48 protein-coding genes and 1 pseudogene are annotated in these 51,775 nt (G+C 61.5%); 16 read left to right on the forward strand and 33 right to left on the reverse strand.

The window, feature by feature from the left end; genetic code table 11:
- The coding region (locus BW990_RS22375; RefSeq protein ID WP_234990309.1) for a hypothetical protein at nt 1-253 on the forward strand (253 nt) is incomplete at its 5' end.
- Nucleotides 254-257: 4 nt separating this feature from the next.
- Here the strand turns inward: BW990_RS22375 and BW990_RS18870 are convergent.
- The 16 genes from BW990_RS18870 to BW990_RS18935 all read right to left on the reverse strand — a co-directional run bounded on the left by BW990_RS18870 (nt 258) and on the right by BW990_RS18935 (nt 17,208).
- Nucleotides 258-1,496 (reverse strand): DegT/DnrJ/EryC1/StrS family aminotransferase, encoded by a 1,239-nt coding sequence (locus tag BW990_RS18870; RefSeq protein ID WP_076450654.1) that lies wholly within the window; start codon nt 1,494-1,496, stop codon nt 258-260.
- A gap of 5 nt (nt 1,497-1,501) precedes the next feature.
- Nucleotides 1,502-2,095: an acetyltransferase gene (locus BW990_RS18875; protein WP_076450656.1), complete on the reverse strand. Its 594-nt coding sequence runs from the start codon at nt 2,093-2,095 to the stop codon at nt 1,502-1,504.
- On the reverse strand, nt 2,092-2,682 hold the full coding sequence (locus BW990_RS18880; protein WP_076450659.1) for a sugar transferase: 591 nt from the start codon (nt 2,680-2,682) through the stop codon (nt 2,092-2,094). Before BW990_RS18880 ends, BW990_RS18875 begins: the two co-directional genes overlap by 4 nt.
- A 71-nt stretch (nt 2,683-2,753) precedes the next feature.
- Nucleotides 2,754-3,980, reverse strand: a complete 1,227-nt coding sequence (locus tag BW990_RS18885) for a glycosyltransferase family 4 protein (RefSeq protein WP_076450661.1) — start codon at nt 3,978-3,980, stop codon at nt 2,754-2,756.
- 1 nt (nt 3,981) lies between these two features.
- The gene (locus BW990_RS18890) at nt 3,982-5,787 is read right to left on the reverse strand and encodes an alginate lyase family protein (RefSeq protein ID WP_076450663.1); all 1,806 of its coding nucleotides are present in this window, start codon (nt 5,785-5,787) and stop codon (nt 3,982-3,984) included.
- Nucleotides 5,784-7,904, reverse strand: a complete 2,121-nt coding sequence (locus BW990_RS18895; protein WP_076450666.1) for a bi-domain-containing oxidoreductase — start codon at nt 7,902-7,904, stop codon at nt 5,784-5,786. Before BW990_RS18895 ends, BW990_RS18890 begins: the two co-directional genes overlap by 4 nt.
- Nucleotides 7,901-8,935 carry a hypothetical protein gene (locus BW990_RS21655; RefSeq protein ID WP_159441689.1) on the reverse strand — a complete coding sequence of 345 codons (1,035 nt, stop codon included), beginning with the start codon at nt 8,933-8,935 and terminating at the stop codon, nt 7,901-7,903. The genes BW990_RS18895 and BW990_RS21655 overlap by 4 nt, the downstream gene beginning before the upstream one ends.
- A gap of 109 nt (nt 8,936-9,044) precedes the next feature.
- On the reverse strand, nt 9,045-9,911 hold the full coding sequence (locus BW990_RS18900) for a sulfotransferase family 2 domain-containing protein (RefSeq protein ID WP_076450668.1): 867 nt from the start codon (nt 9,909-9,911) through the stop codon (nt 9,045-9,047).
- A complete protein-coding gene (locus tag BW990_RS21660) occupies nt 9,908-11,056 on the reverse strand; it encodes a hypothetical protein (protein WP_143526289.1) in 1,149 nt (382 codons plus the stop codon). The genes BW990_RS18900 and BW990_RS21660 overlap by 4 nt, the downstream gene beginning before the upstream one ends.
- Nucleotides 11,034-12,296 (reverse strand): UDP-N-acetyl-D-mannosamine dehydrogenase, encoded by a 1,263-nt coding sequence (gene wecC, locus BW990_RS18905; protein WP_076450670.1) that lies wholly within the window; start codon nt 12,294-12,296, stop codon nt 11,034-11,036. Before wecC ends, BW990_RS21660 begins: the two co-directional genes overlap by 23 nt.
- The gene (wecB, locus tag BW990_RS18910) at nt 12,293-13,432 is read right to left on the reverse strand and encodes a non-hydrolyzing UDP-N-acetylglucosamine 2-epimerase (RefSeq protein ID WP_076450672.1); all 1,140 of its coding nucleotides are present in this window, start codon (nt 13,430-13,432) and stop codon (nt 12,293-12,295) included. Before wecB ends, wecC begins: the two co-directional genes overlap by 4 nt.
- A 118-nt stretch (nt 13,433-13,550) precedes the next feature.
- Complete coding sequence (gene glmS, locus BW990_RS18915; RefSeq protein WP_076450674.1) at nt 13,551-15,368, reverse strand: glutamine--fructose-6-phosphate transaminase (isomerizing); 1,818 nt, start codon at nt 15,366-15,368, stop codon at nt 13,551-13,553.
- Between the two features lie 57 nt (nt 15,369-15,425).
- Nucleotides 15,426-15,791, reverse strand: a complete 366-nt coding sequence (locus tag BW990_RS18920; RefSeq protein ID WP_076450677.1) for a hypothetical protein — start codon at nt 15,789-15,791, stop codon at nt 15,426-15,428.
- A 213-nt stretch (nt 15,792-16,004) separates the two neighbouring features.
- Nucleotides 16,005-16,394, reverse strand: a complete 390-nt coding sequence (gene vapC, locus BW990_RS18925) for a type II toxin-antitoxin system tRNA(fMet)-specific endonuclease VapC (protein ID WP_327214251.1) — start codon at nt 16,392-16,394, stop codon at nt 16,005-16,007.
- Nucleotides 16,395-16,405: 11 nt separating this feature from the next.
- Nucleotides 16,406-16,636, reverse strand: coding sequence for a type II toxin-antitoxin system VapB family antitoxin (gene vapB / locus BW990_RS18930; RefSeq protein WP_076450745.1), 231 nt, complete (start codon nt 16,634-16,636; stop codon nt 16,406-16,408).
- A 221-nt stretch (nt 16,637-16,857) separates the two neighbouring features.
- Complete coding sequence (locus BW990_RS18935) at nt 16,858-17,208, reverse strand: MarR family EPS-associated transcriptional regulator (RefSeq protein ID WP_234990311.1); 351 nt, start codon at nt 17,206-17,208, stop codon at nt 16,858-16,860.
- Nucleotides 17,209-17,611: 403 nt separating this feature from the next.
- Between BW990_RS18935 and BW990_RS18940 the strand changes: the two genes are divergently transcribed.
- From BW990_RS18940 to BW990_RS18970, 7 genes are all read left to right on the forward strand, one after another.
- Nucleotides 17,612-18,433, forward strand: a complete 822-nt coding sequence (locus BW990_RS18940; protein WP_143526290.1) for a hypothetical protein — start codon at nt 17,612-17,614, stop codon at nt 18,431-18,433.
- 241 nt (nt 18,434-18,674) lie between these two features.
- On the forward strand, nt 18,675-19,202 hold the full coding sequence (locus BW990_RS18945) for a MarR family winged helix-turn-helix transcriptional regulator (protein ID WP_234990312.1): 528 nt from the start codon (nt 18,675-18,677) through the stop codon (nt 19,200-19,202).
- Between the two features lie 8 nt (nt 19,203-19,210).
- Nucleotides 19,211-21,361, forward strand: coding sequence for a thiamine pyrophosphate-dependent enzyme (locus BW990_RS18950; protein WP_076450686.1), 2,151 nt, complete (start codon nt 19,211-19,213; stop codon nt 21,359-21,361).
- Complete coding sequence (locus tag BW990_RS18955; RefSeq protein WP_076450688.1) at nt 21,358-22,926, forward strand: indolepyruvate oxidoreductase subunit beta family protein; 1,569 nt, start codon at nt 21,358-21,360, stop codon at nt 22,924-22,926. The genes BW990_RS18950 and BW990_RS18955 overlap by 4 nt, the downstream gene beginning before the upstream one ends.
- Before the next feature lie 32 nt (nt 22,927-22,958).
- Nucleotides 22,959-23,909 (forward strand): TRAP transporter substrate-binding protein DctP, encoded by a 951-nt coding sequence (dctP, locus tag BW990_RS18960; RefSeq protein ID WP_076450690.1) that lies wholly within the window; start codon nt 22,959-22,961, stop codon nt 23,907-23,909.
- 58 nt (nt 23,910-23,967) lie between these two features.
- Complete coding sequence (locus tag BW990_RS18965; RefSeq protein ID WP_076450692.1) at nt 23,968-24,450, forward strand: TRAP transporter small permease; 483 nt, start codon at nt 23,968-23,970, stop codon at nt 24,448-24,450.
- A gap of 3 nt (nt 24,451-24,453) precedes the next feature.
- Nucleotides 24,454-25,767: a TRAP transporter large permease gene (locus BW990_RS18970; protein ID WP_076450694.1), complete on the forward strand. Its 1,314-nt coding sequence runs from the start codon at nt 24,454-24,456 to the stop codon at nt 25,765-25,767.
- A 99-nt stretch (nt 25,768-25,866) separates the two neighbouring features.
- Here the strand turns inward: BW990_RS18970 and BW990_RS18975 are convergent, their stop codons facing one another.
- The 6 genes from BW990_RS18975 to BW990_RS19000 all read right to left on the reverse strand — a co-directional run bounded on the left by BW990_RS18975 (nt 25,867) and on the right by BW990_RS19000 (nt 31,647).
- Nucleotides 25,867-26,928, reverse strand: a complete 1,062-nt coding sequence (locus BW990_RS18975) for a TRAP transporter substrate-binding protein (protein ID WP_076450696.1) — start codon at nt 26,926-26,928, stop codon at nt 25,867-25,869.
- Between the two features lie 29 nt (nt 26,929-26,957).
- Nucleotides 26,958-28,433 carry a TRAP transporter large permease gene (locus BW990_RS18980; RefSeq protein ID WP_076450698.1) on the reverse strand — a complete coding sequence of 492 codons (1,476 nt, stop codon included), beginning with the start codon at nt 28,431-28,433 and terminating at the stop codon, nt 26,958-26,960.
- Complete coding sequence (locus BW990_RS18985; protein ID WP_234990313.1) at nt 28,434-29,000, reverse strand: TRAP transporter small permease; 567 nt, start codon at nt 28,998-29,000, stop codon at nt 28,434-28,436.
- 81 nt (nt 29,001-29,081) lie between these two features.
- Nucleotides 29,082-29,597 (reverse strand): flavin reductase family protein, encoded by a 516-nt coding sequence (locus BW990_RS18990; protein WP_076450702.1) that lies wholly within the window; start codon nt 29,595-29,597, stop codon nt 29,082-29,084.
- Entirely contained in the window at nt 29,597-30,493 is an 897-nt protein-coding gene (locus tag BW990_RS18995; protein WP_407690148.1) for an aldo/keto reductase, read from the reverse strand. The genes BW990_RS18990 and BW990_RS18995 overlap by 1 nt, the downstream gene beginning before the upstream one ends.
- Nucleotides 30,490-31,647: an LLM class flavin-dependent oxidoreductase gene (locus tag BW990_RS19000; protein WP_076450704.1), complete on the reverse strand. Its 1,158-nt coding sequence runs from the start codon at nt 31,645-31,647 to the stop codon at nt 30,490-30,492. Before BW990_RS19000 ends, BW990_RS18995 begins: the two co-directional genes overlap by 4 nt.
- Nucleotides 31,648-31,755: 108 nt before the next feature.
- On the opposite strand from BW990_RS19000, the gene BW990_RS19005 reads away from it, so the two are divergent.
- The 4 genes from BW990_RS19005 to BW990_RS19020 all read left to right on the forward strand — a co-directional run bounded on the left by BW990_RS19005 (nt 31,756) and on the right by BW990_RS19020 (nt 35,135).
- Entirely contained in the window at nt 31,756-32,457 is a 702-nt protein-coding gene (locus tag BW990_RS19005; RefSeq protein WP_076450706.1) for a GntR family transcriptional regulator, read from the forward strand.
- Nucleotides 32,458-32,475: 18 nt separating this feature from the next.
- Nucleotides 32,476-33,558, forward strand: coding sequence for a Gfo/Idh/MocA family protein (locus BW990_RS19010; protein WP_076450708.1), 1,083 nt, complete (start codon nt 32,476-32,478; stop codon nt 33,556-33,558).
- A 237-nt stretch (nt 33,559-33,795) separates the two neighbouring features.
- Nucleotides 33,796-34,470 carry a type 1 glutamine amidotransferase domain-containing protein gene (locus BW990_RS19015; protein ID WP_076450711.1) on the forward strand — a complete coding sequence of 225 codons (675 nt, stop codon included), beginning with the start codon at nt 33,796-33,798 and terminating at the stop codon, nt 34,468-34,470.
- 68 nt (nt 34,471-34,538) lie between these two features.
- A complete protein-coding gene (locus tag BW990_RS19020) occupies nt 34,539-35,135 on the forward strand; it encodes an SDR family oxidoreductase (RefSeq protein ID WP_076450713.1) in 597 nt (198 codons plus the stop codon).
- An 80-nt stretch (nt 35,136-35,215) separates the two neighbouring features.
- Here BW990_RS19020 and BW990_RS19025 read toward each other — a convergent pair whose 3' ends face one another.
- The 6 genes from BW990_RS19025 to BW990_RS19045 all read right to left on the reverse strand — a co-directional run bounded on the left by BW990_RS19025 (nt 35,216) and on the right by BW990_RS19045 (nt 43,470).
- The gene (locus tag BW990_RS19025) at nt 35,216-37,189 is read right to left on the reverse strand and encodes a multicopper oxidase family protein (protein ID WP_076450716.1); all 1,974 of its coding nucleotides are present in this window, start codon (nt 37,187-37,189) and stop codon (nt 35,216-35,218) included.
- 231 nt (nt 37,190-37,420) lie between these two features.
- The gene (locus BW990_RS19030) at nt 37,421-40,489 is read right to left on the reverse strand and encodes an efflux RND transporter permease subunit (RefSeq protein WP_076450718.1); all 3,069 of its coding nucleotides are present in this window, start codon (nt 40,487-40,489) and stop codon (nt 37,421-37,423) included.
- Complete coding sequence (locus BW990_RS19035; protein WP_076450721.1) at nt 40,486-41,571, reverse strand: efflux RND transporter periplasmic adaptor subunit; 1,086 nt, start codon at nt 41,569-41,571, stop codon at nt 40,486-40,488. The genes BW990_RS19030 and BW990_RS19035 overlap by 4 nt, the downstream gene beginning before the upstream one ends.
- 263 nt (nt 41,572-41,834) lie before the next feature.
- Complete coding sequence (locus BW990_RS19040; protein ID WP_076450723.1) at nt 41,835-42,815, reverse strand: calcium/sodium antiporter; 981 nt, start codon at nt 42,813-42,815, stop codon at nt 41,835-41,837.
- A 189-nt stretch (nt 42,816-43,004) separates the two neighbouring features.
- A complete protein-coding gene (locus BW990_RS21965) occupies nt 43,005-43,178 on the reverse strand; it encodes a hypothetical protein (RefSeq protein WP_159441690.1) in 174 nt (57 codons plus the stop codon).
- Nucleotides 43,179-43,224: 46 nt separating this feature from the next.
- Nucleotides 43,225-43,470 carry a hypothetical protein gene (locus tag BW990_RS19045; RefSeq protein ID WP_076450725.1) on the reverse strand — a complete coding sequence of 82 codons (246 nt, stop codon included), beginning with the start codon at nt 43,468-43,470 and terminating at the stop codon, nt 43,225-43,227.
- A 474-nt stretch (nt 43,471-43,944) separates the two neighbouring features.
- Here BW990_RS19045 and BW990_RS19050 point away from each other — a divergent pair, with 474 nt between their 5' ends.
- A complete protein-coding gene (locus BW990_RS19050) occupies nt 43,945-44,172 on the forward strand; it encodes a hypothetical protein (RefSeq protein WP_076450728.1) in 228 nt (75 codons plus the stop codon).
- Nucleotides 44,169-44,381: a hypothetical protein gene (locus BW990_RS19055; RefSeq protein ID WP_076450730.1), complete on the forward strand. Its 213-nt coding sequence runs from the start codon at nt 44,169-44,171 to the stop codon at nt 44,379-44,381. Before BW990_RS19050 ends, BW990_RS19055 begins: the two co-directional genes overlap by 4 nt.
- A 105-nt stretch (nt 44,382-44,486) precedes the next feature.
- Here BW990_RS19055 and BW990_RS19060 read toward each other — a convergent pair whose 3' ends face one another.
- Nucleotides 44,487-45,695, reverse strand: coding sequence for an MFS transporter (locus tag BW990_RS19060; protein WP_234990314.1), 1,209 nt, complete (start codon nt 45,693-45,695; stop codon nt 44,487-44,489).
- Between the two features lie 309 nt (nt 45,696-46,004).
- Here BW990_RS19060 and BW990_RS19065 point away from each other — a divergent pair, with 309 nt between their 5' ends.
- The gene (locus tag BW990_RS19065; protein WP_076450733.1) at nt 46,005-46,814 is read left to right on the forward strand and encodes a LuxR C-terminal-related transcriptional regulator; all 810 of its coding nucleotides are present in this window, start codon (nt 46,005-46,007) and stop codon (nt 46,812-46,814) included.
- Nucleotides 46,815-46,989: 175 nt separating this feature from the next.
- Entirely contained in the window at nt 46,990-48,339 is a 1,350-nt protein-coding gene (locus tag BW990_RS19070) for an amidase (RefSeq protein WP_159441691.1), read from the forward strand.
- 13 nt (nt 48,340-48,352) lie between these two features.
- Here the strand turns inward: BW990_RS19070 and rfbA are convergent, their stop codons facing one another.
- The 4 genes and pseudogenes from rfbA to BW990_RS22380 form a co-directional block, all read right to left on the reverse strand.
- Entirely contained in the window at nt 48,353-49,225 is an 873-nt protein-coding gene (gene rfbA / locus BW990_RS19075; RefSeq protein ID WP_076450735.1) for a glucose-1-phosphate thymidylyltransferase RfbA, read from the reverse strand.
- Nucleotides 49,222-50,064, reverse strand: a complete 843-nt coding sequence (gene rfbD / locus BW990_RS19080; RefSeq protein WP_076450737.1) for a dTDP-4-dehydrorhamnose reductase — start codon at nt 50,062-50,064, stop codon at nt 49,222-49,224. Before rfbD ends, rfbA begins: the two co-directional genes overlap by 4 nt.
- Entirely contained in the window at nt 50,061-51,101 is a 1,041-nt protein-coding gene (gene rfbB, locus BW990_RS19085; protein WP_076450739.1) for a dTDP-glucose 4,6-dehydratase, read from the reverse strand. The genes rfbD and rfbB overlap by 4 nt, the downstream gene beginning before the upstream one ends.
- A 556-nt stretch (nt 51,102-51,657) precedes the next feature.
- A pseudogene (locus BW990_RS22380) lies at nt 51,658-51,775 on the reverse strand (IS30 family transposase); the annotation flags it as partial.

Raw genomic sequence — 51,775 nt, forward strand, 5'->3', positions numbered from 1 at the left:
TCCTAAACCCGCGGTCCGTCTCCCAGACAGCCGCTCTCAAACCGAGGCAGATGGGAAAACGTCCTTCAAGTCAGACTTCTTCAGCAACCTGTTAATGGGCGTCGGCGCAGCCCAAGACCTATTGAGGCGGGGCTTTGATACCGCGGCAATCATGCGCGCAGGCGGATGGAAATCGGTGAACGTTCTGGTGCGATATCTCGAAGTAGCTGAACAGAACGTCTGGGAGCTACCGGGATCGCCAAACCTAAGTTGAGTAACTACTTTCGCGCAGCTGAGGCTAACACTTCCGATATCACGGCGGTTGTCTTTTGGATCTCGCTTTCGATTAACGTTGGATGCACCAAGAACATAAGACTTGTTTCACCAAGTTCTTTAGCCTCCGGCAAACTGGCTTCCGGTCGCCATCCCGTACCATCAAACGCCTTTTCGAGATAAACCTCTGAACAGGTTCCCTGAAAACAAGGGACCCCGCGCGCGACGATCTCTTCCACAATGCGATCCCGTGACCAATCTTGCGCGAGATTATCCGGGCGCACATAGGCATAGTACTTATAATACGCATGCTTGCACCCGTTCGCAGGCTCGCAGCCAGGGCAGCTTGCGCATCGCTCGGCCGCGAGACGAATGGGGCCAGCCTCATCAGAGAAGGGGCGCAGGGCGCTTGCGATCATGTCTGCATTAGCAGAGCGCGCTTCAGTCCATGCGGTCATGCGACCAAGCTGGATCCGGCCGATTGCGGCCTGCATTTCTGTCATGCGCCAGTTCGTCCCAAAGCTCTCGTGAAGCCAACGAAATCCCGGCGGATGATCTCGCTCGTATACCGCCTCCCAGCTCTTACCGTGATCCTTGTATGACCACATACGTAACCAGAGCTCTGGATCATTCGTTGTGACCATGCCTCCTTCTCCGCCGGTGGTCATGATCTTGTCTTGGCAGAAGGACCAAGCCGCTACGTGACCGATGGAGCCGACAGACCGACCTTTGTAGCGCGCGCCATGTGCCTGCGCACAATCTTCAATCACTTTGATTTCTTGGCCAGCAGCGAGACCCATAATTGGATCCATGTCGCAGGGCCAGCCGGCTAGATGCACGACGATTATCGCGCGCGTGTTTTCCGAGAGGACAGTGGTAATAGTATCGGCAGAGAGATTGCCGGTCGCGTGGTCCACATCAGCGAATACGGGAATTGCACCCGCGCTGACCACCGTTGAGATCGACGCTAAAAAAGTGCGGGGGGTGACAACCACCTCGTCATCAGACGATCCACCGTATGCAGCTCCAATGCCAAGGCCGGCGAGTGCGAGATCCAGCGCAACCGTTCCATTTGCGACCGCGATGGCATGTTTCGTCTCGCTCCATGCAGCGAATTCTTTCTCGAAGCTGCGAGTTTCTTGACCTGTCCAGTAGTTAACGCGATTGGAAAGCAGGACGTCGCAGATAGCCTTGGCCTCTTCAGCAGTAAAGGAGGGCCAAGGAGAAAAGGGTCCATTAAGCATTTGTTCTAAAGTCCTTTCGCGGGCACGCCGCCAATACGAGCAGCATCCGGAACATCTTGCACCACGGCCGCACCCGCGGCGACCATCACGTTGCGGCCAATCCTGACACCTTCACGAACTACCGCTCCGATACCGATCCACGAGCCAGCCCCCACCTCGACACCTCCTGCCAGCCTGGCGCCCGGCGAAATGTGTACAAAGTCTTCCAAAAGGCAATCGTGATCAACGCTGCATCCGGTATTGAGAATTGAACCGCAACCCACTCTTGCATCCGCATTTATTACACTTCCGGCCACGACAAGCGAGCCTGCTCCAATCTTAGCAGACGGCGATATGATCGCGCTGGGGTGAACGAGAGTTGGACTGTCCCAAAGGTCAAATTCCTCGAAGAGTTCCGCTCGGACATCGTTTCGGCCGACGGCACAAAACATTGGCTGATGATCGTGTGTCGGTTTCCCTACGACGGGCCAGCGTCCATTTTCAGTGCGCTCTGGCCAGACCGCATCAACAAACACAATCTGTTTATAGCCTAAGAGGCTAGCTATTTCGGCCACAACCTTGCCATGACCACTTCCGCCTAGAATGTGGAGCGAGTTCATTTTGAGCCTTTGAACTTTGGCATCGTCGCTTCGCCTTTGGCCGATATCCCGTCGCGAGCGATAACCTTGCGGATCGTCATCCCAATGATCTTGAGATCGAGACGCAATGTTCGGTTGTCGACATACCAAGTATCCAACCTGAACTTCTCTTCCCAGGAAATAGCATTTCGCCCGTTGACCTGAGCCCAGCCGGTTATCCCAGGCCGAACCTCGTGCCGACGTGCTTGTTCGGCCGTGTAAAGTGGCAGATACTCCATCAGGAGAGGACGCGGGCCGACTAGGCTCATGTCACCCTTGAGAACATTCCAGAGCTCGGGAAGCTCATCGAGGGATGACGATCGCAGCTTCCGGCCGAGCGGCGTGAGCCTATCAGCATCAGGTAGGGCCCAGCCATCCCCATCGATTGCGTCTTTCATTGTGCGGAACTTAACCATTTCGAAGGGCTTGCCCGAGAGACCCGGCCGCATCTGACGGAAGAGAACCGGGGCACCCATGTCCTGCCTGATCCGGAAGTACAGATACAGCAAAAGCGGCGAAAGCAGCAAAAGAGACGCAGAAGCCAAGGCTATGTCGAATGCGCGTTTCATGTATTGTATAGGTTTTTCAACGTCATAAAGGTCTTCACAGAGTTTTTTTAAGGCTCGATATCCCGTGTGATTCAAGCGGAGGATTTCGCACCCACGATCCAGTCCGCCCACGACCTCGATAACTTGGAACGGTCAAAGTCGCTACGGGCCAGAGCGGCCGCATTTCGAGCTTTCATGGTCAGCGCCTCACGATTATCTGCCGCTTCAATCAGAGCGTCAGCGAAGGCGCTGCTATTCTCGGGATCGACAGCATAGCCGCATTCGTTTTCCATCACGAGGTTTGCGACCCAACCGGGATAGTTGTTCAGTACCGGCAGGCCCGCGGCGATGTAGTCGAAGAATTTATTGGGGGAGGTTCCGTAATAGAATGCTGGCACATTCGCAAGTATTTGCATGCCGAGGTCTGCACTTGCCATGAGCCCGGCAAGACGGGATTTGTCGACGGGGTCATGGAAGATTACATTCTCCAGTCCGTCATCCTGCGCACGCTTCTGGAGGACGGGCTTAAGCTTTCCATCACCGACGAGAACAAGGCGAACGTCACCGCGGCCTCGCCTCTGAAGCTCTGCCGCAGCGTCCAGCACAGCATCTAGCCCGTTTGCCTGACCGTGCGTTCCCGTGAAGATCGCCATGAAGTCAGATGGGTCCACACCATCGGGCCGCCACGGTTCGCGATTTCCACTTGCGAAAATGCCGATGTCGCACCCGTTTGGGATCATCTTGATCCGATCGTCCGGGATGCCGCGCTCGGCAATGCCGCGGCAGATACCCGGAGAAAGGCCCACAAGTCGCGTGGCAGACTTGTAGGACGCCCATTCCACTAGCGACATAGCTCCGAGTACGATTGGGTTCGTGATCACACCCATCGCGCGTGGCAGCTCTGGCCAGAGGTCACGCACTTCGAAGACGAATGGTTTTCTGCGCAACCACCTTGCGGCAATACCTGGCAACCCGGCGGTAAGCGGCGTTGTCGTTGCAAAGACAACATCGTATTTGCGGCTCATCGCAATACCCACGCCGCCGAAAGCAAATTTCAGAAAGAGCTTTGTTCGCGTCAGAAGGTCGGCATTGTTGGAGTAGCTGAGATCGAACTCAATGACTCGAATGCCATCGACAATGCCCTCACGCCGCCCCTTGTGAAACTCGGTGTCGAGCCCGGTCTGCCCCAGCTGGTACGACCCACACACCATGGTCACGGTGTGTCCCTCGGCTAGAAGGGCTTTGGCCATCTCGTAAGAGCGAATTCCTGCAGCCCCTTTCGGCGTGGAAAAATGCTGATGAAAGTAAAGAACATGCATTTCAAAAAAATACCCTGGTCGTGATCTTCGAGGGCGCGTCGAGATAGAGTTCGAGAACCGGGATCTTGGTCTGCTCGAGGTAATGCCGTGACTCCGGCGCAATATCCAGCTTCGCACGCGGCGTGCAGCCGTCCACTTCCATGACCAGCGAAAGATGATCACCTTTCACGGAGAGCCCGTTTAACTCATATTCGCCGGGCAAGAGGCGCCAGCGTAAACAGGCCCCACTGAAATTCCCCGAGATCTCATCTTTGCAGACGAGCTCGTTTGAACTTAGCGAAACACTCCTCAAATGTTTCGCTCCTTGGCCATCCGTGTAGCCGGCAGTCGCTTTAGGATGTGTGCCGTTATCCAAAGTCAGATTTACGTTACTGGCCCTCAGCCAGTCTCCGAACAAGAAACGGCTTAGACGAGGCATCTGATCTCGGCCGTCGAACTGGACCGTGTTATGTGCCGCCGCACTCGCGAACCATTCGGACTGGGATGAATTGTAGCTGAAGGTCCCGGCGTCCCGAAGCAGGGCTCGACCGCAGACAATTAGGTCGAGATGCAGGGCGTCGGCTTGACTCGGCCTGAAATTGAAGCGCGGATATCGCAACACGGCGCGCGCGCCGTCCTGTTTCAGAACATGATATCCGCCGTAGTCAAAGCTTTCGATTTTCGTCTGGAGCGGATCACTACTTTCGGGAATGCTCAGCCATTTCAAGGCGTTGTTCCAAGGGCCTGCTCCGAATGCGTCGCGCTGGAGGAACAACGCCGATGCCAATTGTCCCGATTGTCTGAAATCGCGGTATTCGGCTTCCGCCAGCGGCAGCAAATTCGCGCCGTCATTTGCGCCAATGTTCGGTGCCTCGCCGCTTTCTTCATCAGTCATCGAGACCAGCCAAACAGTCGCCGCTTCCAAGCGGTGGTAAAGCTCGCTCGAAAACGGCGCAAGTTTCGCGTGCCGCCGCCATGCTTCGACCAGCGAGTAGGTGTCGAGCATGAGGCGATGGTAGTTGACAGAATACTGGCTGAAGCTGCCGTCAGGTTCGATCAGCACTTGCGCCCGATCTTCCAGCCATGTGCGTCCCTTCCGCATCCAGTCATCCGCGCGCGGATCGTGTCCCATCAGAAAGCTGCCACCGACAAACAATGCAGCGGCTTCGGATGTGCCGTGGTTGTTCTGTTGGCCGATAGCGTAGGACATTGTCGGCGCGATCCGCCGGAGGTGGGCACTCACAAACTCGATCAGGGCTTTCTCGGGGTTCTGGTCCTGATCGAGCAACCACGAGACCAGAACGAGATGCAAGACACGGATAGAGGCTTCCTGTCCACATTTCCAATTCGGGCCTTTGTAGGCCGGGTTCTCCCGCACCCAATCTGCCAGCCAAGTATTTAGTCTGGTAAAGACTTCAGCCTCTCCATGTGCCGCTTGCGTAGCCCAGGCAACGGCCCAATCCATACGCGAGAGTTCCCAAAGTCCTTTGATGTCGCCGGCGCCGAAGTCCGAAATCCGCCACCAATCCTGCGAAGCATCAGGCTGCGCCGCATCGGAGAACGGATTTGCGAACCAGTCCGGAGGTGTGGTCGGGAGCGGGCGACAATACCACCCGAACCACCAAAGCGCATCATCCCAAGACGTGTTCGGTGCCGGTAAGCCGACCCGGGTGGGCGTTTCGCGGAAATACGGGCCGGGCGGGATATGCGCCGTTTGTGCGAGCACGGGATGGAGGCCGCTTTTCAAGCCCAATCTATATGCGGCGACCCTGGCTACGTTGGGAAGTCCGAGCCGCGCATAGGTCGGCAACTTGGCAGCGAGTGTCATGTCTGGTCGCGCAAGAGGTCGGCAGCTTCGATTGAGACGCGCGCGACCTCGAAGAGCTCCTCCGCTGGAATGGGAGCCGGTCCGCCGGTTTCGATTGCTTTTACGAAGGCGGCCGCACAGGCCGATTGGCCTTTGTCCTGTTGCCAGAGGTTTTCTCTCTTGAAACCAGGCCAATTGAAACCACGCAGTTTCAAAAAATTATTGAGCTGAAGGGTGCGACCCGCTGCAAAGACCTCGACGCGTTCCTTCGGAAAAGATGCGCCCCCGTTTGCCAGATAGTGGATCGTGCCGAAGGACCCGTCTTCGAAGCCGAGCGTGATGGCGGCCTTGTCTTCGGTTACCGCTTCGGCATCCGTATCGCCCATACGCCTTGCCTGCACTGAAGATATTGGAGCACCTGCCAGAAAGCGCATCAGGTCGATATAGTGGCAGGCCTCGCCGATGATGCGTCCGCCGCCGACATCTTGGGTTTGCGTCCAATGGTCGGCCGGAATCGCTCCAGCATTCATTACCATCACGAAGCTTTTCGGTGCTGTGACTCCGTCGAGCAGACGTTTCATCGTCTGGATCTGCGGGGCAAAGCGACGATTGAACCCGACCATAAGGCAACGATTGCTTTCTGAATGCGCGGCTTTGACCTCGTCGAGCTGGTCGAGCGTCAAAGCGAGGGGCTTCTCAACGAAAACGTGCTTTCCGGCTTGAAGTGCTTGCGATGCAAACTTTGCGTGGCTGTTGTGCCGCGTGACAATTGCTATCGCATTGATTTTGGGGTCCGAGATTAGTCCGTCGGTATCGGATGTCGCTTCGTAGAAGCCCGATTTGCGTCCGTGGATAACGGCATTCGTGCCGCCCGCCGAAGAAATGCTCTGCAGCGTCGCGCCCGCAGCTTTAAAGGCAGGGATCAGCATCCGAGATGCATAGTTCCCCGCGCCTACAAAGCCTACTGCGGCTCGACCGGATGCCTCATGTGTCCCCGGCACGAGCTGTAATGATTGTACATGCCTTTCGGGTATTGCGTGATCATATGTCAGAACGATCCCTAGAGCAGTTTTGTCGGTGCTAAGCACTTCATAGGCTCGCGGTGCTTCCTCGAATGGAATGCGATGACTTATCAAAGGCTCGACATCAAGCGCACCAGCTGCAAGCAGATCGAGAACAGCTTCGAAATTTCGCTGTTCAGTCCAGCGCACGAAACCGATTGGGTAATCGTGCCCATCATCCTCGTAGTTACTGTCGTATCGTCCCGGCCCATACGAGCACGAGACTTGGAAGGTGAGCTCTTTCTCGTAGAAGTCAGCCCGGTTTAATTCGAGACCGGTTACACCGACAAGCACGATACGCCCGCGCTTGCGGCTCATTCTCGCAGCTTCGGTTATCGGGTCGCTGGACTTTGTGGATGCGGTAACGATCACCCCATCCACGCCGTGTCCTCGGCTGAAACTGACGCCGGCCGCGACGGGGTCCTCACCCCTGGCCGGGTTGCATGTTTCGGCACCAAATGTGCGGGCAAGTCGCAGTTTCTTCTCGTCGAAATCGATTGCAAGCACACGGCAACCCTGCGCACGCAGCATTTGCACGGTCAGCAGGCCGATCAAACCCGCGCCGGTGACAACGAAAGCCTCCCCGAGGGTCGGTTGCGCAAGTCGGATGCCTTGCAGACCGATACTGGCCACGACGGTAAAGCTGGCGGCCTCGTTGCTGACAGCGTCAGGAATGCGAGCGCATAGGTTCTTGGGGACGCTGACGACGTCGGCGTGGGGACCATTCGAGACCACGCGATCACCGGGGCGATAGCCGTTCGCGTCGCTTGCGCTTACCACGCCTACGTTGCAATAACCTAGCGGGATCGGCGCACCGAGCTTCGAACGTACTGCGTCGATTGTCGTGATCAAACCGTCAGTAGCCACCTTCTCCAGAACCTGCGTCACCTTTTCAGGCTGGCTGCGGGCCTTGGCAATCAAGCCAGATTTGCCGAAATCGACGAGCATCCGTTCGGTTCCGGTCGAAATCAGCGATATCGAAGTATTGATCAGGAGACTGCCGCGTCGGCTTTGTGGCACAGGAGCATCAACGAGTTCGGAAGCGCCGGTGGAGAGATTTTGGAGAACTTGCCTCATATTGCATGCCTACGTCTGCGTTTGCTTAGGGTTTCTAAAGAACGAGCTGCATAATATCCGATAAAGACCTCATCAACGAAAGAGAAGAAAAAGAATGATGCTGCAAATAACGCTACTATAATCGCTCCATCAGACCTTGATCCAAAAAGAATGTCGAGAAATGAAATTTTCAGCAGGTAAAGCATTAAGAAAAGCCCCACTAAGCCGGAACGGTAAGCAACAGCCATAAGTGTATTGTGAAGGGAGTGCAATGACTCTGCGTAATCCTCACGGCCAGTGAAAACAAGGATTTCTGCGCCAAAACCATGGCCGAATAAAAATACAGAAACGCCACTGGTCCAAGCTCTAAAAGAAGTAGCAACCTCTGCAATCCTCATTGATTGATTTTCCAGAATGAAGTCAATATCGCCAATAGATAATAATCGCCCGATGAAAGGCACGGACCGCCAGTCAGCGAAATCAATTAAAGTCAGCGCGGCTATTCCAATAACCATAACTAGGATAAGCGTCTTAACTCTATTGTGAGTTAAATAAACTAGAAACGCAATGAGTACAGTGCGCTTTTGTCCGATAAGTGATGCGAGAATCACAACGTAATGAAATTTGGGCCACAGGCGGCTTTTCAAGCCTACGTCCTTACGGATTGCGTTTCGCTTCATAGCAACGCACACGAGTAAGGCATCAAGGCTTGTCCCATAATAAAGTCTTGTGATTGATCCAAGCATGGAAATAAACAATGCGGTCCGCGCTAATATGAACATTGAACCAAACAGAAACAATTTCCGTTCTACATAATCGCCCTCGTCCCGAAAAATGCAGTAAAGGCCAATCCCCGCAGGGATAAAAAGTGATTTCAGAAAGTCACCGGCAAGGTCCGAGAGGTTATTCCCATAGGCAAGGCCAAGAATTAAGCCAGAAGCTGTGTAAGCTACGCACAAAGTCAATAGGTGCGAAAATTGCTTTGTTATCTTAATCTTCAGCGTGTAGTATGCAATAAATGGACTTAGAAATGCCCCCCAGAGACTTAACATTAAGCCCAGCTCCGGAGCTGGTAGGCCTGTGCGAATTGTTAGAATTCTAAGGTCGAAGAAGAATATGTATGATAAATAAATAACTAAAAAGGTGGTGAGTGCGGAGTTCTTAACTGAAGGCATCGATTTCACTCACTTTTCGTGGGTCGGATCTGTTTCGCGGAAGGGAATAATGCCTTGAAAAGATCTTCATCTTGGGTTTGAAATATGCATTTCTGTAGATGTGAGCTAATTTTCGAAGGGCCCAGTCTTTGGGTGAGTTAGAGTCCGAATAATCTATTCCATGATGCGGAGCCTCGCCGACTTCATCAATTCTTTTCAGATGCTCTTCCCAAATAGCTGAATCAATTTGGTTATACTTGCGCAGTAGCTCAAAGGAATCGTGGGAAATTGAATATTTTCCAATTTTAACTCCATGTCTGACGCAAACGTCATCGGGAAGTATTCCAGTTGCCTTGTTCGCAATTGTGTATGGAGCGGTTATCGAATGCCCAATTTCAACTATTTCTCTCTCAATGAAGTTAGAAGAGTCTTTTACGTGGACTAAGCTTTGAATTTTCTTAATGCCTATTTCTGCTTTATCGGTATCACCATGCCCTAGAAATTTTGATATATAATTTTGTTTCCACGGAATGCTTGCGTATTCGTCAAGTGAGCCTTCAAACGTCTTTTTTCGTCGATCATGTAAGTAGTCAGAGATACATCGTTCCAGGGGATCTCGTAATACAGTAAAACTGCGAACGTCAAAACCCGCATCCGTAAACCATTCGATAATGTTGGTGTTAAGGTTATGCCCGGAAATCACCTTTAGATTTGGGTAGGTCTTTAATGTTGTTTGCCATTCTTTGTACGACAAGACATTGGTTTTCGATAGTGCTTCGCACGATTGAAAGGGTAAATTGTTTCGAAAGTAATTTACCAAAGATGTACCTCCACATTTCTCAATGTGAAAGAATATTAGTATATTTCGTTTCATATATTTCTCATTCGATAAAGCACAAGTAGGCCCGCGAAGAAAAGAATGCCTTCCGATAATATAATTCCTATTATATACCCGTGGCTGTTGGTGAGGGTGATTGCAAGCAGAAGGAAGAGTAAGGCCGATAAGGACTCAGAGGCAATCCCTAAGTTCTTTTCATTTGCTTGGCGTAAAACAAATAACCCGACGAAGCCTAGGGTGGCGCAAAAAACAGCCAGGAAGCTCAAAATTGGTGGTGAGCTTATCCCTAAAAATTGACTACCAATAAGAATCCCAATAGCTACTATGGTTCCAAGGGAAATTTGGATGAGTATTGTCGAGTGATATGACGTCTTTTTATGGAAGAATGCGTAGTTTGCTAATGGATTCTGGATGACGCGGCAAAGTGAAATTGCCTGCTGGATTAAGCGTCCAGAAATGGCTGAACTAGGGGATATAATTGTGATAATTGTGAAGATGCCGTTCGTTCTAAAGAAGCGCGACGTCGCCAATATAGCGGATCTGGAGTCAAAGGAGAAGTCCTCAGGCTGGGAGAGAAGTGTCAGCCAGCCGTGTCGTGTTGAGTGGTTTAATAGTAAAAGTGTAAAAATTAATTTGGCTAATAACGCGCTTACGAATAGGCTGAGACTTCCGCTGATGAGGCTAGATAGCTCAAGAAAAAGCAATGCCAGAAGAGAAGTAAAGCTTGCATAAAGTAAGAGTAAAAAATTTGCTTTCTTGATGTATATCCACCTAATCCCATTTGACCAGACGGCAATTATCCCGCTTGTTATAAAAATTGCGATTATCGGTGGATTTATTTCTGTATTGTTAAGGGCTGCGTATGATGCAAGTGATACTGTTGTTATGAGCGATAGCGTGATGGAGAAAAATCTTGATCCAAGCCAAATATTCGTCTCGGTAGATTTTCTCCAACCCATTTGGATTGACTGAAATGGGACTGGTAGGTTTGATAAAGCGATCAATCCCAAATTTTGTGCTGATACATTCAGGTCGTATTTAGTGACAGCAATTATAAATACTATCAATGAGAAGCTGGTGTAGACAACTTGTTCTGCTATAGCCGCTAGTTGACCTGCAACGTTTCTTTTGATGATAAAAGATATTTTTTGCCTCACTTCATGTCCAAATGCCGCGCGCATCCACTAAAATACCTTTGGGTTTTGGTACTGATCTAAATTCTTTATGATCTACTAGCATTACGTGAACATCCGCTGCCGTGTTGTCTAGAGCCGCGAGTGTCGTGTTTTCAAATTCAGGTGGTAGAGAATCTATATTGGGTTCAACAATTACTATTGATCCGATGTGGCTTCTTGCTAGTGACTTTGCGACCGCAACTGCAGGGCTTTCACGAAGATCATCGATGTCCGCTTTGAAGGCTAACCCATAAATTGCAATAGTAATGTCAGCTTTAGTTTTTTCAGGTTGGTTCGCCAGCGCATATTCGATCGCTCTTTGGGTGTTATTTATAATCCATTCAGGTTTGGCGTCATTGACTTGGCGTGCCATTTTAATCAATGGCGAATACTGGGGTGCCGACGAAACAATAAACCACGGATCAACTGCGATGCAGTGGCCGCCAACTCCAGGGCCTGGTTGCAAGATATTCACGCGAGGGTGGCGGTTTGCCAGTCGAATGAGCTCCCATACGTCCATACCTAGATGATCGCAGATCATAGATAGTTCGTTTGCAAAGGCGATGTTCACATCTCGGAAGCTGTTCTCTGTCAGCTTCGCCATCTCGGCGACCCGCGGGCCAGTCGCGATGACGCATTCGCCGGTGACGAAGGTCTCGTAAAGCTTCTTCGCAGCGTCCGAACTCGCCTGCGACATACCGCCGATCACGCGGTCATTTGTGATTAGTTCCTGCATCACTTTTCCGGGAAGAACCCGTTCAGGACAGTGGGCAATCAGAACGTCGGCTTCTTCTCCTGCCGTTTGAGGAAAGCTGAGATCTGGCCGCGCGTCGGCCAGCCAGTCTGCCATGGATTCCGTGGCGCCAACGGGAGAGGTGGATTCAAGGATTACGAGGTTCCCGGGGGCCAACATAGGGGCGATTGCGCGGCTTGCCGTTTCGATATAGCTCAAGTCCGGATCATGGTTTTCGCCTTTGAATGGCGTTGGAACGGCAATCAAAAAAGCTTCCGCCGGTTCCGGTGTGGTTGTCGCGCGGAGATAGCCCTCGTGAACCGCGGCATGGACAACCATATCGAGATCTGGCTCGACGATATGGATACGCCCTTCGTTGATCGTTGCTACAGCATTTTCATTGACATCAACACCGACTACCTCGATCCCGCGCGATGCGAACATTGCTGCGGTGGGCAGTCCGATATAGCCAAGCCCAACGACTGAGATTTTCTTGAACGGATGACGGCTCATTCTGCAGCGTTCCTTGTGACGTTCTGGTGTTCGATGATTTCTCTAATGCGGCTAGCGCCTTTGCCATCACCGTAGGGATTATGTGCGCGCGCCATGGCTTGGTAGGCGGCGTTTTCATCGAGGAGAGTGTTCACTTCGCGTACGATAACAGCGCTATCGGTACCGACGAGTTTTACGGTCCCGGCATCAACAGCCTCGGGACGCTCTGTGGTTTCCCGCATTACGAGAACAGGCTTACCAAGCGAGGGCGCTTCTTCCTGAACACCGCCAGAATCTGTCAATATGACCTCGGCCCGTCGCATGAGGTGTACAAAGGGCAGGTAATCCTGGGGCGCGATGAGATGCACATTGCCATATCCTGCCAGATGATTTTCGACGGGCCCTTTGACATTGGGGTTCAAGTGAACTGGATAGATGATCTGCAAATCCTGCCGTCCCGCCAACTTTGACAGCGCTTTGCAAATGCGTTCAAAACCGCCGCCAAAGCTTTCACGGCGATGGCCTGTCACCAGCAAAAGGCGACGCTCCGGATCGATGCCAAGCGCGCGATCGAGCTCTGCGCTTTTCTCCGGGTTGTTCTCCAACATCTCGACAACATCGATCAAAGCGTCGATGACCGTATTTCCGGTCACATGGATCATATCTGCCGATACATTCTCGCGTAAAAGGTTGTCGCGGGATCCTTCAGTTGGCGCGAAATGCAGCTGTGTAATTGCCCCCGCAATCTTGCGATTGATCTCTTCCGGCCAAGGCGAATAGATGTTGCCGGTTCGTAAACCAGCTTCCACATGCCCGACGCTAATTTGCTGATAATATGCCGCCAGAGAGGTGGCGAGTGTTGTTGTCGTATCGCCATGAACGAGCACAAGGTCAGGCTTTTCAGCCTCAAAGATGGGTTTTAAGCCCTGCAAAACGGCGCAGGTAATCTCGGTGAGACCTTGACCAGGCTTCATGAGATCGAGATCAAAATCGGGCACAATATCAAACAGCGCCAGAACTTGATCGAGCATCTCCCGATGTTGCGCTGTAACGCAGACCTTCAGATCAATGTCGGGACTTTGCGAGAGGCTGCGAATGACGGGGGCCATCTTGATCGCCTCAGGCCGTGTTCCAAAAATGCACATAACTTTTTGCATTGACTCAATCGTTCCCTATTTGAAAATTCTCAAAAGGCGGCGTTGATGCTGGAGGCAGAGAACCTGCGTCATCCACGGTAGACCCGTCGTTATTTCAGGGGAGGAAAGCTGATAACGCTCATTCCACCGTGACAGATTTCGCCAAGTTCCGCGGCTGATCCACGTCCGTGCCCTTTGCCAGCGCCACGTGATAGGCCAGCATTTGGGCGACGACAGCATAGACAAACGGCAAGACACGATCGGGGCATTCCGGCGTTTGGATGCCGCCTTTGGCGTCGTGACCCACATGCCATACGCGTCCGCCCCGCGCGGCAACCTCGGCCGCGTTGGAGCGGGTCTTTCCCTGCAATGGCCCTGCGCTGTCGAAGACAATCACCGGCATGTCACGATCAATCAGGGCAATCGGGCCGTGCTTCAGTTCACCCGCTGCATACCCATCTGCATGAATATAGCTGATCTCCTTGAGTTTCAGAGCCGCCTCCAGCGCCATCGGGTATTGCAGTCCCCGACCGATAAAGATCGCGTCCCGTGCCGGTGCAATCTCTTGCGCGACCTCCGAAACCCGCCCCTCAAGGGCGATCGTCTCTGACATGATCCGCGGGAGACTGGCGAGATCTTGCACCAGGGATGCGAGATGCGCCTTATCGATCTGGCCGCGTTCAACACCCGCTTTGAGGGCGACGGACAGAAGGGCCAGCATCTGCCCGGTGAAGGCTTTCGTGGAGGCCACGCCGATTTCCGGGCCGACCTCGATATCCACTACGTGATCCGCCTCGCGCGCGATGGAACTGGTCGCAACATTCACGACACCAAGGCGCGCCGCGACGTGACCGCGGACGTCCTTCAGCGCGGCAAGCGTGTCTGCGGTCTCCCCCGATTGGCTGACCACGATCACCAGCTCGCGCGGCGCATGGATGCGCTTGCGGTAGCGATATTCACTGGCAATATCGATCTCTGCGGAGATGCCCGCGATTTCCTCGAACCAGGTCTTTGCCACGTGGCAGGCGTAATAGGCGGTTCCGCAAGCGACGAGCGTCACTTTGTCGATCTTGGAAAAGTCGAGATCCGGTAAAAACGGCTTCATGGTCATGGCATGCGTGTCCGCGACGCTTGCCAGAAGACGCGCGATGCTTTGCGGCTGGTCGTGTATCTCTTTCAGCATGAAGTGCCGATAGGGTCCCTTGTCCACCGACCAAGTGGCTTCGGGCACGGTCACGATTTCGCGCGTGACTTCTACACCGGTGCCATCGAAGATCTGAACGCGATCGGTGCGGATAACGGCCCAGTCGCCATCCTCGAGGTAGCAAACACGGTCCGTGAAGGGCGCAAGCGCCAGGGCATCCGAGCCCAGAAACATCTCCGCCGTGCCATCCTCGGCGAGGGGCCCGTAGCCGATGGCCAGCGGGCTTCCGTAGCGTGCCGCAAAGATGAGATCAGGATAGCCCTCGAATATGACCGCGAGAGCGTAACTGCCGACGAGCCGCTGAAGAAGCGCAGCAAAGGCCGCCGGCGGTGTGTGCGTTTCGGCAAGCAGGCGTTCAAGGAGATGGGCTGCGACCTCGGTATCGGTCTCCGACTGAAACACCACTCCCGCGGCCTCGAGCTCGTCGCGCAATTTCGCGTAATTTTCGACGATGCCATTGTGCACGAGCGTCACGTTGCGCGTGCGATGCGGATGCGCATTGCGCTCGGTCGGCCCGCCATGAGTGGCCCACCGTGTGTGGCCGATGCCAATCTTGCCCGAAACGGGCGCCGCGTCGAGTTCCGCCTTGAGCGCTGCGAGTTTGCCGACGCTGCGACGCACTGCGATCTCGCCGCCGACATTCATCAGCGCGATGCCCGCGCTGTCATAGCCGCGATATTCCAATCGACTCAGGCCATCGACCAGACGCGCCGAGACGTCCGTATGTCCCAATATTCCAACAATTCCGCACATCGCTAGAAGATCCTGTCTCTCTCATTCAAAAAGTCAGCCGACATCATGGCCGCTGTCTCAATCTTGGTTTTCCAAAACCGCCACTGGCACTGACAGAGGCGAAGCCCTTCGCGGAATGCTGTGCCGTGTTTTCATGATCAGAAGAAAAACCGCTGGAAGCGCGAGCGTCAGTACGGTGTCACTCACCGCCTCCCCGAAGGATATCTGCCCGCTTCTGGTGATCTGTTGCATGCCATCGGACATCTCATTAGCAAGCTGAAGAAAACCCGTTGCGCAAAAAGCAATGGCAAACGGTGTGCGCGCGTGCCGAAAAAGAAAGGCCACCGCGCCAAAAATCAGCACCCCCAGCAAGATATGCAGCCAGTTGTTGTCAATGCCCACGAGGAACGCGATCTCGCCCTTTAGAGCGGCCAGACTGTCCATGAGGGCGCCTCCAATGGTCTCATGCTTGCGAGATGGCAGAAGCATGTCGCTAACACCAGTAGAGACCCGTAACCCGCAACGTCCCTGGCCGTCGGCGGCTGATGCTCGAGTGGCATGACCGTGCTACATTCGTCGATAACGCAAGCTGTCATCCGCCAAAGGTATGACAACGCAGAATGTCGGTTTGAGACGGTAGGCGAGAATGGCTAGTCTTCACTTTGACCAGTTCCCGAGACGCAAACCGCTGACGCGGCTGAACTCGCCTTCATTGTTCGTGATCAGACACATTCCTCTTGAGCGCGCATGACCGGCAATCATGACGTCGAAGGGGCCGATCGGGGTTCCGCTGGCAGCGAGCTCCGCTCGGATCTGCCCCGCGTGTTCGGCAGCGTCGAGATCGAAGTCGAGGAGATCAATGCGACTGAGGAGCCCCTCGATGACCTCAAGATTTCGGCGGACGGATTGTGACTTATGAGCGCCATAGAGCAGTTCCATGGCGGTCACGCTCGAAGCGCACATCTCTCCGTCATGTGCCTCGAACTGCTTTCGGACTGCCTCAGGCTTGTTTTTGATCGTGTAGATCAGAATATTCGTGTCCAGCATGTACCGCAGCATCACAGCGCGGTGCGCTCCTGATCTGCAGGTTGCTCACGCTCTGACATGAAGTCCTGACTAACCTCAGGGCCGCCGAACCATTCCGCCCAACCTTGCTCTGAAGGCGTGATGACCCAGCTGCGGCCGCGGCGCTCGATATCAACACTGGTGACACCTTCGGGCAGGCGCACTGACTTCGGGAAACGAACGGCCTGTGTCTTGTTGGTCATAAACACCGATCCACGTTCCATTTCAAACTCCTCACTTACCTGCTCCGAGGTGTATACGTACGGTATGTACACCTCATGGTCAAGTGCGCAGAACCGCGTCTGACCGCCCACGAACACCCATATTCAGCTTGAATGCCCGATAAGGTGAGTTACCACATCCTTGGGTGAAGAGGCGCCGGCTCAAATCCACGCGGTTATGTCGGCGGGAAGGACGCCCCATCCCCAAGGGCAACAAGGACCCTTCAAGACGAGCCCCAATCGCTCTCTCTGACTTCCTCATCGGTGAGCGCTGCGATCTCCTCGTGAAGCGCCTCGTATTCCTGCATGCGCCGCTTGAGGTACCGCCCGGTCAAGGAGATGCGAGCGGAAATGCCCTCGGGCGTCAGCACGTAGGCATAGCCCAGCTTGTTGGGCGATGCGCGGAAGTTGCGGACCTTCACGTGACCTTTTTCGACGAGGCCGCGAAGGCAGTAGTTGATCAGGCCGACGCTGATGCCGAGTTGCTCTGAAAGCGCGCGCTGGCTGACCTCGGGGGTCTGTTCGATGGCACGCATCACTCGGAAGCGCACATCTTCGTTGACCTTACGGGTCAATCGTGGAAACCCACAGCTACCGCACCGGACCTCACGTGAGGCTCGGCTGGTGCGAAGCGTCTGACCACGGCACCGTTCATGCGTGAACGCGTATCGGGGGCTGGTCCGGAAGACAAGGCCGTGACGCGCTTGTAATCTTCGCGATGATCAGAAAACCGCCGATAGCCGAAGAAGCGGGCGGATAGTTTCATACAGAGGCTTCAAGCCGAGCGCCAATGTCGGTGCGGCTTCTGGCTGTCCTTATGGGTCAGGTTCGGTGCCGCACGCCGGATGAGTGTGGCCGGGCGCTCTTTTCGGCTGGGCGGATTGACTGCGTGGGCCGCGGGAACGTCTCGTGAGGCGCTCGTCTGTTGGCCGGTCTCACATGTCCCCGCCGGAGACCAGAAGCGTCAGGGCGGGGCGCTTGGCGCTCGCAGGAACGACGCGCCTCTGCGGACAGTGGAAAAATTCAATAATCCGTTTTTCCGGATTGGGAAGCGAACGCACCTGTTGCTTACGGCAACAGGCCATATCGCTGAACAAGAAAGGAAAACCCATGGATTGCAAACCTTTAGAACGCCTCTCGTTTCCGGAAAGCACGGTCAGGAATGTGCAACTGATCGAACCTGCCCTGTCCGAGGCGCTGACCGATCTGCTTTGTCTCGCGCAAGACCCATCGACGGCTCCGATAGCCCTGTCTTTCGTGTTTCAGGACGCCCCGTTCTGCCTGAGCTACCCGGCGATCGACGGCACGGTCGAGGCTTCGGAGCAGGGCTTCCGGCTCTTGCATAATTGGAGCGGTCCGGAAGGGCTCCACCGCGACTGGGAGACTTTTGACACGTTGCCCGGACATTCCGATGAATTTCTCCCGGTCCTGGTGAACCTCGGCTTCCTGCTTTCCGCATTCAGGAATTGGGGTTTGGAGGTTCTGACCGGGCAGGCCTACCTGACACCGGTCTCGCTTTCGGTTCTGCCCATTCACGGGCGCCTGATCGAGGGCTGGGAAGACCATGGCCGCATCTGCATGGGCGAAGCCTACCACAGCGTGCAAATCCCGCATGTCGCCAGCCACCGGGCCTTTCTGCAGGCGCGCGGCAAGGATCTATGCCGCTTCCTCAACAGCCTGTCGGCTCCGGCAAGCCAGTTGAAGAACGATCACGAGACCGCACTCCGCATCATGAACGAAGAGGAGGGACGGCGAGAGGCCACGCTGCGGGCGCGTGGGGGAGCCGCGCGGGTGGGATGATCGCGGGCCTGTGACCACCGGCGTCGGGTCGGTAGTCAGCCGCATTTCGGAGTGACGTCCAAGGGCACTGCTGGGCAGGGCGGAATGTCTGCTCTTCGTGCGCCGGGGCCGTGTTATGAGTTTGGATATGTCCTGAATTCAATGCGTTACGATGTCTCTTATAAATTTCTTGCTTAAAATAATGCATATGCATACAGTTTGAGAAATGCGGCGAAACCTTCGCTCCCATCAGGAAGGCGATATGAACGACGGACCGCCAGATCGCATGCAGACCGGTCAGCCAGCGGCGCCTGTAGCGCTGGTTGATGCGCCCGCAGCGGCACCCAGTCTCGCCGAACTCGGCCTGGAGAACTTCCCGCCATATCTGATGAACCGCATCATGGGCCGCTACAATGTCAGCCTGCGCGAGGAGATGGCGGCGCTCGGGCTCACCACGCCGCAAATGCGCGCGCTGGCGGTGCTGTCGGTCCATGACGGCCTGCTGATCCGGGAACTCGTCGTCTATGCAGTCGTCGAACAATCGACGCTGTCGCGCGCTCTCGATGCGCTCGTGAAGGCGGGGCTCGTGACCCGCACGCCTGATCCCCATGACAATCGTGCCACGCGCATGTCCATCACCGCGCCGGGGCGCGCGGCCTATGAACGGCTCTGGCCGCACATGGCCGCATCCTGCGCGCAGATGTTCCGCGGCATCCCGCAGGCCGAGCAACAGACCTTCACCGCGACGCTGCAGAAGATGCTGCGCAACATCCGCAAACACGATTTCTGACGGGCATCATGGCAGAGCGATCCTTCAAGGCCGAAGTCGAACATCTGCGCCAGGGCGCTGGGGAAACCTTCACCGGGGAGGGTATTCTCGCCATCACCAAGGCACTGCTGGAAAACGGCGTGGGCTATGTGGGCGGCTATCAGGGTGCACCGATCAGCCATCTGATGGACGTGCTCGCGGATGCCGAGGATCTCATGAAGGAGCTGGGCGTGCGGTTCGAGGCCAACGCCTCCGAGGCGGCGGCGGCGGCGATGCTGGCCGCGTCGGTGCATTACCCGATCCGCGGCGCGGTGACCTTCAAGGGCTCGGTCGGAGTCAATGTCGCGTCGGATGCCCTGTCGAACCTCGCCTCTTCGGGCGTCGAAGGCGGCGCGCTCGTAATCGTGGGCGAGGATTACGGCGAAGGCTCTTCGATCATGCAGGAGCGCAGCCATGCCATCGCGCTTAAATCGCAGATCTGGGTGCTTGATCCGCGGCCGAACCTGCCGGCCATCGTGAAATCCGTGGGTGACGGCTTTGCGCTCAGCGAGGCGAGCCAGACGCCGGTCATGTTGATGATGCGCATCCGGTCCTGCCACGTCACCGGCAGCTTCGAGACGCGCGACAATCAGCGTCCGCCGCTGACGATCAGGGATGCGCTGGCCAATCCCCGGCGCGATTTCAGCCGCGTCGTACTGCCGCCGATGAGCTATCAGCACGAACATGCCAAGATCGAGGCGCGCCGCCCGGCGGCCGAGGCGTTCATCGTCGAACAGGGGCTGAACGAGCATTTCGGGCCGAAGCAGAGCCAGGTCGGCATCATCTGTCAGGGCGGGATGTATAACGGCGTCATCCGGGCCCTGCAGCGGCTGGGCCTTGCCGATATCGAAGGGCAGACGGACATCCCGCTTTACGTGCTGAACGTGACCTATCCGCTCGTGCCGACGGAATTCCTGGCCTTCGCGGAGGGCAAGGACGCGCTGCTTCTGGTCGAGGAAGGTCAGCCCGAATTCATCGAGCAGGAACTCTCGACCATGCTCTACCGCGCGGGCAGCCCGACGCGGCTTTACGGCAAGGGCACGCTGCCCATGGCGGGCGAATATACCGGGCAGGTCATGCTGGACGGAGTGACGGCGTTCCTGCGCGAGACGGCGCCGGGCCTCCTGCCGGGTCAGGTGCGCGCACCCAATGCGCCCGCGCCCGACATTCCGGACCTGTCCTCGACCGTGCCGACGCGCCCGCCGGGTTTCTGCACCGGGTGCCCGGAGCGCCCCATCTTCGCGGCCATGAAGATCGTCGAGCAGGAGCTTGGCCAGCACCAGATCTCGGGCGATATCGGCTGCCATCTGTTCGGATCGCTGCCGCCCTTCGAGATCGGCGGCCAGACCATGGGCTACGGTCTCGGGCCGGCCTCGAACGCGGCCTTCGGCGGCGGCGGCGAGAAGCGCGCGATCTCGATCCTCGGCGATGGCGGGTTCTGGCATAACGGGCTCAGCTCCTCCATCGGCAACATGGTGTTCAACAAGTCCGACAGCGTCGCGCTCATCATCGACAATTTCTACTCCGCCGCGACGGGCGGGCAGGACATCCCGTCAAGCCGCGCGTCGAACCCGACCAAGGCCACGAAGAACCCCATTCAGAAGGCGCTCAAGGGCGTGGGTGTCGAATGGATCCGCCAGATCGACCGCACCTATGACGTGCCGCAGATGGTCGCCGTGCTGCGCGAGGCGCTGACCACCGACTATGACGGCCCGAAGGTCATCGTCGCGTCGTCGGAATGCATGCTGAACCGCCAGCGCCGCGAAAAGCCCCAGCGCGCCGAGGCCATGAAGGCGGGCCGCCGGGTGGCCGCGCCGCGCTTCGGCGTCGACGAGGATGTCTGCACCGGCGATCACGCCTGCATGCGGCTCTCGGGTTGTCCGTCGCTGTCGCTGAAGCATCTCGACGACCCGCTGCGCGACGATCCGGTGGCGGCCATCGACCACACCTGCGTCGGCTGCGGCAATTGCGGCGAGGTGGCGGATGCCGCCGTGCTGTGCCCGTCCTTCTACCGCGCGGACGTCGTGCATAATCCGACCGCGTTCGAACGCGGCCTCGCGAAGCTGCGCAAGCGCGCCATCGGCTGGTTGCAGAAGCGCCGGGACGCCAGGCGCGTTGTCTTCGAGGAGGGCGCGGCATGAACGACGCAAGCCCGCACCTCGCGCCGCGCCCACGCGATGCCCGCGTCGACGGCATCATCAGCATCGCGATCATGGCCGTGGGCGGGCAGGGGGGCGGCGTTCTGACCGGGTGGATCGAACGGCTCGCGCGGTCGCAAGGCTACAACGTGCAGGCGACGTCGGTTGCCGGCGTGGCGCAGCGCACCGGTGCCACGATCTACTACATCGAGATGGCGCCCTCCGAGGGCGATCTGCGTCCGGTCTTTTCGCTCGCGCCGGCGCAGGGCGACGTGGATATCCTCATCGCCGCCGAGATGATGGAAGCGGGCCGCGCCATCGACCGGGGTTTCGTGACACCCGATCGCACCACGCTCATCGCCTCGGCTCACCGGGCGCTGGCCGTCTCGGAAAAGGTCGTGCCGGGCGACGGCACCGCTGCGGCGGCGGAGGTGCAGGCCGCCGCCGAAATCGCGGCGCAGAGGCTGATCCTTGCCGATATGGAGCATCTTGCGCGCGCGCAGGGCTCGGTGATCTCCTCCTCCCTTTTCGGGGCGCTGGCCGGATCGGGCCGGTTGCCCTTCCCGCGCGCCGCCTTCGAACAGGCGATCCGCGACAGCGGCAAGGCGGTCGAGGCCTCGCTCAGCGCCTTCGCGGCCGGCTTCGACGCCGCGCAGGGAAAGACCGAGGAGACCGGCCACGACGGCGCGCAAACTCCAGATGCATCGGCGCGGGTTCCGCCCGCCTTGCGCCGCGACTGGGAGGCGCTGCAGGCGCGCCTGGCCGCCTTGCCTGCAGAGGTGACGGAGATGGCCCGGGCTGGCCTGCGCAAGGTCGTCGAGTTTCAGGATCTCGCCTACGGCGCGGCGTATCTGGCTCGGCTGGAAGACATCGCGGCCGAGGACAGCGCAGCGCACGATCACGCCTTCACCCGCGAGGCCGCGAAATACCTCGCCAATGCGATGGCCTATGACGACGTGATCCGCGTGGCCGACCTCAAGACCCGCGCCGCGCGCTATTCGCGGATCGAAGACGAAATGGGGGCGGGCGAGGGCCGGGTGATGCACCTGAGCGAGTACATGCACCCCCGCGCCGATGAAATCGTGGGTCTGATGCCGGAACGGCTGGGGCGGCGCCTGTCGGAAAACCCCAAGGCGATGGCGCGCATCGACTGGCTGTTCAACCGCGGGCGCAGGCTGCGCAGCGACGGAGTGCTGGCGTTCCTCGCGCTGTACACCTTGGGCGGGCTCAAGGGCTGGCGCCTGCGCACGCTGCGCCATGCGCAGGAATGGGCGCATATCGAGGATTGGCTGTCCCGCGCCAACGCCGCGCGCGCCCGGAACTACGCGCTTGGCGTCGAGGTCCTGCGGACGCGACGGCTCATAAAAGGCTATTCCGACACCCATGCGCGCGGGCTTTCCAAATACGACCGGGTGATGGACGGCATCGACCTTGTCGCCCATCGCGAGGACGCGGCTGACTGGGCGGCCCGTCTGCGCAATGCGGCCCTCCAGGACGAAACGGGACAGGCGCTCGACGGCGCTCTGAAAACCGTGCGCAGTTTCACAGAACGCACGGACAACAACTGAACCTTCGATCTCAACAGAACAGGGAGACGGACATGAAGAAGATTGCACTTGCCGCGGCGCTCGCGCTCGGCGCCACTCCGCTCGCCGCAGAGGAAGTCCTGCGCGGCGTCACCGCCTTTGCCACCGGCACCACCTTCTCGCGGCCCTTCGAGGCCTTCATCGAGCGCGTGAATGAAACCGGCGCGGGCGTGGTGCAGATCGAATATGTGGGCGGCTCCGAGGCCATTCCGACCTTCGAGCTGGGCAACGCGGTCTCGGACGGCATCGTCGATATCGCCAACAACACGACGGCCTTCTACACCAACCTGCTGCCCTGGGGCGACGCGCTGCACCTTGCCACCAACACAGTGCAGGACCAGCGCGCCAATGGCTGTTTCGACAAGATCGACATGCTGCATCAGCAGCAGATGAACGTGAAGTTCTTGGCGCGCACCGGCGACAACATCCAGTTCCACCTTTACCTGACAAAGCCCATCGAGGGGCCGGACCTGTCGGGTCTGACGATCCGTACCACGCCAGTCTATCGCGGCATGTTCGAGGCGCTCGGCGCGACGCTCGTCCGCACCGCGCCTGGTGAGGTCTACACGTCGCTCGAGCGCGGCGCGATCGACGGCTATGGCTGGCCGACGCAGGGCATCCTCGATCTCGGCTGGGACGAGCAGACCAAGTATCGCGTCGATCCGGGCTTCTACCAGGTGGACGTGAACTTCCTCGTGAATCTCGACCGCTGGAACAGCCTGTCGGACGAAGCGCGCGCCGTTCTCGAAGATGCGGCAACATGGATCGAGGAGAAGAATGCCGAGAACCTCGACATCAACGCCGCCGAGCTTGCCGCGCAGGCCGAGGCCGGGATCGAGACCATCACCTTCGAGGGCGAGGCCGCCGAGACCTGGCTGGGCGCCGCGCAGCGCGAAGGCTGGGCCGGTGTCGAGGAAATCGACGCCGAAATCGCGGAAGAGCTTCGCGCCTGCCTCGTCGACTGACCTACCCGTCCGGGGGGCGGCCTTGCCTCCCGGACGCCTTGACGGAGCTTTCCGCCCGATGTTCGACCGCATTCTCTTTGCCGCCGCGGCGCTTGCAGGCGCGATCCTTGCCGCGATCGTGCTGGCCATCTCGCTCAACGTGGTGCTGCGCAATCTCGCCGGCGCGCCGATCCACGGGCTCCTCGATCTTGTGGAATACGGCCTTCTGATCGTGACCTTCGCAGGCGCGCCCTGGGTGCTGTCCCGGAACGGGCACGTGGTGGTCGACCTGGTGACGGGGGCGCTGCCGGAACAGACTGCAGTGACGCTCGCCCGCATCGTGGCGGTGATCGGCTGCCTGCTTTCGGCGCTCGTCGTCTATTACGCGCTTCAAGCGGTCCTCGTCTCCTATGGGCGCGGCTCGATGATCCGCACGGCCTTCGTCGTACCGGAATGGTGGGTGCTGTCGGTCATGCCCACCTCGTTCCTGCTCATCACGGTGGAATTCGCCCGGCAGGCGCTGAACCCGCCTGTGCGCAGCACCGAAAAGACGGGGCTCTGAGCGATGGATTGGCCGCTTCTTCTGACGCTCATGCTGAGCGGCCTTGCCGTTCTGCTGCTCATGGGCATGCCGGTGGCCTTCGCCTTCCTGGCGGTCACGGTGTTCGGTGCGATCGAAGTTCTGGGTGGCGAACGCGGGCTCGTTCAGCTGGCGCGCAACGGCACGCAGGCGATGACGAATTTCCAGCTCGCGCCGATCCCGCTTTTCATCCTGATGGGCGAGATCCTGTTTCAGACCGGCGTCGCGCACCGCGCCATCGACGCGGTGGACCGGGTCGTCACGCGCATCCCCGGGCGGCTGTCGGTCGTGACGGTCTTCGGCGGTACGATCTTCGCCGCATTGTCAGGCTCGACCATCGCGAACACGGCGATGTTGGGCTCCACGCTGCTGCCGGGCATGCTCAAGAAAGGATACGCGCCGACGCTGGCCATCGGGCCGATCATGGCCTCGGGCGCCATCGCCATGCTGATCCCGCCTTCGGCCTTGGCCGTGCTCGTGGGCAGCCTCGCCGGCATTTCCATTTCCGGCCTGCTGCTGGCGGGCGTCCTGCCGGCGCTCATCCTTGCATTCCTGTTCGTCACCTGGATCGTCGTGCGGGTCACGCTTTCGCCTGAAATGGCACCCCCGGACGCGACCGAAGAGATGAGCCTCGCCGAGCGCTGGCGCCCCTTCATGGTCTATGTGCTGCCACTGGCCTCCATCTTCGTGGTGGTGATCGGATCGCTGATGTCCGGCCTCGCCACCCCGACCGAAAGCGCGGCCCTCGGCTGCATCGCCGCGGTTCTGGTCGGGGCCGGATATCGCGCCCTTTCCGCCGAAAGGCTGATGGTTGCCATCATGGAGACGGTGAAGCTGTCGGTCATGATCCTGTTCATCATCATGACTTCGCAGACCTTCGCGCAGGTCCTGAGCTTCTCCGGCGCGACCGGCGGGATCGTGCGCGCGATCGAGGGCTATCAGCTTGGTCCGCTGGGCGTTCTCATGGGCATGATCCTGCTGCTTCTGCTGCTGGGATGCTTCGTCGATCAGGTCAGCATGCTGATGATCACCGTGCCGATCTTCGTTCCGCTCGCCAATGCCGCCGGGATCGACCCGCTGATCCTGGGCGTGGTCTACCTGCTGACCATGGAAATCGGCTTGCTGACGCCACCCTTCGGGCTCTTGCTGTTCGTGATGCGGGGCGTCGCGCCGCCCGAGATCGGGATCAAGACGATCTACGCGGCGGCCCTGCCTTACGTGACCATGAAGCTCTTCGTGCTGGCGGGCATCGTGACGCTGCCGTGGCTGGCGACGTGGCTGCCAGGTTTGCTGAAGTGACGGTGCCCCGACAGTGATGCGCAACACTTTGAGGAGCCGAAAGAAAACCCCGCACCGGACGGGCCGGAGCGGGGCGTGGATCATGCTGCGCGGTGGGGCTTACTGGATGTCCGCCGCGATCTGCGCGTCGATCTCTTCCTCGGCGGCGGCCACGCTTTCACGCAACGCCTCGAGCACCTCCGGGCCACCTTCGACATTCGACGCGAACCAGTCGTAGACCGGCTGGACCGCCTCGGAGAAGGCCGCCATCTCTTCGGGGGTGGGCACGTAGATCTCGCCGCCCGCATCGCTGAAGGCCTGATAGGCTGCCAGCTGCTTGCGCTTGGGCGAGGCGAAGGTAGCCTGCTGCAGCTCGTTGAAGCCGTTGACCACGACGCGCTTCAGATCGTCCGGCATGGACTGGAAACGCTCGTTGTTCATCACCCAGATCGCCGCCATGTAGGCATGGCCGTCGAGCGTGAGGTACTTCAGCCCGGCATCGGTGAACTTCATGTTCATGATGTCGGTGACGCCGTTCTTGGTGCCTTCCACGACGCCCGTCTGCAGCGAGGTGAAGAGCTCGGGCCACGGGATCGGCGTGGGCGAGCCGCCCAGCGTTTTCACCAGCTCCTGCGGCAGATCGGCGACCACGGTGCGCATCTTCATGCCTTCGAGGTCGGAGGGCTGCGCGATGCGCTTCTGGGTGTTCGCGAAGTTGCGCCAGCCGCCGGTGTTGCCGATGGTCATGATGCGGATCGCGCCGCCCGAATTCTCGAGCGCCATGTCGCGCAGGGTGCGGGTGAAGGTGCCGTTGGTCAGTACCGCCTCGGCCACGCGGTCGTCGCGCATCAGGTAAGGCAGATCGAAGACCTGCACGTAGGGAAAGATGCCCGCGGCGCCGCCCGAGGTCGTCACGAAGATGTCGATGGAGCCGTCCGCCACGCCCTGCAGGCACTCGGTGCCGTTGCCGCAAAGCTGCGTGCCGATGAAGAGCTCCACCGCGATGGCGCCGTTCGATGCTTTCTCGACGTAGTCCTTGAAGATCACGAGGCCGTCGTAATCCTCGTCCTGGTCGTTCGACGTGGCCGTCGCGCGCAAGGTGTAGTCCTGCGCCGTGGCCATGCCCGCCGATGCGGCAAGCACGGCTGCGGCCGCCAGCGTTGCAAAGGTCTTTTTCAGCATCTTTTCCTCCCTGGATTTTCTTATGCTGGTTAATTCACGAACCCCGCGAGCCGCGGAATGGTGAGCGATATGGCGGGGACATAGGTGATCAGCATGATCACCAGCACCTCCACCGCAAGGAATGGCAGGATCGCCCTGGAGATCGTCTCGACCTTCTCGCCCGAGACCGACGACGCCACGAAAAGAACGAGCCCCATCGGAGGCGTGGCAAGGCCAACGGTCAGGTTGACGCTCATGATGATGGCGAAATGCACCGGATCGACGCCGAGCGAGGTAAAGACCGGGCCGAGGATCGGCCCCAGAATGATGATCGCAGGGCCCGCATCGAGGAACATGCCCACGATGAACAACAGGATGTTGATCAGGAACAGCAAGGTCAGCGGGTTTTCCGACAGCGACAGGATGAACTCGGCCAGTATTTCGGGCGCGTGCGACAGGCTCACAACGGTCTTGAACGACACCGCGGCGCCCACCAGCAGAAGCACGGTGGCCGACGCCATGGCCGAGCGTTTCAGCACATCGACAAGGTCCTTGCCGGACATCACGCCGAGCACGCCGAACGAGATGATAAGCGCGTAAAGCACTGCGATCGCCGCCGCTTCGGTCGGGGTGAAGACGCCCAGGAGGATGCCGCCCAGGATGATGATCGGGGTCTGCAATGGCGCCACAGCCTTCTTGCAGACAACGCGGAAATCGGGATCGACGCGGGTGCGATAGAACATCAGCAGGAAATGCGCGGGGATCAGCAGGCCGATGTAAAGCGGCAGACCGCTTGCTGCAGCACCCAGCGGCAGAAACCCCGCGAGCAGGTAGAACACACCCGCGAGGTTGAGCCGCAGCAGAAGGAAGCTCACCCAGTATTCCACCGGCTTCAGCTCCGCCCCGCGCTCCACGATCCGTTCGGCCTTGGGCAGGTCGTACCTGTCCGCCATCACCCGCACCATGATCATCAGGCCGACACCGACGAGGATGCCCGGCACGATGCCCGCGAGAAACAGCGCGGCGACGGATTGGCCCATCACATAGGCGTAGATGATCATGATGCCCGAGGGCGGAATGATAGGCCCGATCACCGACGAGGCCGCGGTAATCGCCGCCGCGAAGCGCCGGGTATAGCCCTGCTTCTCCATCGCCGGGATGAGCGTCGAGCCGAGCGCCGAGGTATCCGCCACGGCCGAGCCCGAGAGCCCGGCGAAGAGAATCGAGGACAGGATGTTCACATGCGCGAGCCCGCCGCGCAGATGGCCCATGAAGGCTTGGCTGAACTGCACCAGCCGTTCGGTGATGCCGCCACGGTTCATCACCTCGCCCGCGAGCAGGAAGAAGGGCAGGGCCATCAGCGGAAAGCTGTCCATGCCGTTGTAGAGGTTGCGATAGAGCAGGGCGAGGTCGCGCTCCTGCCCGTTCAGCCACAGTAGAATGCCGGGCGCGAACAGCAGTGCGAAGAACACCGGCAGGCCGATCATCAGGAAGACGAGGAAGACCGGCAGGAACCAGACCAGCATCTATTCGGCCTCCGGCAGATCGGTATGCGACAGCGGCGGCAGCCCCTCGGCGCGGCCCGCGATCATCAGGATGCGGCGCAGGATCAGCTCCACGTTGACGATGGTCATCAGCACCATGCCGACGAGGATCGACATGTACATCCAGGCGAGCTTGATCTTGACGCTCGTCCCGCCGACGAGGTCGAGCGGCAGGCGCAGCGAGGAGGAGGCGAAGAGCCAGCCGGAATTGACGTGGTTCAAGCCCAGCTGGATGCCCATCAGCAGCACGGTCATAGCCACGCCAAGCAGCACGAGGATGATGATGTCGGCCACGCGGCGGGGCAGGGCCTCGGTCAGCATGTCGATGGCCACGAAGCCGCCCGCGCGTAGGCCCGACGGCGCGGCAAGGCCCGTCATCCACAGCATCAGGAAGCGCGCGGCCTCATCGGGCCAGGGCAGGGCGTTGTTCAGCACGTAGCGAAACCAGACCTGCGCGAGGATCACCGCCACCATGAACGCCAGCGCCACGATGGCCAGACCCCGGCCCAGCCACAGCACCCAGTCGTTCCAGAGCTGGATCGGGAGCAATATTCCCCGAATGAGCTGCAATGATCGTCTCCTCCCTCGCCGCATCGTTGGCGGCTGCCCGTTGACCGGGCGTTCCCGTACCTAACGTGCTGCGAAACCTCCCAGCTGTCCATTCAGGAATAACAGCGGGCTCCCCTCCCGCCGGGTCACCTGCGTGACCTCGCCGACGACGATGGCGTGATCGCCGCCGTCATGCACCGCGTGGCGCGTGCATTCGTAGCGCGCCAGCGCCTGTTCGATCACCGGGATGCCGGTGTCGCCGGTGCGCAGGACGTCCGGGCCGAGGGCGCGCCCGTCGCGCGCCACCGCGTGGCACAGATCGCCCTGATCCTCGGCGAGAACATGGATCGCGTAGCGGGTGCATTCGGTGAAAGGGGCAAACCGCTTGGACGCGCGGGCGGGCGACCAAAGCACCAGTGGCGGGTCGAGCGACAGGGACGCGAAGCTGTTCGCGGTGATCGCGAGCGGGCCGTCGGGCGTGTCGGTGGTGACGATGGTGACCCCGGTCGCGAATTGCCCCAGCGCATCGCGAAAGGCGCGCTGGGTCTCGGGGCCCGGCACGAAGGTCTGCGTCTCGAAGGGCGTGGCATCGCCCATCAAGGCACCTCGTGACCAAGCGCGAGCGTATAAAGCTCGAACCAGGTCTCGCGGTCGAGCTCGACCTTTTCCGCATCGCCCAGCGACGCGATCCGCTCGATGTTGTTCGTGCCCATGACCGGCAGGATCCCCGAGGGATGCCGCAGCAGCCACGCCACCGCGACGGCGGCCGCATCGACGCCCTGCGCTTTGGCGATCGCCTCGAGCGCCTTGCGCAACCGCGCCGAGCTCTCGGCGAAAAGCGAGCCGCCGCCCAGCGGCGACCACGCCATCGGCGCGATGCCGCGTTCCTGCAGGAAGGCCACGTCACCGTTGGTGAAGCCGTGATGCGCCAGCAGCGACAGCTCGATCTGGTTCGTCACAAGCGGTGTCTTCATCGCCGATTGCAGAAGCGTCCAGTCATGCGGCTTGAAATTCGACACGCCCAGATGCGCGACCTTGCCCGAGGCGACGACCTCGTCCAGCGCAGCGCCTGTTTCATGGTGATCCATCAGCGGATCGGGACGGTGGATCAGCAGAAGGTCGATCTGCTCAATCCCCATCAGCGTCAGCGAGTGATCCACCGAGGCCAGTATATGATCGCGGGAGGTGTCGTAGTGCTTCACGCGCTTGTCGGCATAGCGCCCTGCCGGTGCCACGATATCGCATTTGGTGACGATCTCGATCCGCTCGCGCAGGTCGGTGCCGCGCAGGGCATGGCCGAGAACCGCCTCGGCCTCGTAGCCGCCGTAGATATCGGCCTGATCCATCGTCGTGATGCCCTGATCGAGGCAGGCCTCGATCTTGGCGCGCACATGCCCCGGCGAGGTGTCGTTGTCGTCGGACAGCCGCCACATCCCGTAGACGATGCGGGACAGGGCCAGATTGTCCGTCAGCGCGACGCGGCTCACACTCATTTGCGCTCTCCTTCGCCCAGGGGCGTGTTCGGGGTCGATGTCGGCACCCGACCATAGATTTCGGGCAGCGAACAGGTGTTCAGCTGCGGAAGCACTTTCTGACCGAATTGGCGGCATTCGTCGAGATGCGGATAACCCGAGAAGATGAACGCCCGCATGCCCATTTTCCTGTACGTCTCGATCTTCGACATGACCTGATCGACCGATCCGACAAGGGCCGCGCCGCATCCCGACCGCGCCCGGCCGACGCCTGTCCAGAGCCCGGGCTCCACATAGCCGTATTGGTCAGCCAATTCGCGCGCCCGGGCCTGGTGGCTGACGCCGAGCGAGATCGAATCGTGCGCCCGGTCGCGGATCAGCTTGCCGTATTCGTCATCGAGCTTCGAGACGATGTAATCCGCGTATTCGCGCGCCTCGGCCTCGGTGTCGCGCACGATCATGTGCACCCGCAGCCCGTAATCGAGCGTTCGGCCATAGCGTTCGGCCACCGCGTTCACCGCGCGCATGCGCTCGGCCAGCTGCTCTTCGGGTTCGGGCCACATCAGGTAGAGGTCGCAATGCTGCCCGCAAAGCTCCAGCGCCTGCGGGGAATAGCCGCCGAAATACAGAAGCGGCCCGCCATTCTGCTGGTAGGGTTTCGCGGGATCGGTCCAGACATCCTTGAACTGGTAGACCTCGCCCCCGTAGTCGATCTTGTCGCGGGTCCAGGCCTGCTTGAGGATTTCCACCACTTCGCGCGAGCGCTGGTAGCGAAAGGCGCTGTCGGCGGTCTCTCCGGGGAAATCCGACGAGATGACGTTGAGCGTGAGCCGCCCCTTCATCATGTGGTCGATGGTGGCGATGGTGCGCGCCAGCATGATCGGCTGCATCTCGCCGCAGCGGATCGCCGCCAGCATGTTGATCTCGCTGGTCACCTGGCTGCCCGCCGCGACGAAGGACAAGACGTCCTGTCCGACCTGGTAGGAGGACGGACACAGGATGTTGCGGAAGCCCTGGCGCTCGGCCTCTTTCAGGATCGAGGAGCAGTGCTCCCAGCTCGACCGGAGGCGGCCTTCGGGCACGCCGAGGAACTGGTAATCATCCGAGCAGAGCGCGGCGAACCAGGACACCTCGGCGGCATCGAGATCGGCGGAGGTGACGGGAACGACGGTCATGGCGGGCCTCGGAATGGGGGCGGGACAGGGGGCGAATTTGCCCCTTGCGTAGCATCGTCATTGATGTGCATCAATAGTATATCAATTTCCGTAGCATTGCCGAGGCGCATGCCAGACGAAACCGCTCTTCCCCGCTATCTGCAGGTGGCCGAGACGCTGATCCGCGACATCGCGGCGGGCCGGCTCGCTGATGGTGCGCGGCTGCCGCCGGAGCGCGACATGGCCGCCGCGATGGACATCTCCGTGGGCACCCTGCGCAAGGCGCTCGCGCGTCTGCAGGAGGCGGGGTTGCTCGACCGGGTGCAGGGATCGGGCAATTACGTGCGCCGCGCCCCGCAGGAGCTGGGCATCTACGCCTTCTTTCGGATCGAACGGATCGACGGTGGCGGCCTGCCCACCGCCGAGCTCATCTCCGTCGACCGTCGTGCCAAGGATACCGGCATGCCGGATTTCGGAACGAGCGACGCGGCGCACCGCATCCGCCGTCTGCGCCGTGTGGGCGGCATCCCCGCAGTGCTCGAGGAGATCTGGCTCGACGGCGACGTGACCCCGGAACTCGACCGATCCGAGATGTCGGAATCGCTCTACCTCTATTACCGCGATGCGCTCGGCCTCGTCATCACCCGCGCCGAAGACCGGGTCGGGGTCGGCGCGGTGCCCGCCTGGGTGGTGCCCGAGGCCACGCTCGATCCCGGCAGCATCGCCGGTTTCATCGAGCGGGTCAGCCAGGACGCGGGCGGCGCTGCGGTGGAATATTCACGCACCTGGTTCGACAGCCGGCATGTCCGCTATGTCGCGCGTCTCAGGTAGGACAAGGACCTCGAAAGCATGATCAATTACGGCATCATCGGCGCCGGCATGATGGGGCAGGAGCATATCCGCAACATCCAGCTTCTGGGCGATGCCCGCGTCGATGCCATCATGGAGCCGGATCTCGAGCAGCGCGGCCGCGCGGGGGCCATCGCGCCTGACGCTGTCATGGTCGACAGCGTGCGCGACCTGCTCGCGCGGCAAAGCGTGGACGTGCTGCTGATTGCCAGCCCCAACCACCTGCATGTCCGCCAGATGGAGGAGATCGCGGCGATCCGGCCGCTGCCGCTTCTGGTGGAAAAGCCGCTGTTCGTAATGCCCGAGGAAAGCGCGCGCATCGCCGATCTGGCCGCGCGCTATCCCGCGCCGATCTGGGTCGCGATGGAATACCGATACATGCCGCCCATCGCCATGATGCTGGAGCGGCTGGAGGCCGCGACGGGCGGCCTGCGCATGCTGACGATCCGCGAACACCGCTTTCCGTTCCTCGACAAGGTGGGCGCGTGGAACCGCTTCAACGCCTCCTCGGGCGGCACGCTGGTGGAGAAATGCTGCCATTTCTTCGACCTCATGCGCCTTGCGACCGGCGCGGAGCCGGTGCGCGTCATGGCCTCGGGCGGGCAGGCCGTGAACCATCTGAACGAGGTCTATGACGGCCACGTCCCCGATATCTGGGACAATGCCTATGTCATCGTCGATTTCGACAGCGGCATGCGCGCGATGCTGGAATTGTGCATGTTCGCCGAAGGCTCGAGATACCAGGAGCATCTGAGCGCGGTGGGCCCCACCGGCAAGATCGAGGCGCTGGTCCCGGGCCCCACGCGTTTCTGGCCCGAGCGCCTCGGCGCGCCGCCGGTGCCGCAGGTCGTGCTCAGCCCGCGCGACGGGACCGGCGAACAGGTCCTCGACGTGCCGGTTGATCCGACGCTTCTCGATGCGGGCGATCACAACGGATCGACCTTCTACCAGCACCGGAAATTCCTGGCCGCGGTGCAGTCCGGCGGACCGGTGGAGGTGTCGCTTGCCGACGGTGCGAAAGCCGTGGCGATGGGGCTCGCCGCGCAGAAATCTGCGGAAACGGGCGAGGCCGTGCGCCTTTAGCGTCGTGTCACAACCCCTGGGCCACGGATAAAAGGGGGCGGCCCGACGGGAATGCCATCGACCGTGACAGCGGAACGCGCCGCGCGCACACAAGTGACGCGAGGAAAGAACCGGTGTGGGCAAGAATCGACCGGCGGGCCGGAACAGGCCCGCCGCGCGCTTCGTTGATCCTTTGAACATCACGGGGTCCGGCACAGATGCCGGGACCCTGCACGCGAACGCAAAGGACACGCACAGATGAAAATCCTCATGGTACTGACCTCGCATGACAAGCTCGGCGACACGGGCAACAAGACGGGCTTCTGGCTCGAGGAATTCGCCGCGCCCTATTACGTCTTCAAGGATGCCGGCGCCGAGATCACGCTGGCGTCGCCCAAGGGCGGACAGCCGCCGCTCGATCCCTCGAGCGATGGCGACGACGCCCAGACCGACGCCACCAAACGCTTCAAGGCCGACGACGACGCGCAGGCGGAGCTTGCCAATACCGCGGTTCTGTCGACCGTCTCGGCCGACGGTTACGACGCGATCTTCTTCCCCGGTGGCCACGGCCCCCTTTGGGATCTGGCCGAGGACGGCGACAGCACCGCGCTGATCGAAGCCTTTGCCGCCAACGACCGCCCCATCGGTGCGGTCTGCCACGCACCGGCCGTCTTCAAGCACCCCAAAGGCGCGGACGGCAAGCCGCTCGTGTCGGGCAAGACCGTGACCGGTTTCACCAATACCGAGGAAGAAGGCGTCGGCCTGACCGATGTCGTGCCGTTCCTCGTCGAGGACATGCTGAAGTCGAACGGCGGCGTGTACGAAAAGGGCGACGACTGGGCCTCCTTCGTGGTCACGGACGGCAAGCTGGTCACCGGCCAGAACCCGGCATCCTCGGAAGAGGCCGCGAAGAAACTGCTCGCCCTGCTTTGATCCGGTGTCGGGGGGCGGTCGATCTGGCCGCCCCGCACGTCTGACCACTTTATGAATTGGACCATGAAATGAATATTCTTGTCGCCGGTGCCACCGGCAAGACGGGCATTCGCCTCGTCAAGGAACTGACCTCGAACGGGCACACTCCGATCGCCCTCGTGCGCGAGTCTTCGGACACCAGCGCCCTCGGGGATGATGTGAAACTGCGCCACGGCGATCTGACGGATCTGCAGGACGATGTCTGCGACGGCTGCGAGGTCGTGATTTTCGCTGCCGGCTCTGGCGGGTCAACGGGCCCCGAAATGACCCAGAAGGTCGACCGCGACGGCGCGATGCGTCTCGTCGACATCGCCGCCAAGTCCGGTGTGTCGCGCCTCGTGATGCTGAGCAGCGTCGGGGCGGAAAATCCCGACCCGGATAGCGAGCTCGGCCATTACCTTCAGGCCAAGCACGATGCGGATGAACACCTGAAGGCCTCCGGTCTCAGCTTTGCCATCCTGCGCCCCGTCGCCCTGACCGACGATGACGGCACCCGCGACATGAAGTTCGGGGACGATGTCGATGTCGGCACCAAGGCCGCCCGCGGCGATGTGGCGGCGGTGCTCGCGCAGGCCGTCGACGACCCGGACTGGACCGGCAAAACGCTGCTGATGCAGTCGGCCTGAGCCCGCCCTTCGGAAGATAGCGACCCCGATGCTTGTCCGGCATCGGGGTCTTTTTTTGTCGATATGCGGCGCGCCCGCGTTTACGTAGGGTCGAGCTCCCCGGTTGCCGGATCGAGGATGGACACGGTCAGCATCATGCCGCTGTCCTCGTGAAAAAGGTTGTGGCAATGCAGCACGAACTCGCCGGTGAAATCGACCTGCTTGCTGGCCATCACGACCATGGTGCCGGGCAGGAACACCGTGTCCCCGCTGCCCTCAGGCGGGCCACCGTCGAAGTAGATCGTATCCCGCCAGATCGGCATCGCGTAATAGACAGGCGGCAGGTAGACGCGATTTTCGACATCGTAGGGCACACGGGCCAGCGCCTGGAACGAATTGATGTGGATGTGAAAGATGTGCCCGTCATTGGTGCTGTAGAGGTTCCACACATCCGTATCGCCTTTGTAGAGCTGGATTTGCGCGGGATCGTCGAGATTCCCGTCGAAATGCTGGTCGTTGATCAGGAACGCGGGCTTCGTCGGAACGCCTGAGGAATTGAATGCCGCGCCGATCGTCTTGAACTCCAGCGATTGCGTGGCCTGCGGAAGCTGCCCGGAGGCCAGATCGAGCGCCGGCGGCTCGGGCCGCTGGATCGCCGCATCCGCGTAAAGCGACATCGGCGGGACCTGCTGGGCCACGTCGTAGGCCGCATCGCCGATCTCGACCGTGATCAGCGTGTCGGTGTTGGGGGTATCCACCTCCACCACCATCGGGCTTTCGCCCTTGGCCGCACCGTAAAGCTCGAACTGACCGGGGCTATCGCCGACGATCAGCAGGTCGAGCCGCTGACCCGGGGCGAGCGTGATGAGCTCGGCCGTGGTCCAGTAAGCGGTGGGATCGGTCTCGGGCGACAGCGTCGCGTCGATCTCGTAATAGGGCGCGTCGGGATCGCCGCCGTCCTGCGGCAGCAGCGCGATCCCGTCGACCGCGATGGCATAGAGCTTGGGCAGCGTGCCCGCATCCCCGACCGCGCGCAGCTTCGGCACGTAGGTCTGCCCGTTGGTCGCGTTGACGAGGCGCAGGCGTTTGATCTGCCCCTGCGCGAGCGACAGGGTGGGGACGCGCTGCCCGTTCACCGTCGTCGGCGGGTTTGTCGTGGCCGTGCCCTCGGTGACTGTGAAGCCATAGCAATCGCTGGGATCGGCGATCCCGCCGAAATAATATCCCGCCGGGTAGAAGACGCCCTCCGTCTCCTCGGCATTGGTGAAGAAATAGGGGATGGTCTGCAGGACCATCACCTCTTCATCGGCCTCGGTGATGTTGTAGGGCGCCGCGGCGATCAGGTCGTCGAAATCGGGCGCATCCTCCTGCGCCCGGACAATCAGCGCCCCCGACATGCCGGGGCCAACCTGGCTCGCGACGGCGCCGTGCTTGTGCGGATGATACCAGAAGGTGCCGACCGGGTGATCGGCGGGCATCTCGTAGCGGTAGGTATAGAGCCGCGGCTCGTCGATCATCATCGGATCGGTATCGGCGCTCGACCGGATCATCAGAAGAACATCGTCCGAGGGCGCCTGCGGCGTCACGTGCAGCCCGTGCGTGTGCAGGTTGGTCGTCGTGTAGCCATGGGGCCGCCAGCCCGAAAGCGGGGAGGTCATGACGATGTTGTGGTCGACACCGCAGATCGTCATGTCATTGGTCAGGTAGACGCCGTTCACCTCGCCGCGCGTGAATTCCAGCGTCGGACCGACGACCGGCGGCGCGTCACTCGTCGCCTTCGGGTCGAGATAGCCCGGCGCTGTCAGCGAGATGCCGTACAGGTTCGCATCCCGCCGCGTGGTCGAGGCGAGCGAGAAGAGCCGCGGCGGCATTTCGGCATCGGCAAAGCCGGGGATGCGTTTGAGGGCGTTCAGATAGGCCTCGGCCAGCGGATCGTCGCTGCCGATCAAGGTGCCCTCGGGCGGGCTCAAGAGCGCCTCGCTGCCGGATGCCTGCGCCGGGGCCATGTCGGGCCAGGTCAAGGCGGTCGAGCCCGCGAGTGCGGCCATCAGACCCATCACCTGCCGCCGGTTCATCAGGCCTGCCGGGCATTCATCGCCTCTTGCCGCCCTGTCTTCGCTTCTGTGGTCCTGTGTCACGCCCTGTCTCCCTCTGGCCCGAATTTCAACCAAAGCGTGCGTCGGCAGCAGATCATAAGCAAGAAACATGTGCGCCCGGATCGCACAGCGAGGCTCAAAGGACGCAAAAGCCGCCATGATGCCTCACCGGAGCTTGGGAAACCCGCGACCGGTCCCGCCGGGCAATGGTCACTCGGCCGGCATGGCGGCCTCGTCTTCGCTGGCATCCCGCTTCCGTTCCCATTGCATGAGATCGTAGAGCACCGGCGTCAGGAACAGCGTCAGAAGCGACGCGAAGAGAAAGCCGCCGATGATGACGATGCCGATGGAAATCCGACTGGCAGCCCCCGCCCCGGTGGACAGGACCAGCGGCACCGCGCCGAGCACCGTCGACATCACTGTCATCAGGATCGGGCGCAGGCGCACGGTGGAGGCCTCGATCACCGCCTCGCGCACATCCATGCCCTTGGCGCGCAACTGATTGGCGAATTCCACGATCAGGATGCCGTTCTTGGCCATCAGGCCGATCAGCATGACCATGCCCACCTGCGTGTAGATGTTGACCGCCTGTCCCAGCGCGAAAAGCGCCAGAAGCGCGCCCGCGACCGCCAAGGGAACCGACAGCAGGATCACCACAGGCTGGATGAAGCTTTCGAACTGCGCGGCCAGAACGAGGAAGACCACCAGAAGCGCCAGCGCAAAGGTCGTCACGATCCCGCCCGATGTTTCCTGGAAGCTTTCCGCCTGACCCGAATAGGCGATCTGCATGTCCGACGGCAATTCTTCGGCCAATCGTTCGACCGTGGCGATGGCCGCACCCAGATCGACGCCGTCGGCCAGCGAGGCGGAAATCTCGACCGAGGGTTGCCGGTTGAAGCGGTTGAACGCGCTGACCGACGCCCGCCGTTCCAGCGTGACCAGCCCGTCGAGCGGCACGAGGCTGCCATCGGCGGCGCGCACGTTGATGCCGCGCAGATCGTCCGGATCCGCGCGCGCCTCATCCGGCGCCTGCAGGATCACCGGGTATTGCCGATCCCGCGATATGAACTCCGTCACCTCCGCCGAGGCGTAGAAGGTCCGCACCGCGTCCGAGATCGTGCGCGTGTCGATGCCGATCTCGCGGGCCAGCGCGCGGTTCACGTTGATGTCGAAGCCGGGCGTGTTGACCTCGTAGGCGCGGCGCACCCCGACAAGCTCCGGCGCGCTTCGCATCCGCTCTTCCAGCATGGCGGAATATTCCGCCGCGGCGTCGAAGCTGGGCGCCGTGACGATCAGTTCGAGACCCGACCCGGACCCCGCGCTCAGGCCGGAGGGCGCGAAGCTGCGCACGCTGGCCAGCGTTATCTCGGCAAATTTCGGACGCAGCTCGGCCAGCACGTCGCGCGGCCCCATCTCACGCGCGCCCCAGGGCGCCATCACCGCGACGACGAAGGCGCGGCCCGTCTCTCCGTATTGGCCGACGATGGCGATGGTATCGTCGACGATCCCGTCCTCCCGGTAGGGCGCGATGAGATCCTCGACCTGCGTCACCGCCGCATCGGTCAGTCCAAGCGCCGATCCTGCCGGGGCCTGGATCGAGACGAAGAAGATGCCGCGATCCTCGTCGGGTGTGAGTTGCGAAGGCAGGCTCTGATACAGCGTCCAAGACATGCCCGACAGCGCCGCCGCGATGCCGAGCACAAGCACGGGCATGCGGATCGCCCGGGTCAGAAGACGGCGATAGCCGCGCGACATCTTCTCCGTCACCGTCTGAACACCGCGGGCGAAGCCGCTGTCATTCATGCCTTTTTTCAGAACGAGGCTCGCAATCACCGGGCAGAGCGTCAGCGCCACGAAGGTGGACAGGGCCACCGCGATGGCGAGCGTGACGCCGAACTCGCGGAAGAGCTTGCCGATCTCCCCTTCGAGGAACGACAGCGGCACGAAGACCGCGATCAGCGTGGCCGAGGTCGACACGACGGCGAAAAACACCTCGTTGGCGCCGTTGCGCGCCGCCTGTTTCGGGTCCTCGCCATCCTCCACCTTGCGCTCGATATTCTCGAGCACGACGATGGCGTCGTCGACCACGAGGCCGATGGCCAGGATCAGCGCGAAGAGGGTCAGGATGTTGATGGAGAAGCCGGCGATGGCGATGCCCGCGCAGGCGCCCATCAGCGCGATGGGGATGGTCACCGCGGGCACGATGGTGGCCCGGATCGAGGTCAGGAAGACGTAGATCACGGCCACGACGATGGCGACCGAGATGGCCAGCGTGGTCAGGACCTGACGGATCGAGTTCTCAATGAAATCAGCATCATCCGAGGTGATCTGAAGGCTGGTTCCGTTCGGAAGATCGTTCTTGATCGCGGCGACCTCGGCGCTCACGGCCTTTGAGATGGACAGGGTATTGGCCGAGGATTGACGCAGGACGCCAAGCCCGATGGCGGTTTCGCCGTTGGCCCGGAACACGCTGTCGTCGGTCTCGGTGCCGATCTCGACCCGTGCCACGTCAGACAGCAGAATGCGTCCGGAAGGGCCGGTGCGGACGATCAGGCCCTCGAACGCCTCGACGCTGGTCAGCCGGGTTTCGGTGCGCAAGAGGTAGGTGCGCGAGCTGCTCTCGATCTGGCCCGCGGGCAGTTCGAGGTTGTTGGCCCGAAGCGCGCCGGCGATCTCGTTCGCGGTCACGCCGCGCGCTGCCATGGCGTCGGGATCGAGCCAGACCCGCATCGCATAGGGCCGGTCGCCGTAAATCTGCACCGCGGCGATCCCGGCCAGCGTCTCCAGCCGGTCCACGACGAAGCGGTCGGCATAATCGGTCAGCTCGGACGCGGACATGCGCTCGGAGGTCATGGTCATCCAGAGGATCGGGTCGCCCTGGCTGTCGTTCTTCTCGACCTGCGGCTCGTCGGCCTCCTCGGGCAGGTCGCCCGAGACTGCCTGCACCGCTGCCCGCACATCGGCGGCGGCCTGGTCGATGTCGCGACCCTGACCGAAAGTGATGACGCTCCGCAGACCGCCAAGCTCGGATTCCGTCGAGATACGGTCGATCCCGGCCACCGTAGAAATGGCGCTTTCGATCACGGTGGCGATTTCGCTGTCCACGACGCCCGGGCTCGCGCCGGTATAACCCACGCTGACGGTCACTTCCGCGGTCGTGGTATCGGGCAGTTCGCGCACGGGCATCCGTTGAAGACCGGCAATCCCCAGCACGAGGATCAGGATGGAAATGACCGTGGCGAGGACCGGTCGCTTGATGCTGATGTCGGAGAGGGTCATTCGAGGCCCTCCCGCGCGATGTCCTCGTCGATGGTGACCGGCGCGCCGTCCGACACGCGATCCCACCCGGCAATGACCACCTTATCACCCGCATTCAGTCCGGAGCGGGCTTCGATCAGCCCGCCCAGCGTGTTGCCGGGTTCGATCTCGGTCCGCGCGGCGGTGCCGTCCGAGACGACATAGACGTAGCTTGCAAAGCCCTCGCTGATGACCGCGTCATCCGGGATGGCGAGGCCCTCATAGGTCGACAGCACGATCCGGCTGTTGGCGAACATGCCGCCCGCAAGACGCCCATCGGTATTGTCGATCTCGGCCCGGATATCGAAACTGCGCGAGTTGAGGTCGATCTCGGGCGCGCGCACGGTGACTTTACCCTCGAATTCCTCATCGGGATAAGCCGGCGTGGTGAGCGTGAGCGACAAGCCCGGCGTGACGGATTGGAAGTACCGCTCGGGCAGCGACAGAGACACCTGCATGACCGACAGATCCGAGAGCCGCGTCACCGGCACCGATCCATCGAGGAAAGCGCCCGGTTCCACGTCGATGATCCCAAGGGTTCCGCCGAAGGGTGCCGTGATCCTGCGATCCTCGAGGGCGGCATTCGCCCGCTGCAAGGCGGCTTCGGCGCGCTTATAGGCGGCGCGGGTGCTTTCCAGACGCGCCTCGGCGGCGATGTTGCTGTCCGAAAGCTCGGTCACGCGCTGCAGTTCCAGGCGCGCCTCGCGCAGCGTGGCCTCGGCCTCGGCGAGGTCGGCGCGCGCCGCACGGTCATCCAGTTGTACCACGAGATCGCCCGCCGCGACCGATTGACCCGAGGAAACCGGCACCTCGGCGACCCGGCCCGGCACTTCGGGCACCAGCGCCACCGCGCGTACCGGCATGAGCGTGCCCACGGCCGAGACGCTGTCTTCGATCGTCGCGCGCTGAGGCTCGGCAACACCAACGCGCGTTGGCGGGCGCTCTCGCCCGGACTGCGCCCCCGCCGCGCCCTGATTCACGAGGATTTCCGTCCCGAACAGACCGGCGGCGGCAAAGCCTGCAACCACCACGGCGCTTGCCGCAACCTTCAAAAAACTCTTCATACCGATCTGCTCCTGTTCGCGACGCCGGATGCGTGATGCGTGACGTGCGGGCCAACGCGCCATGCCCCGGCTTTGTGCCGCGCATTCTGCGAAAGGTGTCAGTTGGTCGCAGGATGGGCTCGCGCGGCAGGGCGGGATCGGGGGAAGAGAGCCGGCCTGCACGACGACGCTGTCGGCGGCTTGAAGAGCCGCAGGCAGGTCGCGCTTACTGGAGATCCGGAGTTACGGGATAAAGAACAGGGAGGTCGGCCACCCGGAAAAGATCAGGGCCAGATCAGGTAGACATACCCCACATACCCGGTCAGCAGCACCGCACCTTCCCACCGCGCGATCTTCAGGCCGGTCCAGGCAAAGGCGAAGAGTGCAAGCGACACGCCGATCATCACGAGGTTGTCGAAGCTGACGATTTCCGCCGGGACGGCACCCGGGGCGATCAGCGCCGTGAAACCGCCGATCCCGAGAATATTGTAGATGTTCGAGCCGATGATGTTGCCGAAGGCCACATCGCCCTGCTTGCGCAGCCCGGCCACGATCGAGGTCACAAGTTCCGGCATCGACGTGCCCAAGGCGACGATGGTCAGCCCGATCACGGTTTCCGAGATCCCGAAACCGCGCGCCAGAGAAACGGCGCCATCGACGAGGAAACGCCCGCCCAGAACCACGAGCGCGAGGCCACCGATGGCGATCAGACCCGAGACCAGCAGCGAAGCCTGCGGCTGCGCAGGCAGAGACAGCGCCGGGTCCGCGTCTTGCAGCGCGACACTTTTGTCGTAGACGGCCCCATGGTCGGTCGGTGTGGCGGAGCTTTCCTGCCGGAAGGCCAGGTAGATATAGGCGACAAGGGCTCCGACGAAGAGCACGCCGACAACCCGTCCGAGCGGCATCGCAACCGCGATCAGCGAGAAAACGATGGCCACCGCGACCATCACAGCGCCGTCCCGCTTCAATGCCTGCGAAGTGACGACGATGGGGCTCAGAAGTGCCGCGCACCCGGCGATCAGCAGGATATTGGCGATGTTCGAGCCGACGATGTTGCCGTAGGCGATGCCCGGCGCGTCAGCGAGCGCCGCCTGCACGGAGGTCACCAGCTCGGGCGTCGAAGTGCCGAAGCCGACAAGGGTCAGGCCGATGACCAGCGGTGACACGCCGAGGCCCGTGGCGACCTGGACAGACCCGCGGACGAGGAATTCTCCCCCGACGATCAGCAGGACGAGACCGCCCAGAAGTGGTAGCCAGATATCCATAAAACCCCATTCCCATCCGCCGATGGGCGGATGTCACGTTCGGCGGCCCGGCGCGGGCCAGTACCGTTTAAATCTTCGATTCATTATCGACGTAACAAAGATTTCGTCGTCTCGAAACCGTCGAGAGCCGCAAGACCTGTCCCCGACACGGATGATGCCGGGGACTGCCTTGTCATGATCCTGACGGTGTCATTCCGTGGCAGGAACGGCCTGTTCGATTGCCGGGGCCACCGTGGAGGTGGCGTCGGTCCCGAACCAGTCGAAGGCGTATCCGAAAGCGGCGATCAGAACGATCGCGCCCGCGGCCACGCCTGCCCAGACCAGCCAGCTGGTCCGTTTCGGCGCATGTACATTCATTGCCATGTCTGTGGTCCTGAAATGCTGAGGTCAATCATCCGGGCGGGACGACTTAGTCAGCAGGCTCCTCGACCATGCCGGCCTCGAGGGCGGCGGCAAGCTCGGCTTCGTCCAGAACGATGTCGTCGCTGGTATCGATTTCAGCGAAATCCTCTTCGGACATCGAGGGGTATTTCACCGTCACTTCGGTGAAGGAAACCAGGCTGTCGCCATCGGTGTCGAGATCCGAAACCGAAAGCGCGAAAGCCGGGGCCGCGAACAGAGCGACCGCGATGGCACTCACTGCTGCACGACGCATGTCAGTCTTCTCCTCTGGAGTTGTTCGAGGGGACAATCCCCCTGAGCCCCAGATAAATCGGCGTGGGCATCGGGCCTTTCAAGGGACGCGAAGAGGCGTCGAAAAATAAATCTATTAAGAGAATGTATGTTATATATCAGTTCATTAGAGTCCTCTTCGCAAGCCAAAGCGGTTGAAGAAAAAAGCGTTCTCTCAAAATTCCGGCGTCGCCCATACACGCGCATCGCTCGGCTCATCCCCGCGGGCGTAGCGGTCCCCGATCCGCGTCTCCCGTACCGTGCAGCGCCATATCTCAGGCGGTGCTCGCCCGGGAATTCCACCGCTCTTGCCGGCCCAGCGAAAGCAGCCTCCAGGCCCTGCACACCTCCGAAAATAATTCTTCTCGAGGCTCTCCAAACCGATGTCAGCCATGCACAGATCCGCAACTGGCTCGCTTGGGCCGGGGGCTCCCCCAACATCTCAAGGCATACGGAAATGACCGCTTCCCTGCTTGTGGTCCTCGGCGCTCTCGCCGTCGCACAAGCCTATCTCACCATCTCCATCGCTGCCGCCTTCGTCGAAGCGCGATACCTGAAAACGCTACTTCCGGGCCGTCAGGCGGATCCGGACAGGATCGTGACCTGCGCGGTCGAGGCGACCGCCCTGATTTCTACCATCGTCACCGCGGCGCTCGCCGCCATTCTCTGGATAGTCCTGACATGACGTTCCTGTCCTCGGGTCTCATTGTTGTCGCCGCTTATCTCATCATGCTCGCCGTCTTCGGCTACATGCTCCTCACGACGCCCCGGGACCGCGCGTTGAAGCCAGACCCGTCCCTGGATGCAGCCCCCGGCTTCGGGTTGAAAATGACCGGCCTGGTTGCCGCGGCTACGCTGATCGGAACCTCGCTCGTGATGTGGCTCGACATGTGACCCTCAATCGGACCCTGCCTGTCACCCTTTGGGCAATCAGGGGCGATCCCGTCTCGTCCGTCGATATCTGTTCCCGCAGGATCAGCATCTTGCGGGTCTCCATTCTCATGCGCCTTGCGGCGCAGCGGCGAGGGGACGGGATTTCAGGACACGGAAGGCGAAGACCAGCAGGATCACGATCGCGAACGTACCGGCACCGAGGGCCATCGCGCTGTCGGGCGTCCCGGTACGGTCCACCAGCCCGCCCGCGATGGTCGGCGCGACCGCCATCACCGCGTGATACAGCGTGAAGAAGACGCCCATTCCGAAGGCGCGCCGCTCCGGCGCGACGGCCTGACCGCTCAGCGCCATAATGACGCCCGCCGGCGCCATGCCGATGATGCCGAACAGAAGACTGGCGCCCAAGCCCGCACCGGGCACAGGCAGCAGCAGGAAGGATGCCATTCCCGCCAGCATGCCAAGCGTCAGCACGAGGTCGCGCCGCCCGAACCGGTCGACGATCTGCCCGCAGGCCGCACCCGAGACGATCATGACCCAGCTTGCCACGCTGATCACCGATGCCGCCGCGAGCATGGTCGCGCCCTGCGCCTCGAGCACCGCGGGACCGAAGCTGAGCCAGCTGATATAGCCTGCGTTGAACAGCCCCCAGGCGAGCCCCGCGCAGCAGATCAGCGCCCATTCGCGCGGCAGAAGCCGCATGCTGCGCCCGGTGAACCGGGGCAGGTCGTGCGGCGGGCGATAGATCGCCCAAACGCCAATCGCCGCCAGCGCGCACCAGGCCGAAGCCACAAGGAAGGGCAGCCGCCAGTCGAACAACGTGACCAGCCAAGTGTGACCGATCTGGCCAATGGCGATGCCGAAGGGCCAGCTCATCACCAGAAGCGACATCGCGGTGGCGATCTCGCGCCCGCCGAACCAATCCGCGACCATCTTAGTGAAATAGAGCGTCACGACAAGGAACCCGGCGCCCGCAAGGATCCGGCCGAGGCCGAGCGTCTCGGGCCCCGCGGCGAAGGCCGACAGTAGACCGCCACCCGCCAGTGCCGCCAGACCGGCCGCAGACAGAGCCCGGTCCGAGGCGAAGCGCGCGAAGGCGCCCGCAGGCAGAGCGAGGAACAGGCCCGGCGCCATGAACAGCCCGATCATCAGGCCAAGCTGCGCGTTGTCGAAGGCGAAGGCGTCGGCGATCTCGCGACCGGCCGATCCGACCGTCTGGAACTGCACGCCCAGCCCGGCACGCGCGATGAACAGAAGCGCCAGGATGCGCCAGCGCAGGGCGATGCGAGCCGGGCGCGTTTCTGCTGCATGCGTCATGTCTCTTGCTCCAAGTCGTTGCCGCATGGGCGGACGTGGTGGGGGTCAGCGCCGTCGATCAGGCGCAGCCCGACCGACGCGCGTTTCAGTCTGATGCCGGTTTCGCCGCGGCGCGCTGTTCGTCCTCTGCCCATCTTTCCGTTCCCTTCGGTGGTTGGAAAAAGCATGACAGAACCCGTCCCGGCGCGGCATCGGCCCGATGCAGTATTCTGCGCGGAGTCCGTGCAGTATTTTTCATACTGCATCTGCGGGATTGCCTCATGCGCCCCCGGGCGACAGGATCGACCTGCCAGAAGGACCCGCCACGCCATGACGCAAGACGCTCTCAGCCCGCGCGAGATCGAGATCGCCAACGCCTATGCGCAGGGGGACACCTACGGGACGATAGCGAACCGCTTGGGCATCGCGCCGACCACCGTGCGCACGCATCTCGCCACGATCTATCGCAAGATGGGCGTCTCCTCGAAGCTCGACCTGCATGCCCGGCTGAACGGCACCGCAGCCCCCGCAGCGGACAGTACCGATTTCGCGGCGGTCATCTCCGAGCTGGCGCTGAGCCTCGAAGAAGCGCTGCGCCGCGAAAGCGCGATGGCGGAGGTGCTGCGCATCATCAGCCGGTCCGAGGGCGATATCGATGCAGTGGTCTCGGCGATCCTCGGCCATGCGCTGGAACTTTGCGAGGCGGAATTCGGCATCCTGTTCGACTATCACGGCCAGAACCGCTTCGGCATGACGCATGTCCGTGGAATCCCGGACACGTTCCGCGACTGGATGGACGCGCAGGGCGCCTTTGACGTGGGACCGCAGACCGCCCTGGGCCGTCTGGTCTCCACCCATGCGCCGGTCAATATCCTCGACGTGCGCGCCGAAGAGATCTTTCGCAGCGAGAACCCGCTGCGATGGGCCACGGCGCATCTGGGGGGCGCCCGGTCCTTCGTGGCGATCCCGATGCTGTCGGGCGAGCGTCTGGCGGGCGCCTTCACCATCTACCGACAGACCGTCCGGCCGTTTTCCGAAGCGACCGTGGCGCTGGCGCAGATCTTCGCCGATCAGAGCCTGATCGCGCTGGAGAATGCACGCCTCTTCGCCGCGCTGAAAGACGCCGCCGGGCCGGACTGACCGCGTGGCCCGGACCGGGGGCCGCGGCAATAGCGTAAAGACTGGCCGGGGTCGGCAGGAGATCACGGGCAATTCGGCGACCAGATCGCGCAGGACAATCCCGGCACCCCGCAATATCGTGTCACCGAATGTCGCCATGAGCTGGACAAAAATCATGCACCAAAGCGCAGAGGCCATGAAACGCGAACTGGACGAGGGCGCGACGAACGCCGCCTCGCTTGCGCAGGACGCTCTCACGCGGGCCACCGCGCTCAACGATGAGCTTGCGGCTTTCATCGCGCTCTGCCCCGAGGATGCGCAGCACGCAGCCCGCGAAAGCGACGCCCGCCGGGTAGAGGGCAGGGCGCGCGGACCGCTCGACGGGATACCCTTCGCCGTGAAGAACAACATGGATGTGGCGGGGCTCGTCACCACCTGCGGCACCGCCATGAAGCTGGCCCCGGCGGCGCGGGATGCGACAGTCGTCGCCCGGTTGCGCGCGGCGGGCGCCGTGCTGATCGGCGCGCTCAACATGCATGAAGGCGCGCTTGGTGCCACCAACGACAACCCGGTCTGGGGCAGGTGCCAGAACCCGCTGCGGGCCGGGTATACGCCCGGTGGCTCCAGCGGGGGCAGTGCGGCGGCCGTCGCGGCGGGGATCGTTCCCTTCGCCCTCGGGTCCGACACGATGGGCTCGGTCCGGATACCCGCCGCCTATTGCGGATTGTGGGGGCTGAAACCGACGGCGGGGCGGCTCTCCTCCGCCGGTCTTGCGCATCTTGCCTGGACGCTCGATGCGATCGGGCCCATGGCCCGCGCTCCGGAGGATCTGGCGCGCGTGATGGCCGCGCTGGACGGCTTCGACTCCGGCGATCCGCTCAGCGCGTCCTTCCCGGACGGGCAGGGGCCGCAGAGCCTCGCGGGTCTGACATTCGGAATACCCGACGCGGCGCTGCTCGACGGATGCGAAGACGCCGTCCGCGCTGGGTTCGAGACCTTCGTCGACGGTCTGCGCGAGCGCGGGGCCGAGGTCGAAGTCGTCTCCATTCCCAACTGGACCGTCGCGACCTTGCGGCGCGCCTGCCTGCTCATTGCGGAAGTCGAAGGCGCCGCAATCATGGGTGACAGGATCGATGCCCCGGGCCTGTCCGATGCGTTCCGATCCATGCTGCGCTTCGGCCGGGATGCGGGCGCGATCAAGGTCACGCAGGCCTACCGCGTGATCCTCGAGACGCGGCGCGGCTTCGAACATGCGATCCATAGTCTCGACGGTTTCGTCACGCCAACCGTGCCCCATCGCGCCTTCCCCCATGGCGACCCGGTTCCGGCCAATCAGGCCGATTTCACCACCCTTTCCAATGCCGCCGGTGCCCCGGCACTCTGCCTGCCTCTGGCGGCCACGGACGGCGGCTTGCCGGTCAGCATGCAGATCATGGGCCCGGCGGGCACCGATATGCGGCTCATCCGGATGGCGACGTCGATGTCGGATATGACGCAGGTTGCGCGCTGGAACCTGCAGGAGGCCCTCGATCCGGCATTTCGGTAACGGCCGGCGGCGCTCAGTCCAACAGGCGTTTCAGATAGGTGCCGTAATCGTTCTTGCCGAACTCGGACGCGCGCCGCGTCACCTGCGCGGCATCGATCCACCCGGCCTCATAAGCGATCTCGTCTGGATTGCCGATCTGAAGGCCTTGGCGTTGCACCAGTGTGCGGACGAAGTTCCCGGCATCAAGGAGGCTTCCGTGGGTGCCGGTGTCGAGCCAGGCATAGCCGCGGCCCATGCGGCGCACGTCGAGTTGGCCGTCGGCGAGGTAGCTTTCCAGCAGCGTGGTGATCTCGAGCTCTCCGCGCGCGGAGGGCTTTACCTGCGCGGCGCGGGCAGGGGCGGTGCCGTCGAGGAAGTAGAGTCCGGTCACGGCATAGGGCGAGGGCGGGTTCGCGGGCTTTTCGATGATATGGGTCACCCGGCCGTCGGCGTCGTAATCGACCACGCCGTAGCGCTCCGGATCGGCGACGCGGTAGCCGAACACGGTGCCACCGGTCTCCTTGGCATCCGCATCCGCCAGAAGCTCGGGCAGGCCGTGGCCGAAGAAGACGTTGTCGCCCAGGACCATCGCCGAGGGCGCGCCCGCGAGGAAGTCCTCGGCCAGAAGATAGGCCTGTGCGAGCCCGTCCGGGTAGGGCTGCTCGATATAGGTGAGCGACAGGCCCCATTGCGACCCGTCACCCAGCGTGCGGCGGAACTGGTCCTGATCCTCGGGCGTGGTGATCACGCAGATCTCGCGGATTCCCGCCAGCATCAGGACCGAGAGCGGGTAATAGACCATCGGCTTGTCGTAGACCGGCAAAAGCTGTTTCGAGACACCCATGGTGATCGGGTAAAGTCGGGTGCCCGAGCCGCCGGCGAGAATGATGCCCTTGCGGTTGGTCATGAGGAAAGCTCCTTCAGGATGTCGTCGAGGCCCGCGCGCCAATCGGGGGCGGGGAGGCCGAAGATCGTCTCTGTTTCTGCACAATCGAGCCGGGAATTGAGCGGCCGCGCCGCCGGGGTCGGGTAGTCGCGGCTCGGGATATCGGTCACGGAGCAGCGCAGTCCGGCGCGGTCGAAGATCGCGCGGGCGAACTCCGCCCAGCTGACAGGCGGCTGACCCGCGAAGTGATAGGTGCCGGACTTCGCAGGATCGGCGATGAGCTGCTCCGCGATGGACAGGCAGGCCGCGGCGATGTCCCGCGCGGGCGTCGGCCCGCCGATCTGGTCGGCAACGATGTTCAGCGCGTCGCGCTCGGCACCCAGCCGCAGCATGGTCTTCACGAAGTTCGCGCCATGGGCAGACACGACCCAAGAGGTGCGCAGGATTGCGTGTGTGCCGCCCGCCGCGCACACAGCCTCTTCACCTGCAAGCTTTGAACGCCCATAGGCATTGATCGGCGCAACCGCATCGCTGGGCTGCCACGGTGTCTTCCCCGAGCCGTCGAAGACGTAATCGGTGGAGATATGCACCAGCGGGATGCCCGATGCGGCGCAGGCATCCGCCATCGCGCCGGGACCGATCGCATTCAGGGCGAAGGCTGCATCCTCTTCGCTCTCCGCGCGATCGACGGCGGTATAGGCCGCCGCATTGATCACCGCGCGCGGCTCATGCGACTCTATTGCTGCCCGGATGGCGCCCGGATCGCCCGCATCGCAAGCGTCGCGGCCAAGGCAGGTCACGCCGCCCGCCCGCGCCAACTCCCTCGCCACCTGCCCGGATTGGCCGAAAACGAGGATCATGTGCCGGTCCCGAGACGTTGGCCCACGCCGTCACGCTCCAGGAGCGCGCGCCACCAATCCTCGTTCTCGAGATACCAGCGCACGGTCTTCTCGAGGCCTTCTTCCACGGTGACCGAGGGCAGCCAACCCAGCTCCTCGCGGATGCGCGTGGGGTCGATCGCGTAGCGCAGATCGTGGCCCGGGCGGTCTGTGACGAACGCGATCAGGCTGGAATAGGGTCGATCCGCGGGCTTCAGCCGGTCGAGGATCGCGCAGATGGTCTCGACCAGCGCGAGGTTCGTCCGCTCGTTCTCGCCGCCGATATTGTAGCTGCGCCCCAGCGCGCCCTTCTCCAGCACGAGCAGCAGCGCATCGGCGTGATCCTCCACATAGAGCCAGTCGCGCACGTTCTCGCCCGCGCCATAGACCGGGATGGGCCGACCGTGCAGGGCGTTCAGAATCACCACCGGGATCAGCTTCTCCGGGAAGTGGTAGGGCCCGTAATTGTTGGAGCAGTTCGACAGCACCACCGGCAGCCCGTAGGTTTCGCCCCAGGCGCGCACGAGGTGATCGGAGGCGGCCTTCGAGGCAGAGTAGGGCGAGCGCGGATCGTAGGGCGTCTCCTCGGTGAACTGACCGTCGGGACCGAGCGAGCCGAAGACCTCGTCGGTGGAGACATGGTGAAAGCGGAACGTCTCCGGGCGTCCTTCAGCGTTCCAATAGGCGCGCGCGGCCTCCAGAAGATGGAACGTGCCCATCACGTTGGTGTCCATGAAGGTGCCCGGGCCGTCGATGGAGCGGTCCACATGGCTTTCGGCGGCCAGATGCATGACCGCGTCGGGCTCGTGTTTGGCGAAGATCCGGTCGAGCGCCCCGCGATCGCGGATATCCGCATGTTCGAACGCATAAAGTGGGCTGTCCGCGACCGAGGCCACGTTGTCGAGGCAGGCCGCATAGGTCAGCGCGTCGAGATTGACCACGCTGTGCCCGCGCGACACCGCCAGACGCACCACCGCAGAGCCTATGAACCCCGCGCCGCCGGTGATGAGAACCTTCATACTGTTTCCCTCATTCACGTCGTGATCGCCAGATCCCGATCCGATACCAGCTCTTCCTTGCGTAGCCGCCAAGGATCACTTCTGCCAGCGGCTGACACATCATTCCCGAACATTCAGGCTCTGTCAGAGGCTTTTCAGACAGTATTCGACCGCAGATCGGGGTTTTGAGGTGACCGGACTTGCCGCTGCAACAGAACCGGCGGAGCGACTGAACTCATGTCCGACCGCTTCGAGCTTACGTTCTCGTCCTGGACTTGCCCCCAACTCTGGGCTGCCGTCCTGAGCGCCGACGCGCCATCCTGGCGATAAAGCTTTGGAGATCGGAGAACCTGCCGACGCGTATGAGCCAAAAGATGTGCCGCATTATCCACCGCCAGCCAACTGTCATCAACCTGCGACAAGACCTCCACGCGGTACAACTCGCGTTTGCCCATGATCACCCATCCCATGCACAATCTCCCGCAGTCTATTGGGGGAGAGAGAGTTTCCTGAGTTGGTCATGGGTGACTTTTAGCTTTGCTGCTTGATGGCTCAAGGGTCGTTGCGACGTTTTCCGCTATCTCAGTTTCATCATCTCTTCTCTGAAGGCTTCGGTTGGGGTGCGCCATCCGAGGCATTTTCTGGGTGTCCCGTTCAGGCGGTCACAAATCGCCTTCATATTGCGATTTGAGAGC

It is taken from the genome of Roseivivax lentus (assembly GCF_900156805.1).
Classification (GTDB): Bacteria; Pseudomonadota; Alphaproteobacteria; order Rhodobacterales; family Rhodobacteraceae; genus Roseivivax; species Roseivivax lentus.

Coding starts and splice junctions, on each gene's coding strand:
- BW990_RS19050 (WP_076450728.1), top strand. CDS start 43,945: ATGACCGCTTCCCTGCTTGTGGTCCTCGGCGCTCTCGCCGTCGCACAA.
- BW990_RS19020 (WP_076450713.1), top strand. CDS start 34,539: ATGAATATTCTTGTCGCCGGTGCCACCGGCAAGACGGGCATTCGCCTC.
- BW990_RS19065 (WP_076450733.1), top strand. CDS start 46,005: ATGACGCAAGACGCTCTCAGCCCGCGCGAGATCGAGATCGCCAACGCC.
- BW990_RS19010 (WP_076450708.1), top strand. CDS start 32,476: ATGATCAATTACGGCATCATCGGCGCCGGCATGATGGGGCAGGAGCAT.
- BW990_RS18870 (WP_076450654.1), bottom strand. CDS start 1,496: ATGCTTAATGGACCCTTTTCTCCTTGGCCCTCCTTTACTGCTGAAGAG.
- BW990_RS19040 (WP_076450723.1), bottom strand. CDS start 42,815: ATGGATATCTGGCTACCACTTCTGGGCGGTCTCGTCCTGCTGATCGTC.
- BW990_RS19035 (WP_076450721.1), bottom strand. CDS start 41,571: ATGAAGAGTTTTTTGAAGGTTGCGGCAAGCGCCGTGGTGGTTGCAGGC.
- BW990_RS18955 (WP_076450688.1), top strand. CDS start 21,358: ATGAACGACGCAAGCCCGCACCTCGCGCCGCGCCCACGCGATGCCCGC.
- rfbB (WP_076450739.1), bottom strand. CDS start 51,101: ATGAAGGTTCTCATCACCGGCGGCGCGGGGTTCATAGGCTCTGCGGTG.
- BW990_RS19025 (WP_076450716.1), bottom strand. CDS start 37,189: ATGAACCGGCGGCAGGTGATGGGTCTGATGGCCGCACTCGCGGGCTCG.
- BW990_RS19015 (WP_076450711.1), top strand. CDS start 33,796: ATGAAAATCCTCATGGTACTGACCTCGCATGACAAGCTCGGCGACACG.
- BW990_RS21655 (WP_159441689.1), bottom strand. CDS start 8,935: ATGTTAAGTCTCTGGGGGGCATTTCTAAGTCCATTTATTGCATACTAC.
- BW990_RS18895 (WP_076450666.1), bottom strand. CDS start 7,904: ATGAGGCAAGTTCTCCAAAATCTCTCCACCGGCGCTTCCGAACTCGTT.
- rfbA (WP_076450735.1), bottom strand. CDS start 49,225: ATGACCAACCGCAAGGGCATCATTCTCGCCGGCGGCTCGGGCACCCGA.
- BW990_RS21965 (WP_159441690.1), bottom strand. CDS start 43,178: ATGGCAATGAATGTACATGCGCCGAAACGGACCAGCTGGCTGGTCTGG.
- BW990_RS19055 (WP_076450730.1), top strand. CDS start 44,169: ATGACGTTCCTGTCCTCGGGTCTCATTGTTGTCGCCGCTTATCTCATC.
- BW990_RS18990 (WP_076450702.1), bottom strand. CDS start 29,597: ATGGGCGATGCCACGCCCTTCGAGACGCAGACCTTCGTGCCGGGCCCC.
- BW990_RS18975 (WP_076450696.1), bottom strand. CDS start 26,928: ATGCTGAAAAAGACCTTTGCAACGCTGGCGGCCGCAGCCGTGCTTGCC.
- BW990_RS18980 (WP_076450698.1), bottom strand. CDS start 28,433: ATGCTGGTCTGGTTCCTGCCGGTCTTCCTCGTCTTCCTGATGATCGGC.
- BW990_RS18880 (WP_076450659.1), bottom strand. CDS start 2,682: ATGAAACGCGCATTCGACATAGCCTTGGCTTCTGCGTCTCTTTTGCTG.
- wecB (WP_076450672.1), bottom strand. CDS start 13,432: ATGCAAAAAGTTATGTGCATTTTTGGAACACGGCCTGAGGCGATCAAG.
- BW990_RS19030 (WP_076450718.1), bottom strand. CDS start 40,489: ATGACCCTCTCCGACATCAGCATCAAGCGACCGGTCCTCGCCACGGTC.
- BW990_RS19060 (WP_234990314.1), bottom strand. CDS start 45,695: ATGACGCATGCAGCAGAAACGCGCCCGGCTCGCATCGCCCTGCGCTGG.
- BW990_RS19070 (WP_159441691.1), top strand. CDS start 46,990: ATGAAACGCGAACTGGACGAGGGCGCGACGAACGCCGCCTCGCTTGCG.
- BW990_RS21660 (WP_143526289.1), bottom strand. CDS start 11,056: ATGCGCGCGGCATTTGGACATGAAGTGAGGCAAAAAATATCTTTTATC.
- BW990_RS18965 (WP_076450692.1), top strand. CDS start 23,968: ATGTTCGACCGCATTCTCTTTGCCGCCGCGGCGCTTGCAGGCGCGATC.
- glmS (WP_076450674.1), bottom strand. CDS start 15,368: ATGTGCGGAATTGTTGGAATATTGGGACATACGGACGTCTCGGCGCGT.
- BW990_RS18970 (WP_076450694.1), top strand. CDS start 24,454: ATGGATTGGCCGCTTCTTCTGACGCTCATGCTGAGCGGCCTTGCCGTT.
- BW990_RS19005 (WP_076450706.1), top strand. CDS start 31,756: ATGCCAGACGAAACCGCTCTTCCCCGCTATCTGCAGGTGGCCGAGACG.
- BW990_RS18995 (WP_407690148.1), bottom strand. CDS start 30,493: ATGAGTGTGAGCCGCGTCGCGCTGACGGACAATCTGGCCCTGTCCCGC.
- BW990_RS18920 (WP_076450677.1), bottom strand. CDS start 15,791: ATGGACAGTCTGGCCGCTCTAAAGGGCGAGATCGCGTTCCTCGTGGGC.
- BW990_RS18885 (WP_076450661.1), bottom strand. CDS start 3,980: ATGCATGTTCTTTACTTTCATCAGCATTTTTCCACGCCGAAAGGGGCT.
- BW990_RS19000 (WP_076450704.1), bottom strand. CDS start 31,647: ATGACCGTCGTTCCCGTCACCTCCGCCGATCTCGATGCCGCCGAGGTG.
- BW990_RS18945 (WP_234990312.1), top strand. CDS start 18,675: ATGAACGACGGACCGCCAGATCGCATGCAGACCGGTCAGCCAGCGGCG.
- rfbD (WP_076450737.1), bottom strand. CDS start 50,064: ATGATCCTCGTTTTCGGCCAATCCGGGCAGGTGGCGAGGGAGTTGGCG.
- vapC (WP_327214251.1), bottom strand. CDS start 16,394: ATGCTGGACACGAATATTCTGATCTACACGATCAAAAACAAGCCTGAG.
- wecC (WP_076450670.1), bottom strand. CDS start 12,296: ATGAGCCGTCATCCGTTCAAGAAAATCTCAGTCGTTGGGCTTGGCTAT.
- dctP (WP_076450690.1), top strand. CDS start 22,959: ATGAAGAAGATTGCACTTGCCGCGGCGCTCGCGCTCGGCGCCACTCCG.
- vapB (WP_076450745.1), bottom strand. CDS start 16,636: ATGGAACGTGGATCGGTGTTTATGACCAACAAGACACAGGCCGTTCGT.
- BW990_RS18900 (WP_076450668.1), bottom strand. CDS start 9,911: ATGAAACGAAATATACTAATATTCTTTCACATTGAGAAATGTGGAGGT.
- BW990_RS18875 (WP_076450656.1), bottom strand. CDS start 2,095: ATGAACTCGCTCCACATTCTAGGCGGAAGTGGTCATGGCAAGGTTGTG.
- BW990_RS19045 (WP_076450725.1), bottom strand. CDS start 43,470: ATGCGTCGTGCAGCAGTGAGTGCCATCGCGGTCGCTCTGTTCGCGGCC.
- BW990_RS18890 (WP_076450663.1), bottom strand. CDS start 5,787: ATGACACTCGCTGCCAAGTTGCCGACCTATGCGCGGCTCGGACTTCCC.
- BW990_RS18950 (WP_076450686.1), top strand. CDS start 19,211: ATGGCAGAGCGATCCTTCAAGGCCGAAGTCGAACATCTGCGCCAGGGC.